Origin of the sequence: Nocardia sp. GCM10030253 (assembly GCF_042675075.1) — a bacterium.
Taxonomy (GTDB): domain Bacteria; phylum Actinomycetota; class Actinomycetes; order Mycobacteriales; family Mycobacteriaceae; genus Nocardia.
Genome location: NZ_JBHTDL010000014.1, coordinates 456,853 through 502,797 on the forward strand (window position 1 = coordinate 456,853; position 45,945 = coordinate 502,797).

Annotated in this window: 41 protein-coding genes (1 of these 41 only partly in view); 15 read left to right on the forward strand and 26 right to left on the reverse strand. The window is 66.4% G+C overall.

What is annotated here, in order from left to right:
* The 3 genes from ACFQZZ_RS31510 to ACFQZZ_RS31520 form a co-directional block, all read right to left on the reverse strand.
* A protein-coding gene (locus tag ACFQZZ_RS31510) for an amino acid adenylation domain-containing protein (protein WP_378687914.1) crosses the window boundary here: on the reverse strand, window positions 1–3,467 show its 5' portion. It extends 1,609 nt beyond the left edge of the window; the window shows 3,467 of its 5,076 coding nt (coding positions 1–3,467); its start codon is at window positions 3,465–3,467; its stop codon lies beyond the left edge, outside the window.
* Between the two features lie 71 nt (window positions 3,468–3,538).
* A complete protein-coding gene (locus ACFQZZ_RS31515; RefSeq protein ID WP_378687917.1) occupies window positions 3,539–4,474 on the reverse strand; it encodes a methionyl-tRNA formyltransferase in 936 nt (311 codons plus the stop codon).
* A 72-nt stretch (window positions 4,475–4,546) separates the two neighbouring features.
* The gene (locus tag ACFQZZ_RS31520; protein WP_378687920.1) at window positions 4,547–5,833 is read right to left on the reverse strand and encodes a SidA/IucD/PvdA family monooxygenase; all 1,287 of its coding nucleotides are present in this window, start codon (window positions 5,831–5,833) and stop codon (window positions 4,547–4,549) included.
* Window positions 5,834–5,984: 151 nt separating this feature from the next.
* Here ACFQZZ_RS31520 and ACFQZZ_RS31525 point away from each other — a divergent pair, with 151 nt between their 5' ends.
* Both ACFQZZ_RS31525 and ACFQZZ_RS31530 read left to right on the forward strand, forming a co-directional pair.
* On the forward strand, window positions 5,985–6,455 hold the full coding sequence (locus ACFQZZ_RS31525) for a hypothetical protein (RefSeq protein WP_378687923.1): 471 nt from the start codon (window positions 5,985–5,987) through the stop codon (window positions 6,453–6,455).
* 118 nt (window positions 6,456–6,573) lie between these two features.
* Window positions 6,574–7,281, forward strand: coding sequence for a siderophore-interacting protein (locus tag ACFQZZ_RS31530; protein ID WP_378687926.1), 708 nt, complete (start codon window positions 6,574–6,576; stop codon window positions 7,279–7,281).
* A 328-nt stretch (window positions 7,282–7,609) separates the two neighbouring features.
* Here the strand turns inward: ACFQZZ_RS31530 and ACFQZZ_RS31535 are convergent, their stop codons facing one another.
* Window positions 7,610–9,346 carry an ABC transporter ATP-binding protein gene (locus tag ACFQZZ_RS31535; protein ID WP_378687929.1) on the reverse strand — a complete coding sequence of 579 codons (1,737 nt, stop codon included), beginning with the start codon at window positions 9,344–9,346 and terminating at the stop codon, window positions 7,610–7,612.
* On the reverse strand, window positions 9,343–11,187 hold the full coding sequence (locus ACFQZZ_RS31540; protein ID WP_378687933.1) for an ABC transporter ATP-binding protein: 1,845 nt from the start codon (window positions 11,185–11,187) through the stop codon (window positions 9,343–9,345). Before ACFQZZ_RS31540 ends, ACFQZZ_RS31535 begins: the two co-directional genes overlap by 4 nt.
* A 184-nt stretch (window positions 11,188–11,371) precedes the next feature.
* Between ACFQZZ_RS31540 and ACFQZZ_RS31545 the strand changes: the two genes are divergently transcribed.
* The 5 genes from ACFQZZ_RS31545 to ACFQZZ_RS31565 all read left to right on the forward strand — a co-directional run bounded on the left by ACFQZZ_RS31545 (window position 11,372) and on the right by ACFQZZ_RS31565 (window position 14,960).
* Entirely contained in the window at window positions 11,372–12,421 is a 1,050-nt protein-coding gene (locus ACFQZZ_RS31545; protein WP_378687935.1) for a saccharopine dehydrogenase, read from the forward strand.
* Window positions 12,418–12,984 carry a TetR/AcrR family transcriptional regulator gene (locus tag ACFQZZ_RS31550; protein ID WP_378687938.1) on the forward strand — a complete coding sequence of 189 codons (567 nt, stop codon included), beginning with the start codon at window positions 12,418–12,420 and terminating at the stop codon, window positions 12,982–12,984. Before ACFQZZ_RS31545 ends, ACFQZZ_RS31550 begins: the two co-directional genes overlap by 4 nt.
* 284 nt (window positions 12,985–13,268) lie before the next feature.
* Window positions 13,269–13,463, forward strand: coding sequence for a hypothetical protein (locus tag ACFQZZ_RS31555; RefSeq protein ID WP_378687941.1), 195 nt, complete (start codon window positions 13,269–13,271; stop codon window positions 13,461–13,463).
* 49 nt (window positions 13,464–13,512) lie between these two features.
* Window positions 13,513–13,962, forward strand: coding sequence for a TIGR03667 family PPOX class F420-dependent oxidoreductase (locus ACFQZZ_RS31560; protein WP_378687944.1), 450 nt, complete (start codon window positions 13,513–13,515; stop codon window positions 13,960–13,962).
* Between the two features lie 59 nt (window positions 13,963–14,021).
* Complete coding sequence (locus ACFQZZ_RS31565; RefSeq protein ID WP_378687945.1) at window positions 14,022–14,960, forward strand: RluA family pseudouridine synthase; 939 nt, start codon at window positions 14,022–14,024, stop codon at window positions 14,958–14,960.
* Window positions 14,961–15,014: 54 nt separating this feature from the next.
* Here ACFQZZ_RS31565 and ACFQZZ_RS31570 read toward each other — a convergent pair whose 3' ends face one another.
* Window positions 15,015–15,209 (reverse strand): hypothetical protein, encoded by a 195-nt coding sequence (locus ACFQZZ_RS31570; protein WP_378687947.1) that lies wholly within the window; start codon window positions 15,207–15,209, stop codon window positions 15,015–15,017.
* A 41-nt stretch (window positions 15,210–15,250) separates the two neighbouring features.
* On the opposite strand from ACFQZZ_RS31570, the gene ACFQZZ_RS31575 reads away from it, so the two are divergent.
* The 3 genes from ACFQZZ_RS31575 (at window position 15,251) to ACFQZZ_RS31585 (ending at window position 18,230) form a co-directional block, all read left to right on the forward strand.
* A complete protein-coding gene (locus ACFQZZ_RS31575; RefSeq protein WP_378687950.1) occupies window positions 15,251–15,994 on the forward strand; it encodes a CPBP family intramembrane glutamic endopeptidase in 744 nt (247 codons plus the stop codon).
* Between the two features lie 18 nt (window positions 15,995–16,012).
* Window positions 16,013–16,408: a VOC family protein gene (locus tag ACFQZZ_RS31580; RefSeq protein WP_378687953.1), complete on the forward strand. Its 396-nt coding sequence runs from the start codon at window positions 16,013–16,015 to the stop codon at window positions 16,406–16,408.
* A gap of 172 nt (window positions 16,409–16,580) precedes the next feature.
* On the forward strand, window positions 16,581–18,230 hold the full coding sequence (locus ACFQZZ_RS31585) for a hypothetical protein (protein WP_378687956.1): 1,650 nt from the start codon (window positions 16,581–16,583) through the stop codon (window positions 18,228–18,230).
* A 189-nt stretch (window positions 18,231–18,419) separates the two neighbouring features.
* On the opposite strand, the gene ACFQZZ_RS31590 is transcribed toward ACFQZZ_RS31585, so the two are convergent.
* The 14 genes from ACFQZZ_RS31590 to rpsJ all read right to left on the reverse strand — a co-directional run bounded on the left by ACFQZZ_RS31590 (window position 18,420) and on the right by rpsJ (window position 28,043).
* Window positions 18,420–20,639 (reverse strand): MMPL family transporter, encoded by a 2,220-nt coding sequence (locus ACFQZZ_RS31590; protein WP_378687958.1) that lies wholly within the window; start codon window positions 20,637–20,639, stop codon window positions 18,420–18,422.
* A 45-nt stretch (window positions 20,640–20,684) separates the two neighbouring features.
* Window positions 20,685–21,167: an EXLDI protein gene (locus ACFQZZ_RS31595; RefSeq protein WP_378687960.1), complete on the reverse strand. Its 483-nt coding sequence runs from the start codon at window positions 21,165–21,167 to the stop codon at window positions 20,685–20,687.
* 249 nt (window positions 21,168–21,416) lie between these two features.
* Window positions 21,417–22,625: an MFS transporter gene (locus ACFQZZ_RS31600; protein ID WP_378687963.1), complete on the reverse strand. Its 1,209-nt coding sequence runs from the start codon at window positions 22,623–22,625 to the stop codon at window positions 21,417–21,419.
* A 154-nt stretch (window positions 22,626–22,779) separates the two neighbouring features.
* Window positions 22,780–23,049: a 30S ribosomal protein S17 gene (gene rpsQ / locus ACFQZZ_RS31605; RefSeq protein WP_378687966.1), complete on the reverse strand. Its 270-nt coding sequence runs from the start codon at window positions 23,047–23,049 to the stop codon at window positions 22,780–22,782.
* Window positions 23,046–23,285, reverse strand: a complete 240-nt coding sequence (gene rpmC, locus ACFQZZ_RS31610; RefSeq protein ID WP_328409156.1) for a 50S ribosomal protein L29 — start codon at window positions 23,283–23,285, stop codon at window positions 23,046–23,048. Before rpmC ends, rpsQ begins: the two co-directional genes overlap by 4 nt.
* Window positions 23,285–23,701, reverse strand: coding sequence for a 50S ribosomal protein L16 (rplP, locus tag ACFQZZ_RS31615; RefSeq protein WP_067519522.1), 417 nt, complete (start codon window positions 23,699–23,701; stop codon window positions 23,285–23,287). Before rplP ends, rpmC begins: the two co-directional genes overlap by 1 nt.
* A 3-nt stretch (window positions 23,702–23,704) precedes the next feature.
* A complete protein-coding gene (gene rpsC, locus ACFQZZ_RS31620; protein WP_328409153.1) occupies window positions 23,705–24,514 on the reverse strand; it encodes a 30S ribosomal protein S3 in 810 nt (269 codons plus the stop codon).
* Window positions 24,515–24,916: a 50S ribosomal protein L22 gene (rplV, locus tag ACFQZZ_RS31625; protein ID WP_109525364.1), complete on the reverse strand. Its 402-nt coding sequence runs from the start codon at window positions 24,914–24,916 to the stop codon at window positions 24,515–24,517.
* Entirely contained in the window at window positions 24,913–25,194 is a 282-nt protein-coding gene (gene rpsS, locus ACFQZZ_RS31630; protein WP_364903870.1) for a 30S ribosomal protein S19, read from the reverse strand. The genes rplV and rpsS overlap by 4 nt, the downstream gene beginning before the upstream one ends.
* Before the next feature lie 17 nt (window positions 25,195–25,211).
* Complete coding sequence (gene rplB, locus ACFQZZ_RS31635; RefSeq protein ID WP_378687972.1) at window positions 25,212–26,051, reverse strand: 50S ribosomal protein L2; 840 nt, start codon at window positions 26,049–26,051, stop codon at window positions 25,212–25,214.
* Between the two features lie 33 nt (window positions 26,052–26,084).
* Complete coding sequence (gene rplW, locus ACFQZZ_RS31640) at window positions 26,085–26,390, reverse strand: 50S ribosomal protein L23 (protein ID WP_040686547.1); 306 nt, start codon at window positions 26,388–26,390, stop codon at window positions 26,085–26,087.
* Complete coding sequence (gene rplD / locus ACFQZZ_RS31645) at window positions 26,387–27,061, reverse strand: 50S ribosomal protein L4 (protein ID WP_378687976.1); 675 nt, start codon at window positions 27,059–27,061, stop codon at window positions 26,387–26,389. Before rplD ends, rplW begins: the two co-directional genes overlap by 4 nt.
* On the reverse strand, window positions 27,058–27,723 hold the full coding sequence (gene rplC / locus ACFQZZ_RS31650; RefSeq protein WP_378687979.1) for a 50S ribosomal protein L3: 666 nt from the start codon (window positions 27,721–27,723) through the stop codon (window positions 27,058–27,060). The genes rplD and rplC overlap by 4 nt, the downstream gene beginning before the upstream one ends.
* 14 nt (window positions 27,724–27,737) lie before the next feature.
* On the reverse strand, window positions 27,738–28,043 hold the full coding sequence (gene rpsJ, locus ACFQZZ_RS31655; protein WP_003938093.1) for a 30S ribosomal protein S10: 306 nt from the start codon (window positions 28,041–28,043) through the stop codon (window positions 27,738–27,740).
* A gap of 521 nt (window positions 28,044–28,564) precedes the next feature.
* On the opposite strand from rpsJ, the gene ACFQZZ_RS31660 reads away from it, so the two are divergent.
* Together ACFQZZ_RS31660 and ACFQZZ_RS31665 are read left to right on the forward strand one after the other, a co-directional pair.
* Window positions 28,565–29,041 carry a hotdog fold domain-containing protein gene (locus tag ACFQZZ_RS31660; protein ID WP_378687982.1) on the forward strand — a complete coding sequence of 159 codons (477 nt, stop codon included), beginning with the start codon at window positions 28,565–28,567 and terminating at the stop codon, window positions 29,039–29,041.
* A gap of 116 nt (window positions 29,042–29,157) precedes the next feature.
* Window positions 29,158–30,354: a lycopene cyclase family protein gene (locus ACFQZZ_RS31665; RefSeq protein WP_378687985.1), complete on the forward strand. Its 1,197-nt coding sequence runs from the start codon at window positions 29,158–29,160 to the stop codon at window positions 30,352–30,354.
* Window positions 30,355–30,391: 37 nt separating this feature from the next.
* On the opposite strand, the gene ACFQZZ_RS31670 is transcribed toward ACFQZZ_RS31665, so the two are convergent.
* Genes ACFQZZ_RS31670 through ACFQZZ_RS31680 form a run of 3 tightly spaced genes read right to left on the reverse strand, consistent with a single transcriptional unit; the run spans window position 30,392 to window position 33,104 of the window.
* Window positions 30,392–31,264 (reverse strand): ABC transporter permease, encoded by an 873-nt coding sequence (locus ACFQZZ_RS31670; RefSeq protein ID WP_378687988.1) that lies wholly within the window; start codon window positions 31,262–31,264, stop codon window positions 30,392–30,394.
* The gene (locus ACFQZZ_RS31675) at window positions 31,261–32,055 is read right to left on the reverse strand and encodes an ABC transporter permease (protein WP_378688063.1); all 795 of its coding nucleotides are present in this window, start codon (window positions 32,053–32,055) and stop codon (window positions 31,261–31,263) included. Before ACFQZZ_RS31675 ends, ACFQZZ_RS31670 begins: the two co-directional genes overlap by 4 nt.
* A gap of 29 nt (window positions 32,056–32,084) precedes the next feature.
* Window positions 32,085–33,104: an ATP-binding cassette domain-containing protein gene (locus ACFQZZ_RS31680; RefSeq protein WP_378687991.1), complete on the reverse strand. Its 1,020-nt coding sequence runs from the start codon at window positions 33,102–33,104 to the stop codon at window positions 32,085–32,087.
* A 395-nt stretch (window positions 33,105–33,499) separates the two neighbouring features.
* On the opposite strand from ACFQZZ_RS31680, the gene ACFQZZ_RS31685 reads away from it, so the two are divergent.
* Window positions 33,500–35,002, forward strand: coding sequence for an aldehyde dehydrogenase family protein (locus tag ACFQZZ_RS31685; RefSeq protein WP_378688065.1), 1,503 nt, complete (start codon window positions 33,500–33,502; stop codon window positions 35,000–35,002).
* Between the two features lies 1 nt (window position 35,003).
* On the opposite strand, the gene ACFQZZ_RS31690 is transcribed toward ACFQZZ_RS31685, so the two are convergent.
* The gene (locus ACFQZZ_RS31690) at window positions 35,004–36,224 is read right to left on the reverse strand and encodes a TetR/AcrR family transcriptional regulator (RefSeq protein WP_378687994.1); all 1,221 of its coding nucleotides are present in this window, start codon (window positions 36,222–36,224) and stop codon (window positions 35,004–35,006) included.
* Window positions 36,225–36,379: 155 nt separating this feature from the next.
* Here ACFQZZ_RS31690 and ACFQZZ_RS31695 point away from each other — a divergent pair, with 155 nt between their 5' ends.
* Together ACFQZZ_RS31695 and ACFQZZ_RS31700 are read left to right on the forward strand one after the other, a co-directional pair.
* Window positions 36,380–37,183: an enoyl-CoA hydratase-related protein gene (locus ACFQZZ_RS31695; protein WP_378687997.1), complete on the forward strand. Its 804-nt coding sequence runs from the start codon at window positions 36,380–36,382 to the stop codon at window positions 37,181–37,183.
* 24 nt (window positions 37,184–37,207) lie between these two features.
* On the forward strand, window positions 37,208–38,233 hold the full coding sequence (locus tag ACFQZZ_RS31700) for an SDR family oxidoreductase (RefSeq protein ID WP_378687999.1): 1,026 nt from the start codon (window positions 37,208–37,210) through the stop codon (window positions 38,231–38,233).
* A 217-nt stretch (window positions 38,234–38,450) separates the two neighbouring features.
* Here the strand turns inward: ACFQZZ_RS31700 and ACFQZZ_RS31705 are convergent, their stop codons facing one another.
* Together ACFQZZ_RS31705 and ACFQZZ_RS31710 are read right to left on the reverse strand one after the other, a co-directional pair.
* Window positions 38,451–39,473 (reverse strand): alpha/beta hydrolase, encoded by a 1,023-nt coding sequence (locus ACFQZZ_RS31705; protein WP_378688068.1) that lies wholly within the window; start codon window positions 39,471–39,473, stop codon window positions 38,451–38,453.
* Between the two features lie 239 nt (window positions 39,474–39,712).
* Window positions 39,713–45,945: amino acid adenylation domain-containing protein (locus tag ACFQZZ_RS31710; protein ID WP_378688002.1), on the reverse strand; the 6,233-nt coding region annotated here is incomplete at its 5' end.

The following is a 45,945-nucleotide window of genomic DNA, read 5'->3' on the forward strand; positions in this document are numbered from 1 at the left end:
TGGCGGGCCACGACGTCATCGATGGCGGCGCGCAACGCGTCGACATCGAGCGGTCCATCGAAGCGGACCGGGTAGCTGACGTTCTCGCCGTCGATCGCACCCTCGAGCCGCCGCTGGAGCCAGTAGACACGCTGCGAGTAGGACAGCGGAATGCGCTCCGGGCGCTCCCTGCGCACCAATTCCGGCTTCGCAGCGCGTGATTCGGGGACCGGGGTCGGCTCCGCGGTCTCGCCGGGCGTATCGAAACCATCGACCTCGTCGAGGTCGATGTCGAACTCGTCGCGGAAGGCGGCGACCAGATGGCCAGCGAGGCCGGTGACGGTCGGCTTGTCGAACGGCACGCGCATGTCGATCTCGATGCCGAATTCGGCGCGGATCATGGTGATCAGCCGTGCCGCGAGCAGCGAATGGCCACCGAGTTCGAAGAACGAATCGTCGGCGCCGATCCGGTCCCGGGTGAACAGGGTGCCGAACAGCCCGGCGATACGAATCTCGGTCGGGGTCTGCGGCTCCCGATAACTGCGTGCCTCGGCGAAAGCCGGTGCCGGCAGGGCTCGCTTGTCCAGCTTGCCGTGCGCGGTGAGCGGCACCTCGTCGATGACGACGAAAGCGGCGGGCACCATGTATTCGGGCAAGGTCGCGGCGACGTGCACGCGGAGCTGGTCGAGATCGACCTCGGCACCCGGCACCGGTACGACATACGCGGCCAAGATGGGTCCGAGCGTCTCGTGCTCGGTGACGATCACGACACAGTGCGCGACCGCGGAATGGTCGGTGACGGTGGCCTCGACCTCACCGAGCTCGATCCGGTGTCCACGGACCTTGACCTGTTCGTCGGCGCGACCGATGAATTCGATCTCACCCGCGGCATTGCGGCGAGCCAGATCGCCTGTGCGATACAGCCGCCCGCCCGTCAGGAATGGATCGGCGACGAATCGTTCCGCGGTCAGACCGGGCCGGTGCAGGTAGCCACGCGCCAGCTGTCGGCCGCCGAGGTAGATCTCGCCGACCACACCCGAAGGAACCAGCTGCATGGCGTTGTCGAGCAGGTAGAGGTGGACGTTCTGGTTCGGCATACCGATCGGCACGATCCCGGTGCCCTGCGGGCCGTCGACTGCCATGTGTGCCGAACACACCACCGCCTCGGTGGGGCCGTAGTGGTTGCGCAACTCCGCGTCGAACTGGGTGGCGAACCGGTCGGCCACTTCGCCGGGCAGCGCCTCGCCGCCGACCGGCACGTGTCGAAGCGTGCGCCAGTCGTTCACCTCAGGCAGTACCAGGAAGGTAGCCAGCATCGAAGGAACCATGTGCAGCACCGTGACGGCCTGGCGGGTGATCAGATCCGCGACATAGGGGATGTCACGGTAGGCGTTCGGTTTCGGAATCACCACCCGCGCACCGGCGGTCAGCGTCACGAAGATATCGAGCAGCGATGCGTCGAAGCTCACCGAGGTCGACTGAAGAACCCGGTCCTGCTGCGTGAGATCCCACTCCGCATTGAAACCCGACAGGTGTTCGGCGATCGCATCATGCGGCACCGGAACGCCTTTCGGCTTGCCGGTGGAGCCGGAGGTGTAAATGACATACGCGGTGTTCGACGGGTGCAACGGCGTCGTGCGGTCCGCGTCGACCGGATTGTGGTCCGGCAGCGCGGCGGCGTCCTGCTCTGCCGCGGCTGCCGTCGCCATGTCCAGGGTCAGCTTCGGACGGGCATCGCCGAGCAGGTATTCGGTCCGTTCGTCCGGGTAGGCAGGATCGATGGGCAGGTACGCGGCACCCGCCTTCAGCACGGCCAGGGTGGCGACGACAAATTCGACCGAGGTGGCCATGCGCAGCGCGACGAGATCCTCGGGACCTACACCACGCTGGATCAGCCAGTGCGCCAAACGGTTCGCGCGCTGGTTCAGCGCACGGTAGGACAGTTCGACCGCGTCGGAGGCCATCGCGATGTGCTCGGGCGCCACGGTGACCTGCCGCTCGAACATGGCGACCATGGTGGTCGGCTGCTCCTCGACGAGCGCACCATGCGAGATCGCCAGCAGATTCTCCCGGTCGACGTCGCCGAGCAGGTCGAGATCGCGGACCCGCTGCCGGGGGTCACCCAGCGCGCTGTCGAGCAACTGCACGTAGTGGTCGAGTAGCTGAGCAACCAGCGATCGCTCGAGCTCGTCGACCCAATAGGTAGCCTCCACCCTGGCGCCCGCATCGTCCAGCACGATCATCAGACCGAGCGGCTCCTGCGCGACAACACTGCCGAGCGTGAGTTCGTTCGCTTCGATTCCGGGTAGATCGAATCCGTTCGCCGCGCCGCGCACGCTGAAACTGAGCTGGACCAGCTGCTCCATGGCGTCGCTGCCCGCCACCCGCTCCGGGCTCACCGCCTGGATTACGCGATCGACGCCGACGTCCTGGTGGGTGAACGCACCGACACAGGAGTCGCGGGTCCGGTCGAGCACCGCGGCGAAGGTGTCGCCGCCCTCCGGTGTCGCGCGGATCAGCACTGCGTTGCCGAAGTATCCGATCAGCGCCTCCGCGCCGGCGTCGCGGCGGTTGGTCACCGGCATCGAGACCAGGAAATCGGTTGCGGCGGTATAGCGGTGGACCAGTGCCTGAAAACCGGCGAGCAGCACCATGAACGGAGTCGCCGAATGCTCCCGCCCGGCCGCGGTCACCAAGTCCATCAGCTCCGGCGGAAGCTCCCGCACGCAACGGTCCGCGCTCTTGGATACCGCACTCGCCCGACGGCTCGGCAGTTCCAGTCGCTCCGGCAGCGGGGTCAGCGCGGTGCGCCAGAAATCCAGGCCCGCGCTGTCATCGCGATCGGCCTGCCCGGTGACCTCGACATCCACGTACTGTGCGCGGATCTCGGGCAATACACCTTCGTCGCGGTAGGCCGCGTTGAGCTCGGCGAAGAACACCGGCCAGGAGTCGTCATCCCAGCCGATGTGGTGGACGACGAGAACCAGCACGTACGAGTCGGCACCGATACGGATCAGCGTCGGGCGCAACGGCAGATCGGTGGACAATTCGAATGGGCGGGCGAATTCGCGACGCGCGAGCACTTCCACCCGCCGCTCCCGGACACTCTCCGCCAGGTCGGTGAGATCGTGCTGTTGCCAGGAGATCTCGGCATCGGCGCGAGAAACCTGGTACGGCTCACCGCTGTCGTCGACGTGGTAGGTGGTGCGCAACACCTCGTGACGGGCGACGACGGTGGCGAACGCGGTGTGCAACCGCTCCGGATCGCGCAGCCCCTCGAGCCGATATGCCACGCAGATGTTCAATGTGGTGTCGCCCGGATCCAGCCGCTGCAGGAACCACATCCGCTGCTGCGCCGCCGACAGCGGGCTGCGCTCGCCGCCGCGCCGGGTCGGCACCGCCGGATCATGGGACGCAGCCTGCACACCGTGCTCACGCATCCGTCTCTGTAGCAGCTGCTTTCGGCGCTCGAGAATGTCGTCTGCCATGTTCGTCCTTCGAATCGTCTGTCAGGCTTGGTGTCCGGGTGCACCGGACGGGCGACGGTTGACCATCGAGGTCACTGATCGGTGAGATAACCACCGCGCGCGAAGAATTCGGCTCCATCGTGCTCAACGCCGTCCGATGTGCGCACCCGCGTGATCACCAACGCACGGTTGTCTCCGCGGTGGGCATCGGCTCCGGTCACCACGGCGCCGCCGCCCTCCTGCACGATGACGCGCCCTGGTGTGCCGCCGTAGCGGGCCCCGGACGGACACGCGGACAGTACCTCGATGCGCTCGCCGCGGTAGTGGGTGAACGCACGCGGGTACGGCTCGGACAATGCGCGCACGAAACGCTCCAGATCCACCGCCGACCAGGTCCAGTCGATCCGGCTGTCGCGGTCGGAGCGCTTGTGGAAGTAGGTGCGCTCGGCCCTTTGCTGCGGCCGCCACACCGCGGTGCCGGATTCCAGCGCGGTCAGCGCCTCGTTGATCGCGTCCGGGATCAGCTCCATCCCGCGCAGCACCAGTTCGGTGCCGGTGTCATTGGGGCCGATGGGAATCGAGCGTTGCACGATGATGTCGCCGGTATCCAGTCCCTCGTCCATGCGGTGCACGGTCAGGCCGGTTTCGGAGGCGCCGCTGATCAGCGCCCACAGCACCGGGGAGAAGCCGGTGAACTTGGGCAGCAGCGAGTCGTGCAGATTCAGGGTGCCGTGCGGCGGCAGGTTGTACAGTTCCGCGGGCATCCAGGTGTACCAGCTGTTGACGACGATGACGTCCGGCTCGACCCGCTTCACGAGGTCGATGGTCTCGGCATCGGCCCGTTCGGTCGCGTGCACCGGAATCCCGTGTTCGCGCGCCAACTCTTCGACCGAGTCCGACCAGATCGCCTTGTAGGACTGCTGGCTGGCCGGATGCGTGACCGCGAGCACCACCTCGTGTTCCGAGTCGATCAGGGCCTGCAGAGTCTTGCGACCCCAGGTCTGGAAACCGAACGACACGATACGCATGAAACCGAACCTTCCCTAGCTTTAACAAAGGTTAGCCTAGCCTACTTTCGGCTGGCCGAGTTGCCCGCCGACTCAGTGGACGCGCAACGCCGAACTCCGGCGCTGCGCCGCGGCCGGGCGGGCGGTAGCCGTCTGCAGCACCCGGTCCGAAAGCGCGCCGAGGCAGCTGAGATTCGGGAAGCCGGGCCCCTGCGTGAGCGCGGCCAAATTCGGCAGATACAACTTGCTGTCCAGCCCCGATACCGCCAGGTCGTAACCGATGGCGGCCTCGATTCGCGCCTGCGTCAGTTCGCCGCCGACCGCGAGCTCGAGCAGGTCAGCGGCGTTCGCGTCGAACAATTCGAGAAACCACAGCGGCCGACCACCGGTCGCGTCGATCACCAGGTCGACGTTGTGCACCTGATCGGGGCGCATCTCGTTGCGCAGCGTCAGCGCAACGCCGTCATCGTGGTCGGCCACGCGCACCACGCGGCCCTGCATGTGGTGAACCCGATTGTCGGCGATCAGACTTTCCTGCACCCGAACCGAGAACACGCCGCGATCCGTGCGCCGGATGACATCCCTGCGCTCCTCGACGCTCAGCGCACCCCACTTGATCGGATCGCTGAAAAGCGAGTTCTCGAAGAAGCTTTCACCGCGGGTGTATATCGTCGCCATCGGCGAGATCACCGAGATCGATAACATGCCGTGGCGGACCAGTTCGTCCAGTGCCGAGCCCGCGGTCTCACCACCGCCGATCACGGCGACCCTGGAGGAGACCGGCAGACTGCGCCGGCCCGCGAGATCCCAGAACTCCGCGATGCTGAGCACTCGGGGATGCTTGGCCAGCGCCTTCTCGCTGCGGCCCGGCCCGGTGATCATCAGGCCGTCCGCGTCGATCTCGGTTCGGACACCGTTGCCGTCCACCGCCGTCACTTCCCAGCCGTCGGCCGACGCCGCGATCGATCGCACTGTGCCGAGGACGAGTTCGAGATCGATCTCCCGAGCGACCCACTGGAGGTACTTGGCCCAAACATGGTGCTGCGGGTTCGGCCTGCCACGATCGATCCACTCGGCGTAGGTGCCGTTCTCGACCAGGAACGAGGTCCAGCTGTGGGCCATCATGGCCTCGTTGATGGCCCGGTTGCGGCCCCGCGCCCAGGTGGAGTGGTACGGGAAGCCGATGTCCTTCTCCGGGCTGGTGCCGAGCCGATGCTGCCCATCGGTCCAGCCACCGCTCGGCAGCCAATTGCCGCCCACCGCTTGGGCTTCGACGACCACAACCCGCGGCGCGGGCAGACCCAGTTCACGCAGCACATGGGCCTTGGCTGCGACCGCCACCGCTTTCGGCCCGGCTCCGACCACCACAAGCGTTCCCACTGGTTCTCCCACTCTCTGACGCGATATCCGTGGGTACGCCCACATCGACCTAACCCGCTCGCCTATGTTTGCATAGCCTTACCTTACAGTGAAAGACGCGTGCTTGACTCAACCATGGGTGGGCGCACACCTGAACGATGGGAATAGACAGATGATCGGAATCAGCCGAAAGACCCTGGGCGCCATCGCGGTCGCGGCCGCGACCCTGACCGGCGCCATCGGCACCGTAGTCACCACCACGGTCGCCGAGGCCGCACCGCTGGTCACGCCGCTGCGCACCAATGCGCTGAGCACCGGTGAGCTGCGCGCCAAACTGGCGGTGGTCTTCAACGCCCGCGCCCCGCGCGCGGTGCGGGCCGCCGAGCTGGAGACGGGCGAGGCAGGCCTGCCCGCGTTCGACCGCGCAGCCGCGCTGATCGCGATCGCGCCCGCGAGCTGGCGCTGGGATGTCGTCGGCCCGGTGAGCGTGGACGGCGATGTGCTCTACGCCAAGCTGCTGACCTCGACCGCGGGCTACGAGCCGTGGACCTTCGATGTGTCCTGGAGGCAGGTCAACGGCACCTGGAAGCTGACCCAGGAGTCGGTGTGCACCATCGGAAACTTCGTCGGCGCGGGCTGCTGAACGTAAACCGCACCGCAACAACCGAAGTGCCCCGCGTCGAACGGGGCCACTTCGGGTTTCCGGCCGAGTGCCGCCCACCACGTGACTCTGCAAGTATTCTTAGGCTAACCTCAGTTGCATGAGCAGAGGATTCAATGGCGTCATAGTCAAGGCGTGGGGCGGCGAGGACTACCGGCTCACAGTGACATCGACCGAAGTGGTTACCGATAAATTCATCCGGCTCGGCTTCGATGCCGGCGGACTGCTCGCCGATCATGCCGTGCATCCCACTCAATGGGTGCGCGTGTGGATTCCGGAGGCGAACAGCGACAAGCTGCACCACCGGGCCTTCACGCTGGTCGACCCCGATCCGGAGGGCGACCGGTTCTCGATGGAATTCGCGCTGCACCACGGCCCCGCTACGGAGTGGGCCCAGAACGCCTCCGTCGGTGACCCTCTCGATGCGAGCGTGCTCGGCTCGAAGTTCGCACTACCCGAGACCGCGCCGAGCGAGTACATCGCCTTCGGCGATACCGCCTCGCTGCCCGCGATCAACTCATTACTCGATGCCATCGGCGACACCCCGGCGCGGGTCTGGCTGGAATGGCAGTACGAATCGGACCGAACCCTGCCGGTGCGCAATAAGCCACACCACCAGGTGACCTGGCTGCAACGTGTCGACAACGGCAGGCTGCTGCGTGAACAGGCGCACGAAATGTCCTGTGCGAAAGACGCGTTCGGCTGGGTGGCCTGCGACGGTCACACCACCCGCTCGATCGTCAAGACCCTCAAGACCACGCACGGACTACCCAAGACCGCGATCAAGTCCCAGGCCTACTGGAAGTAGGTCCAGCGCCGGTACATTTCATCCTCGAGGATGATCCGGATCGCGACCTGGTGGCGACGCGCCGACCGGCATCTTGCGTGATGCTGGTGTCGGCCGTTGCCATCGGTGCCGGACCTGCCAGAACCCACCGGTCGATATGCGGTCGGCTCGGAGATCTTTCGCTGGGTCGACCAGCAGCGACCGTAACCGGCAACCGATTCGGCCGACGATCGGCGCAATGTCGTTGTACAGGCCTGGTATTCGCGGTGGTCCTGTCCCATAGGTGATAACGAGGTGTGGCCACGGGCAGACACCAACGCAATGCCGCCCGTGGCTATTTTCGCCGCAGTTAGACGGAGGCCGGTTCCAAGCGCCATCCGGCTGCCCGGGAGCGTTCGTTCCAGAAGTCGGCGTAGCGGCCTTCCAGCGCCAAAAGTTCATTGTGCGTGCCGCGTTCGACGATGCTTCCACCGTCGAGGAACAGGATCTGGTCGGCGTGCGCGATAGTGGCGAGCCGGTGCGCGACGACGATGACCGTCTTGCCCTTGGTCACTTCGTGCACACCGCGCACGACAACCGCCTCGCTGTGCGGGTCGAGCGCGCTGGTCGCCTCGTCGAGCAACACGATCGGGGCGTCCTTGAGCAGCGCGCGGGCAATCGAAACCCGCTGACGCTCACCACCGGACAGGGCCGCACCTCCCTCACCGACGGCGGTGTCCATGCCATCGGGCAGCCGCTGCACGATCTCGTCGACCCGCGCGGCTGTGGCCGCGCGCCACACCTGCGCATCGGTCGCGTCCGGGTTTCCGATTCGAATGTTCTCGGCCACCGAGCGATTGAACAGATACACGTTCTGGAAGACCAGCGAGAGTTGATCGAGCAGCGTCGCCGACGACTGTTCGCGCACGTCGTGTTCCCCGACCGCGACGCTGCCGGAGTCGGTGTCATAGAACCGTGCGGCCAGCCGCAGCACCGTGGTCTTCCCCGCACCGCTCGGACCGACGATCGCCGTAGTCGTGCCCGCGGGCACGCTGAAGGTGATATCGGTCAGCACCGGCTCGCCAGGGCGGTAGCCGAAGCTCACCTTGTCGAACACAACGGTGGACGCACCCGCCGTCACGGGTGCGGTCGCCTCCGGCAATGCAGGCTCGGCGAACAGGTCGGTCACCCGGTTGACCGCCGCCGTCGCCGCACGCAGGCCATTGGCGAGTAGCGCGGTCTGGTTGAGCGGTTCGATGAATCGGGAGCCCACAGCGATCAGCGCGATCGCCGCAGCCACCGAGATGGCGCCGTCGGTGACCCTGGTGACCACGACATAAGCCAGCACCAGGAAGACGGCCTGCACAAACAGCGTGAAGACGATGAGTCCAGGCACCGCCATGAACAGCATCCGCGACGTCGCCGCTCGCTGCTGGTGCAGCGCGGCATCGAGGGCCCGGTTGCCAACGCCGACGGCGCCGAACGCGCGCAGCACCGTCTGGGACTGCGCGAATTCGACCACCCGCGCGTCGGCTTCGGTCGCCGCGGCGTGCGCCTGCGCATCGGCGCGCGCGTATGCCCGGCCCGCCAGACCGTTCACCAGGAACAGCACGGGCGCCGAGAGCAGCATGCTCAGCGCGATCCGCCAGTCGATCAGCAGCATGCCGATGGCGACTCCGAGCGGAACCACGATGCCGCTCAGCACCTTGGCCACCAAATAGGCCACGGCACCCTGGATTTCGCGCACATTCTCCACGGCCATCCGGGAAAGCGTTCCGGGGCTACGGGTTTCGAACCAGCCCAATGGCAAAGCGTTCAGATGGTCACCGATCCTGGTCTGCAGACCGCGCTGCATTCCGACCGCGATGCGCAGGCCGAGGGCGGCCTGAAGATATCCGAAGATCGCCACCGCGCACACGGCCAGCAGCATCAACAGCGCCCAGGTCCAGGCGCGGCTGATGTCACCGTCGAAAAGTGCCTGCAGCGTCGGCGCCAGCAACAGGTAGGCGACCGCCTGACTGAGCGCCTGCGCAATGATGACGGCGAGCAGTTTCGGCGTCAACGGCGCGAATTCGGCGGGCACCAGCCCGAGCAGTTTGCCGATCATCGAGACCCCTCGCTTCCGGTCAGCGCGACCGCACCCAGCGCCGCCTCGTTGATCTCCCACAGCCGTTGATAGGTGCCGCCCGCCTCGCGCAGGCTCTGATGGTCACCCTGTTCGACCAGGGTTCCGTTTTCCAGCACCAGGATTCGATCGACGCCGGTGATGGTGTGCAGGCGGTGCGCGATCACCAGCACGGTGCGCCCGGCGACCAGTACGGCCAACGCATCCTGCACGGCCGCTTCCGATTCCGGGTCCGCGAAAGCCGTTGCCTCGTCGAGCACCAGCACGGGTCTGTCGGCCAGTAATGCGCGAGCGACGGAAAGCCGCTGCGCCTCACCACCGGACAGACTGGCGTCGAGCCCGATCTCGGAGTCGTAACCGCGCGGCAGCGCCATAATCCGGTCATGGATCTGGGCGGCGCGTGCGGCCCGCTCCAGTGCGGCGTCATCGGCGTCCTCGCGGGCAAGCCGGAGGTTGTCCCGGATGGTGCCGCAGATCAGCCGGACGTCTTGGAAGACGAATCCGACAGTGCGATAGAGCTCGTCGGTGGAGTACTCACGAATATCACGCCCACCGATGGTGATCCGCCCTGACGCCACGTCGTAGAAACGCGGCAGCAGCTTGGCCAGCGTGGACTTACCCGACCCGCTCGGGCCGACCAGCGCGGTCAGGGTGCCCGGCGCCAACTCGAAGCTGACATCGCGCAGCACCTGATGATCGTCGCGGTAGCCGAAACCGACCGATTCGAACCGGACCACTCCGGCTGCGGCCGGATCCGGCGTCGCGCCGTGGCCGGCGGGGAGTTCGGGGGTCTGCTGCAGTTCGTACAGGCGAATCGCCGCGGCGCCTGCGGCGCGCAGTGCCTGTCCGCCGTAGCCGAGACCGAGCAGCGCACCACCCAGCCCGAGGCCGACCAGCAGGAACGGCAGAATATCCAAGGGCGCGAGCCAGTCCAGTCCGACTGCGGCCAATCCGGCGACCACGATGACCACCATCACGAAGACCGGCGCGATCACGATGTCGGAGACAGACTGCAATCGGATCATCGGCGTCTTCCATCGATCCAGGCTGCGGGCCTGACTGTCCACCGCGTCTTGATATGCGGTGTGCGCCTTGCCTGCCTGACCGAACGCACGCACCACCTGGATGCCGTCGACGAATTCGATGGTCGCCTCCTGCGCCCGCTGTTCCCATCGGTTGTAGATGGCGAGCCGGTCGCGGCTGTCCTGATCCATCATCTTGCTCAGCGCGATGGCGTAGGCAACCAACGGGATCAGCAGCACCAGGGTGAGCCGCCAGTCGACGGTGAACAGATAGCCGAGGGTGACTACGGGCACGACAAGCGCGCCGACGAACTCCAGGCGCGCGTGTGCCACCAGATAATGCAGCGCCTCCACATCGTCCTGCAGGTATTTCTTCACCTCGCTGGAGGAACGCTCACCGAACCAGCCGAGCGGCACTCTGGTCAGTTTCGCCGCCAAGAGTCGGCGCAGCGTCAGCTGAAAGCCGGCGTCGACCAGATGCGACCAGGTCAGCGCCGCAGCCTGCAGTAGACCGCGCACGACGAGCACGATCATCGCGACCGACAGCAGTCGCCACACCCGGTCGGTGTCCACCGAATCCGCGAGCAGTTCCCGGCACGCCTCGACGATCAGGATGAACGGCACCACGGCGCACACCGAGGCGATCGCAACAATGATGCTCGCAAGCGTCAGCGTGCGCTGCACGGGCGCGAGGATTTCCTTGCGCGCCAAGGCTTCCTGCTGCTTGCGTACCTTCTGTACCGCTTTGGGCGGCCGGTTCCCCGTCTCCGCCGCCGGTAGCGGCGCGAGCTCCACCGTCATTTGTCCTCGCCTCTCGACCCTTCGTGGGTTCTGCCGGAATCGGCATCATCTTCACACACGAAGGGCCACAAAGGTAGGTTAGGCTAAGTTACCTAAGCCTGCGGGTGGCATCACCTCAGGTCCTGACACCCCCGATCTCGCCACGGGGATCGACAAAATAGGTCAGATGACCTAATTTAATGACATGGACGACGACCTGCAGCTCCGCGACACCGCACCGGTTCTGATCGTCGGCGGCTACGGCACGGTCGGCGCCGAACTCGCGCGGCTGGCCGCACCCCACTGGCCGCTGCTGCTCGCCGGTCGCAACCCGACGCGCGGTGCCGCGCTCGCGGACGAGCTCGGCGCAACTACGTCGCACTGGGATCTCGATAACCCCACCGCCTTTCGCGCGGAAGCAAGGGCCGTTGTCAGCACCGTCAACGATCCGGGCGATCGCGTGCTGCGCGCGGCGGTGCGCGCGGGAATCCCGTACGTCGACATCACCCGGTGGACCGCGCGCCTCACCCGTGCGGCCGTGGTCGCGGCCACGCTACGACCGACCGCCCCGGTGCTGCTTTCATCGAGCTGGATGGGCGGGGTCACCGGGCTGGTCGCGGCCGCACTCGCCGAAAAGGTCGGCGGCGCGACCACCGTCGATATCGCGATTCGGTACGCGCTCGCCGACAGAGCCGGTGCCGACTCCGTCGAATTCATGGACCGGCTCGGTCAGGAATTCGAGGTCGTCGACCGCGGCGTGCGCCGGATGACGATGCCGCTGCGGGATTCCCGACACGTACGTATCGGCGAGACAATGACCCGGGTCGGCCGCATAGATACGCCGGAACAATTCACGCTCCCGCTCACACTGGGCGCCGAAACCGCCGTCACACGAATCGGATTCGATTCGAATGCCGCTTCCACCGCGTTGCTGACCGCGGCCCGGCTCGGCTTCTTCCGCCGCGCGCGCGGTGACCGTTGGCAGTCACTGCGCCGATCGATGCTGTACTCCCCCGGCGACGGCGCCGCCGCCGCGCTGCGGATCGAGGTGAGCGGACCCGACGGCACCCTGTCCGCCACCCTGCGAGATCCCGCGGGGCAGGCGCACCTCACAGCCGTCGGTGCGCTGCTCGGTCTGCGCCGTGTACTTGCCGGGGACGCACCGGTCGGCGTCTCTTTCCCGGAATCCACCTCTCGGCCACAGAATTCGCTCGACCTGCTGCGGCAGTACGGCGTCGACATCGAGATCGCATGATGGCCCGGCGCTATGCCGCGGGCGCCGCCCGTCGAGACGCACTACTCGACGCCGCAGAACAGTTGCTGACCACCGTCGGCTACGCCCAGACCTCGATGCGCGCCGTCGCCGCCGCCGCCGACGTCCGCATCGGCCATCTCCAGCACTACTTTCCGAACCGCGCCGAGCTGATCCGCGCAGTCCTCGAGCGCGTCCTCACCCGCTCGCACGCCGAACTCGCCGAGGTCACCGACCCGGAAACCGCTGTGACATACCTGCTCTCGGAACACGACAACAGTTCCTCGGTTCGACTATTCGTCGAGATCTGGGCAATCGCCGCCGCCGAACCGGCGATCCGAGATGTCGTGACGGCGTTCTACGCCGAATACACCCACCAGGTAGCCGAATTCATCCGAAACCACCGCCCCGACTCGGATGCGGCAACCACGCGCGCCCGAGCGGAAACATTCGTCACACTCATGGAGGGCGCGGCACTCATGCGCTCGGGCATCGCGGCCCACCGATCCGTCAGCACCGACGCCATCCTCCGAAAAACCGCAATCGCTCTGCTGACCGGCGCCTGACGGCACCACCCGCCCCGCACCCGGAGATGAACGGGCGGGATATCGGAAGGTGGTTGTTGCACCGGAGTACTCGTTTCGTCCATACACGAAAACTATGCCGGACCCCATGATTTCCGATGTTCGACGTGATGCGGAAGCTCATGTGAACGGCGGACCATCCCACCTACCCGCATCGGCGAATCTCGCTATCTTTTCCACCCATAGCAATGCGACCCAACGGGATTCGATCATCGCCGATCGTCGCGTGAAATCGGTCGCGAATATCAGTAGGTGGAGTTGTGAAAATGTTCGTTACGCAAATCATTTCGACCATTGCCGATTGCCGGACCGATCCGGGCGAGCTCACCGCCGACCAAGCGCATCGCGCGATGCAGGTGCACCTGTCCTGCGGCGTGGATGTCTGCAAGGTTCGCCGCAGGGCGCGCCGGACTCTGGTGGAAGCCCGCCTGATGGTGCTCGACGAGCGCGCGGAACCGTAGCCCGGGCTCGGGCGGAATCGACAAGGGTGCCGCGGTGTTACCTACCGTCATGACCACCACGGAATCCGATCGCTCCACGCCCGTCGTCGATACCAGCACCGAGTTCGGCGCCAAGGTCGCCGCCCGCCTTGACAGCGAACAAGTCATCTGGCTGACCACCGTCGGCGCCAGCGGAACCCCACAACCGAACCCGGTCTGGTTCCGCTGGGACGGCGAGGAGTTTCTGTTCTTCAGTCAGGCCGACAAGCCCAAGTTGCGCAATATCGCCCGTAATCCGCGGGTCTCGTTGAACCTCAACGCGACCGAAACCGGCGGCAATGTCGTAATACTCACCGGCACCGCGCGCATCGATGAATCCGGCGCCACCACCGCGGAAATCGCCGCGTATACCGAGAAATACGCCCGGGGTCTGGTTGATATCGCGATGACCGACGAAGAGTTCTACGCCGAATACTCCGTCGCGGTCCGGGTCAAGCCCGACCGTCTTCGCGGCTTCTGATCCACAAACCCGGCATCGGCGTCCGAGGCTGTTGAGCGACCCGACTATTGTCATTCTCGATGAGAAGGAGGCAGCAGCCGCCGTTGCCCAAACGGCACGGCCTGGATCCGGCCCGCCTCCGCCTGCCGGAGGAGGGTCACTGGGCGACCGTTCGTGACCATCTGGTCGAGCGACTGCCCCGGGTGGCCGCGGCCAGAATCGATCAGCTGCTACGCGAAGGCGGCATCGTCGATCTCACGGGTCCGCTCGCACCCGACGCACCGTATGTCCCCGGTGGCGCGGTGTGGTTTCACCGCGATCTGCCCGACGAGACCACAGTGCCGTTCGATATCACCATCGTGCATCGCGACGACGACCTGCTCGTGGTGGACAAACCACACTTCCTTGCGACCATTCCGCGTGGCCAGCACATCTTGCAGACCGCGCTGGTCCGGTTGCGCCGCGAGCTCGACCTGCCCGATCTCATACCCGCCCATCGGCTCGATCGCGTCACCGCCGGGCTGATTCTGTTCGTCGCCAATCCGGCCCGGCGCGGGGCGTATCAGACAATGTTTCACAAGCGCACTGTCCGCAAGGAATACGAAGCGATCGCGCCGTTCGATCCTGAGCTCGACCTGCCGCGCACGGTGCGCAGCCGCATCATCAAGGAAAAGCAGGTGCTCGTCGCACAGGAAGTGCCAGGTGAGCCCAATGCCGAGACGCGGATCGAACTGCTGCAGCACCGGGACGGACTCGGCCGCTATCGGCTGCGCCCGCTGACCGGCCGCACCCACCAACTGCGGCTGCATATGAACGGTCTCGGCATCCCGATCCTCGGCGACGATTTCTACCCGGTACTCACCGACAAACCGGTGGACGATTTCACCCGGCCGCTGCAATTGCTCGCCTCGACGCTCGAGTTCACCGACCCGATCACGGGTGCCGCACGCCGCTTCGAAACCACGCGCAGCCTGCAGGCCTGGACCGAGCCGGAAGAATGGGCCGGCCGACGACCCTGAAGTCAGCCGGCCCAGCGCCCGACACGGTGGCTCAGGCCGCGCCGGGCGCGGCTTTCAGGACCCCATGAAGCCGAGCGGTCCCGCACCACAGGTGGCACTGCCGGTCAGGGTCGGCTCGCCGACGTTCACCTTGATCTCGTAGGCGAGGCCCTGCAGGGCGGCGCGGGTGTGGGTACCCGACTTCTGTGGCTTCCACAGCGCGTTGTCGTAGAAAGAAAAACTGAAACACGTTACAGTCAGATGAGTCACAGGGCATTCCCTCGTTGACATGGATCCGTACACTGGGCCGGGTGCTTCAACAGGACCTCGAGGAAGCGGCCCCACCCCGCCACAAATTGCATGCGTACATCGACGTGGCCGTCGTCGTGGTTGTCCTGGCAGGTACCAATCTGATCGCCCACTTCACCACGGCATGGGCCAGCATCGTGACCGTCCCGGTCGCCGCCGTCGTACTGCTCGCGCTGGTTCGACGGCGCGGACTCGGCTGGTCCGAACTGGGCCTCTCGCCACGGCACTGGCGGCGCGGCTCGATCTACGCGCTGGCCGCCGTCGGCCTGGTGCTTGCCGTCGTCGCCATCGGCGCGGCACTGCCGATGACTCGCCCGTTCTTCCTCGCCGACCGCTACGCCACCATCTCCGGCGCGTTGATCGCCTCGATGATCGTGATCCCGCTGCAGACGGTGATCCCCGAGGAACTGGCATTCCGCGGCGTCCTGCACGGCACCCTCGATCGCGTCTACGGCGCACGGGGTGTCTTCGCGGCCGGCTCACTGCTGTTCGGTATGTGGCACATCGCCTCGTCGCTCGGCCTGACTTCCAGTAACCGGGGACTGAGCGGATTCGTCGGCGGCGGCGTGGTCGGACAGATCGTCGGCATCGTGCTCGCCGTCGTGGCCACCGCCGCCGCGGGCGTGGTCTTCACCTGGCTGCGCCGCCGTAGCGGCAGCCTGCTCGCCCCGATCGCGCTGCACTGGTCGGTCAACGGCGCAGGCGCCCTCGCGGCCGCGATCGTCTGGCACACGACGCTGAGCTGATCACGCTAGATTGCGAAGATGCCCCTCGGACATCTCGGCATCAACGTCGGCAATCTCGTTGCGGCCCATGCCTATTACGACGAATTGATGCCGCTGCTCGACTACGAGCCACTGCTGCGCGACGACACCCAATTCGCTTACCGGCCCGGCAGCGGCAAAGTAGGCACTTTCCTCTTCTTCTACCCCGCCGAATCCACCAGCTATTCCCGCACCCACCCCGGACTCCAGCACCTGGCATTCATGGTCCCCACCCGTGCCGCGGTTGATCGCGTGCACACGTGGGCCACTACCCGCGGGGATGAAATCATCCACGCCCCACAGGAATTCCCCCAGTACCCGCCGCCGTATTACGCCACATTCTGGACCGGGCCCGACGGCGTCATGCTGGAAGCGGTCTGCCACAAGAACGCCTGACGCGGCGACCGTTCGCTCCGATGATTCGAGCGGACGGCCGTTTTCGATTCGAGCACTTGTTCGAGCATCGGCATTGACCTCGGGGAGATGTCGGTTTAGTCTCACTGCGATCACACATATGTTCGAGCAAGTAGGTCTCACGGCATGACACCTGCCCCTGGGAAGGCTCGCGATGCGCGACGGACAGTCGACCAATAATTCCGAAATCGCCGGTTCCGAAATCGCCGCATTGGCGCAGCGAGTTGCCGAAGCACGTGGCAAATTGCCGTTGCAGCACGATGCGGCGCTGCTGGCGGTGCTGTCGGATACGGAGATCGCGGCAGAACGTGAACTCGCGGAATGGGTTCGGGCCCAGCGGCGCGGGCAGCGGCGGCGGGCGGTCGAGGACGAACTCGCGGCCGAGGAGCGCGACCGGCGCACCGCGGCCGCCATCCGAAAGGCGGAGGATGCCGACGCACGATGGCATCGGCGTGCGCTGGCGGCGCGGCGACGGGTGTCGAATCAGGATGCGCGACTTGCGCAGCTGTACCGGCGCGCGGAATGGTCGTCGCGGGCGCTGATCGCGGTCGTGGTGCTCGGCATGGTGTGGGCCGGGGTGAACGTGCAGCACAACCTGGTGCCGAGCGGCGACATGACCGACCCGCTCTACTGGTTGAGCTACGGCATCGAGGCGATGATCTCGATCCCGATCATCACCATCATGGTCGCCGCGACGACGGCCGCCCGGTGGGGTCGTGAACTCGCCCGCGGCAAAGTCATCTTCTTCGAGACCGCACTGCTCGGTACCACCATCGCACTGAACGCGGGCCCGCATCTGGCCGCGGGTGCGCTCGGCCGCGCCGCCGAATACGCGATCGCGCCGGTCATGGTCGGCGTCGTAATCTGGCTGCATGCTTGGGTATCCGCCCGCTACGCGCTGTTGATCGACAGCGCACCGGTAGTCGAGTCGAACGATTTGCCGAGCATTCAGCCGAGTCACCGAGTCGCTTCCGACGTCCCGGTCGCGGCGATCCCCCGGGACGAGCCCACCGACCTGCTGGAATTGCTCGCGGCGCGGGATATCGAATCGATCGTCGATCCGGTTCCCGTGCCGGGTTTCGCCGAGCCGGACAACCGCAACGGCGCAACCACCGCCGAGATGCCGGTCGGTTATCCGCTGCACGCGGTGCCGCTCACTCGACGCAACGGCGAAGAGCACGCGGGCACGATCGCCGACACGCCGTCGACCGACGCTCGGACGAACTCCGACAACGTGGAGCACCATTCGACGGCCGAATCACCCACCGCCCAAGCGCAGTCCGACAACCGCACCGACCGCGGCACGAGCAACGGTCGTCCGGTAAACGGCGTAGGCCAACACCCGGATGATCGCCGGAAACAGCAGCCACGCAGCCACACCGAACCCGAGGTGAGCAGCGAACGGCCGGGTACCGGCCAGCGCCCGCCCCAGGCGGACCGCCCGAAACAGCAGCCACGCAACCACACCGAGCCCAGCGCGAGCGCCGAGCCGGACGACGAGCGCCGCAATTCCGTCGATGTGATCAACGAAGCCGTCCAAGCCCTTTCCGCCGACACCATCCTGTCCGAGAGCGACGACATGGTCGCCGAACTCGACGACGTCGAGGTGTGGGCAGTAGCAAGGGAAATCGCGGAACGCGGTCTCTCCGCACTCCCGGTCGAACAGCTCGCCGAAATCCTCATCCTCGCCGACCAATCGTGGACTCCGACCAGCATCGGCAACGAGGTCGGGCTGTCGCGCACCGCGGTCTCCCGAGTGCTCGAATCCGCCCGCAAGGTCCGCCGCCCCTACGCAGTCAGCTGATCGGGCAGTCAGCTGATCGGGCAGTCAGCTGATCGGGCCGTCAGCCGCATTCGAACACAACGCCTCCATCTACCGACACCCAGACGTCGGCGCGCACCCTGGCGACGGCTCCATCCGGAACACTTTCGCCGAGACGCGAAAAGGGCCGCCCGCTCGAATGTTCCGAGCGAACAGCCCTTTCGTCGACGGTTACCGGCGCCACTCCCCGGTGTTCGACCAGCCCGAGTTCGATCCGCTAGCAGCCGAGACCTGCTGGATGTCGTCTCGGTGCGGGGCGTAATAGCCGTCGGAGGACCGGCTCGCGCCGTCCTGCTCCACTCCCCGGTCGCCATGACCCGGCCACCAGGCGCGGTGGCCGAGCAGCGCGGTGATCGCCGGGGTGAAGAACATCGCCATGACGAAGGCGGCGATGGCGATGCCGACCGAGATGGCGAAACCCATCTGGGACAGCACGTTGTTGCCCGCCAACATCATCGAGGCGAACGTGCCTGCGAGGATGACGCCCGCCGCGGCGATGGTCGGACCCGTGTGGTGCACGCCGAGCGCGGCGGCCTGGCGTGGGTCGCGACCCTCACGGGCCTCTTCCCGCAACCGAGCGACCATCAGGATGTTGTAGTCGGTACCGAGCGCGACCACGAACAGATACATGATCACCGGCAGGGTGAAGATCAGGCCCGAATTGCCTTGGAAGTGCTGGAAAACCAGCACCGCAGCGCCGAGAGTCGCGGCGAATCCGAGGAATACCGAGGCCATCAGGTACCACGGGGCGACCACGCTGCGCAGTAGCAGCGCGAGCACGATCATGATCAGAATCGCCGCGACCGGGAACACAATGGTGTAGTCGCGGTTCATCGCCTCCTGGAAGTCGACGTAGACCGAGGTGATACCACCCACGACGGCTGTCGTGCCCGCCGGTGCGGCGGCGTGTGCGGTGTCCCGCAACGGACCACGAACTGTCTCGAGCGCGGCATCCGATTCCGGCGCGGAACTGAGCGTCACCTGGAATGCGGCGATGGCACCATCACTCGACGGCAGCGGCTCCGATACCTGACCCACTCCCGGTACACCGGCCAGCGCGGCACGGTAGTCCGTGAGCTGCGCGGAGGTCAGCGCGCCGCCCTCCGAGCGCAGCAGCACATCCGAGGGCTGGGTAGCTCCCGCAGGCATGCCCTTGAGCAATTCCTTGCTGTAGACCGTGGATTCGGAGGTGTCCGATGTCGAACCCGAGCTGAGGTCGAATGTCGGATTGAATCCGAAGGCGAACACGCCGAGCGCGACCAGCACACCACCGGAGACCACGGCGAACGCACCGGGACGACGCCCGAGCGCTGCGCCGACCGCGGCGAACCGCGCACCCTTCGGCTCCGCCTGCCACGCCTTCGACGGCCAGAACACCTTGGTGCCGAGCAGCGAAACGATCGCGGGAACGAGGGTCAGTCCGGCGGCCAGCGCGACCGTGACCGCGATCGCCAGCGCCGGGCCGAGCGCACGGAACATGCCGAGGCTCGACAGTGTCAGCGCCATGAACGCGATGATCACCGCGCCCGCCGCCGAGGTGATCGCCTCACCGACACGGGTGACGGCGGAGACCATTGCGGTCTTCGGATCCTCGCCCGCCCGCAGCCGTTCGCGGTAGCGGAACATCAGGAACAGGATGTAGTCGGTACCGACACCGAACAGTACGACCAGCAGGATGGAGTTGACCGAACTGTCCACTTTGAGGTCGAAAGCCTTGCTGACCATGGCAATCAAGCCGCCGACGGTGCTGGAGACCCCGCCGATCACGATGATCGGCAGCAGCGCGATCACCGGGCTGCGGAAGATGATCAGCAGCAGCACCAGAATCAACACGACGGTGGCGATGCCGATGATGGCCATGCCCTTCTCGCTGGATTCCGTCTGGTCCAATGTCTGCGCCGCCTGGCCGGTGATGCCTGCCTTCAGGTCCGTGCCCTTGACCTGCGCTTGCAGTGCGTCACGTAGCGCCTTGACCGCGTCGGACTGGGTTGTGTCGCCCGCAGTCGTGACCTTCGTCATCTGCACTGCGGCGATCTGCACCAGGCGATTCTCCGCGGGCGGGACAGCCTGGATTCCGGTGACGTCCTTGATCTTTTCGTCACCGAGCTTCGCCGCGATCCCCGCGATCATGGCCGAATTCTCGTCGTTCAGCGGTGCACCGTCGTCCCGGACAAATACCAGGATCGCCGCCGGTGCCGCGCTCTGCGGGAATGCCTTCTGCTGCAACTGCATCGCTTGAATCGACTCGTAATGCGATGGCAGGAATTCTGATTGGTCGGTGGTCGAGGTGAGTTTCGGTGCCGAGACCACCACCGCGATCGCGATGAGCAGCCACGCGCCGATCACCTTCCACGGGTGGTGAACGACGAGGCGTCCCAGTCGAGCGAACATGTCGGAGAGTTCCTTTCGAGATCTGAACGATCAGATCCGGGTAGTTCAGACGTCGAGGTCTTGGGAATACGGGTGCGCTGCCACGTCGACGAGTGTGCGGTAGATCTTCTCCGGCACCCGGTCCCGCAACTGCTCGAGCGAGTCGACCACCTCGACGGTGAAGTCACCCCAGCTCAGCTCATCGGCGCCGACCATGCCGCGCCAGTTCTTCCAGTTCTTCCAGTCTTTGAACCAGTCGGTCGACTCGGCGAGGTCCGACCATTCGGACCGGTGAACCTGCACCACGTACTTGCCCTTGCGGCTCAGATAGACCCGTACCGTCTCGATTGCGACCTTGCTGTATTGCCGCGATTCCCCCACCAGCCGCCCGAAAAAGCGCTGCTGCCGAGCACCACCGGGCCCAACCTTCAGCACCACCTCACCGAACTCCCCCGCAGCGCCTTTTTGCAGGTCGATCCCGCTCGCCGCGGACTGCTCCTCGGACGAGACGTCTGCAGTGCTGGACAGCTGCCGCGTATCAGTGGACATGATCCCCTCATTTCATAAACGAATGCGCATATACGCATCGAAGTACCGGCGCCGGCACCCCATTCGGTTCCGTCGCAGCTGGTCGATCTTCCGCTCTCCGGCTATGCCGACCCTCGAATATGGCCCAGCATTCCGTCTGGACTCACTATAAGTAGATGTATACGTATAACGCAAGACGGCCGCGAGATTCGACGCCGCCGAGGCCGTTCGCATGGCGCGGCGGCGGTCCATCGCGTTTCGCGCTGAGCCTTACGTGAACTTCCCGGACACTTGCCGCGCAGGCTCATACTCACCCGCTGTATGACGCTTCGCCGCGACGCCGACCAGCGCTGCCAAGCCCACACCGAGTCCGAGCCCGAGGGCTGCCGCCGACCCGAAGCCTGCCGGGAATCCGCCCGCGTCGATGGCGACACCGGCCATGGAGCTACCGATGCCGTTGCCGAGGGTCATTGCGGCCCCGTGCCAGCCGATCGCCTCGCCGCGGGCGGCCTCGGGGACGACCCGGCTCAGCTGATCGACGGAGGCGATAAGTGTTGGCGCGCAGAGGAGTCCGGCGACGAAGCCTGTTACGGCAAGAGAGGTGGGACCGCTGACAAAGGCCATCGGGACGGTGACAGCGCCGAGTCCGGCGAGCAGGACGTAGGTCGAGATCGTGCGGTGCAGTGCGCCGTAAACGAGACCGCCGACCAACGAACCGAGACCCCAGCAGGCCATGACCACGCCGAGCCACTGCTGCGCGTCGAACTCTCGCATGGCGGAAACGAAAGTCAGTTCGGAGGCCGCGAGTACCGATATGGCCGTGCTGGCGCCGACACACAGCGCGACGAATTCGATCCGGAACCACGCACGTCGCGGAGTGGGGGTGGTGCGCCCCTCGGCCGCCGTCGATCGCAGCGGCGGGTTCAGCAACCACACCAGAAGGCCCGCCAGCACCAGAAACATCTGCACACAGAACAACACGACCGTTGTCGACCAGATGGCGGTGGCCGCGACTCCGAGCACCGGCCCGATCATGAAGGCGACTTCGACCGACACCGATTCCAACGCGAGCGCGGGCTGGCGATCGTCCTCGGTGGTCGCCGCGATAACTGCCTGGCGGACCACGGTGAAGACAGGGATGTCGAAAAGTCCGGCGACCGCGGCGAGCACGAGTAATGGCACGTAGTCGACGAACGGCGCGAACGACCAGCACACCGCCCCGACCACTATGGATGGCAAGATCGTGCGGCGCAGCCCGAACCGATCGAGCAGCCTGCCGCGCCACGGCCCGCTCAGCGCGATGCAGACGGTGACGACTGTGCTGAGCGCACCGGCCTGGACATAGGAGCCGTGCAGCGTCTGCACGACATGCAGCGCGAGCAACACGGCCCCGGCGAAGAACGGGATTCGGACCAGCGCCCCGAGCAGCAGCACGTTGCGCACCGCGGAGCTGGAAAGGACCTCCCGATAGGACCGCACCCAACCGAGCCTTCACGCTACTCGGCCGATGCGCCAGCAATTTTCCACCGCCGAGGGGGTATCGAAAAAAATTGTTCGGCAACGACGACGAAGGCCCACCTCCCAGATGGGAAGTGGGCCTTCGACTTGTGAACTCAGAGTCTCGAGATGAGGCTTACTTGGCCTTCTCGAGGACCTCGACCAGACGCCAGCGCTTGGTGGCCGACAGCGGACGGGTCTCCATCAGCTGAACGCGGTCACCGATACCGGCGATCTCGTTCTCGTCATGCGCCTTCACCTTGGAGGTGGTGCGAATGATCTTGCCGTAGAGCTTGTGCCGGTTACGGTCTTCCAGCTCGACGACGATCGTCTTGTTCATCTTGTCCGAGACAACGTAGCCGACACGTACCTTGCGGCTGTTGCGCTCTTCCTGCTTCTCGCTCATGCCGCATCTCCCTTGCCAGCGGGTGCCGTGGCCAGACCGAGCTCGCGCTCACGCATGACCGTGTAGATCCGCGCGATCTCGTGACGAACGACGCGCAGCCGACGGTTGTTGTCCAGCTGACCCGTCGCCATTTGGAAGCGCAGGTTGAACAGCTCTTCCTTCGACTCACGCAGGCGGGCGACGAGCTCCTCTTCGGTGAGCTCGCGGAGCTCTGCGGCCGGTGTTCCGGTAGCCATCAGAACTGCTCCTCCCTTGTCACGATCCTGCACTTCATCGGGAGCTTGTGCATCGCGCGACGCAGGGCCTCGCGAGCGGTCTCCTCATTGGGGTAACTCATTTCGAACATCACGCGACCGGGCTTGACGTTCGCGATCCACCACTCCGGCGAACCCTTACCGGAACCCATGCGGGTCTCGGCAGGCTTCTTGGTGAGCGGGCGATCCGGGTAGATGTTGATCCAGATCTTGCCGCCACGCTTGATGTGGCGGGTCATCGCGATACGAGCCGACTCGATCTGCCGGTTGGTGACGTAGGCGGGCTCGAGAGCCTGGATGCCGTATTCACCGAACGCGACCGAGGTGCCGCCCTTTGCCATTCCGGAACGACCCGGGTGATGCTGCTTCCGGTGCTTGACCTTCCGAGGCATCAACATGCGTCAGCCCTCCTGCTTTTCTGCCGGGGCGTCGGCAACCGCAGTGGCGGTGGCTGCACGCCCGGCCTCAGTGCTGGTCGCGGTGGTACCGGCAGAACCGGACCGACGCGGGCGGCTAGGCCGCTCACGACGCTCGCGGCGGTCACCGGCCGCGGGCGCGGCCGAAGCCGTGACCTCACGCTTGCCACCGACGATGTCGCCCTTGTAGATCCAAACCTTCACGCCGATACGACCGAAGGTGGTCTTGGCCTCGTACAGGCCGTAGTCGATGTCCGCACGCAGCGTGTGCAGCGGAACCCGACCCTCACGGTAGAACTCCGAGCGCGACATTTCGGCGCCACCGAGGCGGCCCGAGCACTGCACACGGATGCCCTTGACGTTCGGCGAACGCATGGCCGACTGGATGGCCTTACGCATCGCACGACGGAACGCCACACGGTTGGACAGCTGCTCGGCCACACCCTGGGCAACGAGCTGCGCATCCGACTCGGCGTTCTTCACCTCGAGGATGTTCAGCTGCACCTGCTTCTTGGTGAGCTTCTCCAGCTCCGCACGGATGCGGTCGGCCTCGGCGCCACGGCGACCGATGACGATGCCGGGACGCGCGGTGTGGATGTCGACACGAACCCGGTCACGGGTGCGCTCGATCTCGACCTTCGAGATGCCTGCCCGCTCCATGCCGGTGGCGAGGAGCTTGCGGATCTGGACGTCTTCCTTCACGTATTCCGCGTACTGCTTGTCCGCGTACCAACGCGACTTCCAGTCGGTGGTGATACCGAGGCGGAAGCCATGGGGGTTGATTTTCTGTCCCATTTACTTTGCCCCTCCCTTCCGGCGGTTACGAGTGGATCCACCGGCGGTGGGAACGCTCTCGACCTCGATGGTGATGTGGCTGGTGCGCTTCCGGATCCGGAACGCCCGACCCTGTGCACGCGGCTGGAACCGCTTCATGGTCGCGCCCTCGTCGACGTAAGCCGTCGAGATAACGAGCGTGGCCGGGTTGAGGCCGAGGTTGTTCTCGGCGTTCGCCGCGGCACTCGCCACGACCTTGGCAACCGGCTCGCTCGCGGCCTGCGGCGCGAACTTCAGGATCGCCAGTGCGTCCTCGACACGCTTGCCGCGGACCAGGTCCACAACGCGGCGGGCCTTCATCGGGGTCACGCGAACATGCTTGGCCGTCGCGCGAGCCGTCGGATTCTGAGTCTCAGTGGTCATCGCCGCTTGCTCTTCCGGTCGTCCTTGACGTGGCTCCTGAACGTGCGCGTCGGCGCAAACTCACCGAGCTTGTGCCCGACCATGTTGTCCGACACGAACACCGGCACGTGCTTGCGACCGTCATGGACGGCGAAGGTGTGACCGATGAAGTCGGGGATGATCGTGGAACGACGCGACCAGGTCTTGATGACCTGCTTCGTGCCCTTCTCGTTCTGAACGTCCACCTTCGCGAGGAGGTGATCGTCGACGAACGGGCCCTTCTTAAGACTGCGTGGCATCTTCTACTCCCTCCTGGTTATCGCTTGTTCTTGCCAGTGCGGCGGCGGCGGACGATGAGCTTGTCACTCGGACGGTTGGGCTTGCGGGTGCGGCCTTCCGGCTGACCCCACGGGCTGACCGGGTGGCGACCACCGGAGGTCTTACCCTCACCACCACCATGCGGGTGGTCGACCGGGTTCATCACGACACCACGGACGGTTGGGCGGCGACCCTTCCAGCGCATACGGCCGGCCTTGCCCCAGTTGATGTTCGACTGCTCGGCGTTGCCGACCTCGCCGACGGTGGCGCGGCAGCGCACGTCGACGCGACGGATTTCACCGGAGGGCATACGCAGCGTGGCGTAGGGGCCTTCCTTACCGAGCAGCTGGACGCTGGAGCCGGCGGAGCGAGCCATCTTCGCGCCACCGCCCGGACGCAGCTCCACGTTGTGGATCGTGGTACCGGTCGGGATGTTGCGCAGCGGCAGGTTGTTACCCGGCTTGATGTCGGCCGTGGGGCCGGACTCGATCGGGGTGCCCTGCGCGATGCCCTTGGGCGCGATGATGTATCGCTTCTCGCCGTCCACGTAGTGCAGCAGCGCGATGTTGGCGGTCCGGTTCGGGTCGTACTCGATGTGAGCGACCTTGGCCGGGATGCCGTCCTTGTCCAGTCGACGGAAGTCGATCAGACGGTAGGCGCGCTTGTGGCCGCCACCGCGGTGCCGAGTGGTGATGCGACCGTGCGCATTACGACCACCCTTGCTGTGCAGCGGGCGAATCAGCGACTTCTCGGGGGTCGACCGAGTGATCTCGGCGAAGTCCGAGACGGACGAGCCACGGCGACCGGGGGTTGTCGGCTTGTATTTACGGATTGCCATGAGTTCTTCTCTACTTTCTGGATTCCCAGGCGCTTACGCGACCGGGCCTCCGAAGATCTCGATGGGCTTGCTGTCGGCCGAGATGGTCACGAGCGCGCGCTTGGTGTCCTTGCGCTTGCCGTAACCGAAGCGGGTCCGCTTGCGCTTGCCCTGACGGTTGGCGGTGTTGACGCTGGTCACCTTCACGCCGAAAACCTTCTCGACGGCGATCTTGATCTGCGTCTTGTTGGAGTCCGGGTGCACGATGAAGGTGTAGGTACCTTCCTCGATCAGTCCGTAGGACTTCTCCGAGATGACCGGCGCCAGCAGGATGTCGCGGGGGTCGGCGATGGTGGTCACTTGCTCTCCTCCTGTGCAGCTTCGGCGGGGCCGTGCACAAAGGCGTTCAAGGCCTCGACGCTGAACACCACTTCGTCGCTTTCCAGCACGTCGTAGGTGTTGAGCTGATCCGGCGCGATCGGGTGCACGAACTCGAGGTTCTGCACGCTCTTCCAGGCCGCGAGGTCCTCACGTCCGAGGACGACGAGGAACTTCTTGCGGTCCGACAGCTCCGCGAGGAAGCTCTTGGCCGTCTTGGTCGACGGGGCCTGCCCGGCAACCAGTTCGGTGATCACGTGGATGCGCTCGTTGCGCGCCCGGTCCGAAAGTGCGCCACGCAGTGCCGCGCGGATCATCTTCTTCGGGGTGCGCTGGCTGTAGTCGCGCGGCTGCGGGCCGTGGACCGTGCCACCACCGACGAACTGAGGCGCGCGGGTCGAGCCCTGACGGGCGCGGCCGGTGCCCTTCTGCCGGTACGGCTTCTTGCCACCACCGCGGACTTCACCGCGGGTCTTGGTGGAGTGCGTGCCCTGACGGGCCGCGGCAAGCTGCGCGACGACGACCTGATGCATCAGCGAGATGTTGGCGGTCGCGTCGAAGATCTCCGAAGGGAGTTCGACGGTGCCGTTGGTCTTGCCGCCCAGTTCTTTGACCGGGAGCGTCAGGTTGGTCTTCTTCTCGAGGCTTGTCATGCGTGTGCACCACCCTTCACGGCGCTCTTGACGACGACGACGTTGCCGCGACGACCCGGGATCGCTCCCTTGATCAGCAGCAGGCCGTTCTCGGCGTCCACCTTGTGAACCGACAGGTTCTGCGTGGTGACGCGGTCATTGCCCATCCGGCCCGACATCCGCATGCCCTTGAACACGCGGCCGGGGGTGGCGCAACCACCGATGGAACCCGGGCGACGGTGCACGGCCTGCGCGCCGTGCGAGGCACCCTGACCTGCGAAGCCGTGACGCTTCATGGTGCCGGCGAAGCCCTTGCCCTTGCTGGTGCCGGTCACGTCCACGTACGCGCCCTCTTCGAACACCTCGGCTGTCAGCTCCTGGCCGACCTCGAAGGTGGAAGCATCCGCAACGCGGATTTCGGCGACGTGGCGACGCGGGGTGACACCGGCCTTGGCGAACTGGCCGGAGACCGGCTTGTTCACCTTGCGCGGGTCGATGGCGCCGAAAGCGACCTGGACGGCGCTGTAGCCGTCGCGCTCCACGGTGCGGATCTGGGTAACGACGTTCGGTCCGGCCTTGATGACGGTCACGGGAACGACGCGGTTCTTATCGTCGAACACCTGGGTCATGCCGAGCTTGGTGCCCAGGATGCCGGCCGCTGGCCTGTTCTTGTTATCAGTCATGTCTCGAGTCCCCGTCACTGAATGTTGACGTCGACGCTGGCCGGCAGGTCGATGCGCATGAGCGCGTCAACCGTCTTCGGCGTCGGGTCGAGGATGTCGATCAGCCGCTTGTGCGTCCGCATCTCGAAGTGCTCGCGCGAGTCCTTGTACTTGTGCGGCGAACGGATGACGCAGTACACGTTCTTCTCGGTCGGCAACGGCACCGGCCCGACGACGCGGGCCCCGGTGCGGGTCACCGTCTCCACGATCTTGCGCGCAGACGCGTCGATCGCTTCGTGGTCGTAGGCCTTGAGCCTGATGCGGATCTTCTGTCCCGCCACGCTAAGTGTCCTTTTCTCCGCTTTTCCTTCGTGATCCGGAAGCTGGCTTCCGTACCACCCTCAATTTGCACAGCCCGAACACACGAAGACGTCTCGCTAGAGATCGCGACCGGGCACGCCCGATCCTCGCCGCTGTTCATCTGTCATGGTTCTCCGGTCCACGCGGTCGGGCGTGTCGCCCATCCGCTCATTCCTCTGCCCCGGAATCGAAATTCACCTCAGGCTTCGGAACACTGTCCCGGACGTACCCACGCTGGACTCCAGCGAGGTACACGATTGGGTACTGCTCGCCTCGCCACCCACCACAACCCGTAGAACAGGCATGGCCCGGTGCAAGGCAACCCGAACAGTATGCCCGATGCCCCCGACGACTTCAAATCCGCCCCCCGCTCGACGGTTCAAACCGCCCCCAGCGCAGGTCAGACCCCGGATCCCGGGCGCGCCTCCGCAGCGGTCGCACCGCGGAAATCACATGCCCGCACCCTACCGCGCCAGAACTTACTTATGAGTAAGATAAGGGCATGACGAAAGAGACCGCCACTTACCGCGGCTGGAAGAAGCTGCCGGACAACCGGCTGGGGCACACCCTGTTCTCCCTGGGCATGGTTGCCCGGGTGCCGTACTTCGGCACGGTGCTGCCGAGCGTGGTGCGGCTGGAGCCGGGACTGTGCGAGGTGACCTCGCCGAAGTGGTTCGGCATCCACAATCATCTGGGCACCTACCACGCCATCGCGGCGTGCAACCTGGCCGAGGTTGCGATGGGGATGCTCAGCGAGGCGACGGTGCCAGGCACCCACCGCTGGATCCCGAAAGCAATGAACGTGCAGTACCTGGCCAAGGCGGAGACCGGCCTGCGCGCGGTGGCGAAGCTGCCGGAGATTCCGGACTTCGCGCAGATCACCGAGGGCAGGGATCTGATCGTGCCCGTCTCGATCTACGACAAGAACGGGCTAGAGGTCGTGCACGCCGACATCACCACCTGGGTCACCCCGAAGTAGCAGGCGACCGCGCCGGCACCGCGTTTCGGCGAGGATGGCGGCGGCCGCCTCGGAAAATACGGTGATCGGTGTCGCAGACAGTTGCATCGGCGTGGCCGCGAGGTTTGAATGCCGGTATGAGTGTCAGCGCGGGCCCGGATGTCGATCTCTGTGTGGTCGGGCTCGGCCCGACCGGCCGGGCGCTGGCACACCGCGCGATGCGGGCCGGGCTGCGGGTCACCGCGGTCGATCCGCGGCCCGAGCGGCTGTGGCCGCCCACTTTCTCCTGCTGGGTCGACGAACTGCCGGAGTGGCTGCCGCCCAGCGCGATTGCCGCCAGGATCGCCGCGCCGACCGTATGGACCAGCACCGAGCATCGCATCCAACGCCCCTACTGTGTGCTGTCCAAGACCGGTCTGCGCGCTGCGCTGCCGCTCGACGACGTCACGGTGGTCACGGGCAGGGCCACCAGGGTGGATGCGCACGAGGTCGAGCTCACCGACGGCACAATCCTCAGTGCAGCAACGATTTTCGACACTCGCGGGCTGCCGACGCTCGGGCAGCGCCGCGCCGCGAGTGCGCACGGCATCTTCGTCGACGCCGAGACCGCGGCGCCGATGGTCGCCGAAGGCGAAGGACTGCTGTTGGATTGGCGGCCGGAAAACGGCGCGGGACCCGACGAACCGCCGTCGTTCCTCTATTCCGTCCCGCTCGGCGACGGCACCGTGATCTTCGAGGAAACCAGCCTCGGCCTCCGCGGCGGCATGCCGCAGCACGAATTGCGCAAGCGCGCGTTGAGCCGCTTGGCCGCACACGGGATCACGCTCACCGGCGACGAGCCGAGCGAGGCCGCGCACTACCCGCTCGACCAGCCGCCGCCGAAAAAGGGCACGGCGCAAGCGATCCCGTTCGGCTCCCGCGGCGGCATGATGCACCCGTGTACCGGTTACAGCGTCGCCGATTCCCTTGCGCTTGTCGACACCGCGATCACCGCGCTGCGGCAGGGCCGCGACCCCATCGCCGAACTGTGGCCATGGCAGGCCCGTCTGACCTACTGGATGCGCATGCGCGGCCTACACGGTCTCGGCCGCCTGACCACCGAACAGTCCATCTCCATGTTCGACGCCTTCTTCACCGCGTCACCCCGCGGCCAACGCGCCTTGCTCTCGGCCCATGCCGACTACACCGCGCTCGGGGCCGTCCTGTTCAACACCGTCGCGCACACATGGCCCTTCCGCTGGCGCTACGACCTCGTCGGCTGGACCAACCGAAACCGCTGGGTCGACTATCCCTTCATCGACTCGCAACAAAGCGCCGAACGGCACGTTCGGTAGCTCGGAGCTACCGAACGTGCCGTTCGAGGGCGATAGGTCAGCGACCGGTTTCGGCGGCGCGGCGGTAACCGCGAATGGCGGGATAGGCGAAGACCACGATCAGGCCGATGGTCCAGGCGAGGCTCTTCATCAGGGGCTCGGCTACCGGCCCGCCATAGGAGAGGCCGCGCATAGCATCGATGGCACAGCTCATGGGTTGATTCTCGACCGTGCTCTGCAGCCAGACCGGGTAGGCGAAGACCGGGACGAAACCCGTATTGAAGAACATCAGCAGGGTGTTGAAGGTGCCGATGAGGCTGATGAGCAAGACACCTTCGGTGATCGTCGCCAGCGCCGTGATCAGGACGGCGAAACCGATTCCGAACAGCACCGGAATGCTGATCAGGGCGATTGCCGCAAGCGGGCCCTGCCCGAAACGGAAGCCGATGGCGAAGCCGACAGCGATGACGAACAGGGTGCTGAGCAAGATGCGGACGGCCTCGGCAAGGATCCGACCGGTCAGACCCGCGGCCCTGTGCACCGGCATGGTCCAGAAGCGACCGAGCAGACCGGTGGCCTTCTCGGCCTTGAAGCCGAGCGCGCTGACCACGGCGCCGGTCATCGCCGCAATGAGCGTCATCATCGCGACCTGGCCGTAGACGCTCGGAATGCCGGTGGCCGCGGTGATCGGCTTACCGAGCACGATGCGGAACATCAGCAGCGACAGCGCCGGATAGATCAGGGTCTGGATGGTGGTCGACGAGTCACGCGCCCACGTCAGCAGCAGCCGCTTGCATTGGATCAGACTGTGCTCCGCCCACGTGCTCAGCGCACGTTCGGATTTCGCGGTCACCTCAGGAAGCGGGGAGTTGCGGACCGACTCGATATCGTCGGCGACGGGATGCGTCATGGTTGCCTCTACTGAACTCATGCCCGCCTCACGCTCGCCCAGACCGCCAACGGGATAAACGCGATCGCGAGCCCGCCCAGCCAGACCAGCGGCACCCACAGCACCTGCCACGTCACCCCGCCATGGGCCATGTCAGCCAACGCGAAGGAGAACTGGGAGATCGGCTGGTTGCGCACGAACGGCTGGATCCACTCCGGGAAATTGCGCTCCGGGACGAAACCGCAGGAGAGCATGCCGAATATCAGGGTCGGCAGGGTCAGTGCCTGGCTCAGCGATTCCGGATTCTTGCTGAGGCTGCCGAGTGTGTCGGCACCGATCGCGAGCACAGTCCCGATCGCCAGCGAGAACCCACAGAAGAGCACGGCCTGGCCGAGCCCGGCGACGAAACGGAAGCCGATCAGGTGACCGAAGAGCAACGCCGCGGTCAACGAGGTGACCGAGCGGACCATCCCGGCGGAGATCCGCGCCGTCAACGGGACCAGCGTGCCGATCGGCATGGTCTGCAGCCGGGTGGTGAACCCGGTCAGCGATTCGAATGCGGACAGCTGCGCGTTCGACATCATGGTGAACGCCATGGTCTGCAGCACGATGATCGGCATCACGAACTGCGCGTAGTCGATGCCCTGGAACTTCATCACATAGCGAAGTGGCAGATAGAAACCGATCGTGAACACCAGCGGGGTGATGATCGCGACGATCAGCTCGCCTTTGGTGGCCATCGTCCGGACGATCCGGCCGGTCAGCGCACGCCATTGCGCGAACGACGACAGCCTGGCGGTGGGTAGCTCGGCGAACAGCGCCGACGTATCGATGCCGGCGGTCCGTTCAGCGGTGGAAGCGGTCACGCCGCACCACCGGAATGGCCGGTGATAGACAGGAATACGTCATCGAGGGAGGGCCGCCGTAGCGCGATGTCAGCCAAGTCGATTCCCGCGGAGTCGAGCCTGCGCAGCGCTTCGGTCAGGGTGGCGGCGCCTTCGGGCGCCGGGATGGAAATCCGGTCTCCTCCGTTGATTTCGGCGAGCACCGCCGGGGGCACCAGATCACCGAGCGCGGCGGCGGCGTTGTTCAGCTGCTTCGGGTCCAGCGGAACCACCTCGCAGTAGCTGCCGCCGGTCTTCGCCTTCAGCTCGTCGGCGGTGCCCTCGGCGATCACCCTGCCCTTGTCGATGACGATGATGTTGTCGCTGAGCACGTCGGCTTCCTCGAGGTACTGCGTGGTCAGCAGCACCGTGATGCCCTGTTTCTGCAGCGCGGTAACCAGATCCCAGACGCCCTGGCGGCTGCGTGGGTCCAGGCCGGTGGTCGGCTCGTCGAGGAAAACGACCTCGGGCCGCACCACCAGACCGCAGGCGATGTCGACGCGACGGCGCATGCCGCCCGAATAGCTGTACACCACCCGGCGGGCCGCATCGACCAGGTCGAATTCCTCCAGCAGCACATCGGCGCGCTTGCGGGCGGCGGATTTACTCAGCCCCATCAGGCGGCCGAAAAGTTCCAGATTCTCCCGACCGGACAGGTGCTCGTCGAGAGCGGCGTACTGACCGGTCATCATGATCGACCGGCGCACCCCGGCCGGATCCTTGCGGACATCGTGCCCGGCGATGGTCGCCGTGCCGGAGTCCGGGCGCAGCAGGGTGGACATGATCTTCACCGCGGTGGTCTTGCCCGCGCCGTTCGGGCCGAGGATGCCGAGCACGCTCGCTCGCTCGGCGCGAAAGCTGACACCTTGCAGCGCGTGCACGTCACCGAACGATTTCCGGACGTCGTCCACGACAACCGCGTATTCGGCGGCGCGGACCTCGCTGGTGCCGGACACGGCATCGTCAGGGTGTGAATCTGCTTGGTTCAAGCTCGGCATCAACTCTCCACTATCGGCCGGGGGCGACCAGGTCGCCGGCGCGCACGCATAAGTACGTCCGGGTTGGTGATCCGAACCGCCCGGCGTGATGTTACCGGCACGTCGATCCGCGAAGAGTCGTCAGCGCGGTACCCACAGGACCGCACACCAAAGTGTGGGCTTGCTCACATTCACCCCAGGCGATCGGCTCGGTGCTGGTTCGATGCCGGTCCGGACCGTCAGGGGCAGCATAGGGGCGGCGGCAGTGCCTTGTCGGGCCGCCGCGGCGACCATAGTCTGCTATTCGGGGGAACACACGCGCTCACTCATCGGCGGCAGCGCTGCTTCTCCCGAAGTGTTCTGTGCCGGACCGCTAGCGACTGCTCGAAACAACACCGATTCTGCGAGAGGTGACCATGGCCGAGACCGCGCAGCGATCGGGTCGATCGAACGTGCTCACGTCCTACGACCCGCGCACCGGCGAAGTCGTCGGCAATTACGCCGTGATGGGTCCAGGCGAGTTGAACCGTACGGTGCGCGCCGCGCGATCGGCCGAAAAGTGGTGGGCCGAACTGGGATTCAGCGGACGCAAACGCTGGTTGCTCGACTGGAAGCGCAGCATTGCCAGGCGGGCAGGCGAACTGGTGGAAATCCTGTGTGAGGAAACCGGAAAGCCTCAGGCGGATGCGGCAATCGAGGTGATGCTCGCCGTCGAGAACCTGGACTGGGCGGCGCGCAACGCCGCGCGGGTGCTCGACCGGCACCGGCTCGGATCCACCTGGCTGACCCGCAACCAGCGCGCCTCCGTCGGCTATCTGCCGCTCGGCGTGGTTGGCGTGCTCGGGCCGTGGAACAACCCGGTCTTCACCCCGATGGGCTCGATCGCCTACGCGATGGCGGCAGGCAACACCGTGGTGTTCAAACCGAACGAGCTCACCACCGGCGTCGGCGTGTGGCTGGCCGAGAGCTGGAACCGACTTGCCCCGAATCAACCTGTGCTGCAGGTGGTTACCGGCGACCACGGGACCGGGGCCGCGCTGTGTCGGACCAAGGTGGACAAGATCGCCTACGCCGGTTCCGACGCGGGCGCGCGCGAGGTGATCTCGCTGTGCGCGCAGACGATGACACCGGTCGTCGTCGAGCGAAACGGCAAGGGCGCCATGATTGTCCACGTCGACGCGAAACTCGACGATGCCGCGGAGGCGGCCGTGTTCGGAGCGATGGCCAATGCGGGCCAGAATGCCACCGGCATCCAGCGCGCCTACGTCGCCGGCTCCGTCTACGAGCGGTTCCTCGAGCTGGTGACAGACCAGGCACGGCGGCTACGGCCCGGCGCGGACAAGCGCGCGTCCTATGGCCCGATGATTCTGGAGTCGCAGGTCGACGTGGTGCGCAAACAGGTTCGCGATGCGCTGGCCCGTGGCGGCAGGGCGGTGGTCGGCGGGATGGAGTCGATTCGCGAGCCCTACATCGAGCCCATCGTGCTCGCCGATGTGCCCGAGGAGAGCGTCGCGATCACCGGCGAGGGCATCGGGCCGGTGCTGATCGTGAACAAGGTGGCGAACGTGGATGAGGCCGTGCAGCGCATCAATGCGGTCGGCAACGGTGTCGCGGTCTCGGTGTTCACTCGCGACGTGCAGGGCGTCGAGGCGTTCGCCGAGCAGCTCCGGGTCGGCGTTGTGACTATCAATTCTTCGACCGCCTACGCCGGGATCCCCGCGCTGCCGATCGGCGGGGTCGGGGAATACGGCCAGGGCCACCACCACGGCGACCAAGGCCTGCGAGAGTTCAGCCGCACGCTGGCCATCGCGCGCAAGCGCTACCGAGCGCCGGTGAACCTGTCCACCTTCGACCGCCATCCGCGCGACCTGCGCGTGGCCAAGGCCATCTTCCGCATGCGCCACGGGCGGATGGGCTGACTCAGCTCGCGCCGAGGAGCACCGCTTCCATCAACGCGCAGACGCGGGCCAGTTGTTCGGGCCGGGAGTCGAACTTGGTCAGCCTGCCGACATCGATCACCTGGCCGATGGCGGCGTGCACCCGGAAGCGGGCCTCGACCGGGTCGCCATCGAGCAGGTTGGCCCATTCGAGGACATTCTGGCGCTGAATAGCCCGCAGCTTGTGCTGCTCGGCCTGCGGCAGATTGCTGAACTCGGCGTAGTAGACAGGCATGATCTCGGGCATCGAGAAGGTCAGCCTGGCCTGACGGTAGGCGATGCGCCGGACCGCGTCGGGGCGGCTGGTCGCTTCGGCCAGTGCCTCGGTGATCGCGATGGCGACCCGATCGCCGGTCCGGTGGAAAGCCGCGGCGAGCAGGTCGGCCTTGCTGGTGAAGTACCGGTACACACTGGAGGCGTTGATGCCGACCGCCGCGCCGATCTCCTCGATGCTGGCTTCGTGATACCCCTGTCTGCCGAAGATCCGGATCGCCTCGGTGAGCAGCTGTTCGCGTTTCGAGGTGACCGGCAGGCCACGGGTGACAGGCCCGGGATTCGGCTCCTGCGGCGCGGGCGGCAGCTCGGCGCGCAGGATCGACCAGCACATGTCGTGCAGTAGTGGCAGCAGTCTTGCGGTGGACAACGCGGTGCGGTGCGCGGAGACGCTGGCGATCGCGCTGAGCACCGCGGCCGCGAGCATCGCCACGTCCTCGGGCGGCGCGTCCGGGCGCAGCTGCGCGATCGGCGCCGCGACCGTCGCGTTCAGATCGTCGTAGATCTTTCTGATCCGGATCCGATCTTCCCGCTCCAGATAGCGGCGCTCCCAGCGATACAGTCCGGCCTCGCGCCGAATGTCGATGGTGTGCTCGCCCATTGCCCTGATCAGGGCGTCCAATCGCCGCGACGGCTCCAGCTGCGGATCGTCCGCCGCCAGGGCGACCTTCAGCAAGTGCCGCGCACCCTCCTCCGCGGCCGCGACGAGCAACGCGTACTTGTTACGGAAATGTCGATACAGCGCGGGCCCGGAGATCCCGACCTCGGCCGCGATCTCGTCCACACCGACCGGGTAGTACCCACGTTCGCTGAACGCACGCGCGGCCGCCCGGATGATCTGCACCTTGCGATCCTTCGGACGCCGCCGGACCGACTGGCCGGCATCAGGCCGCGCGGGAGCGAGTTGCACCTCGCTGCGATCCGCGACCATGTACCTCTCCGTTCTTGGACGGCACTGTTGGTTGACAGCGCCGGACAAATCCACCTAAGTTAACCACAATTCGCAAAGTTAACCACTATTCGTGGCGAACCGTAGCGATTGCTTGCAGAAAACCGGCCCGCCGAATTACCGACCAGGAGCACCACATGAGCAACGCCGATTCCGCAACCACTCCTGCGGGCTTCTCAGCTGTCCACGACGGCAAGGTGCTCCGGGTGACCATCACCAAGCCCAAGCGCAAGAACGCTGTCGACTACGACACGATGGTCGCCCTCGGCGATACCTTCCTTGCCGCCGCCGAGGACTCCTCGGTACGAGTGATCCTACTGACCGGCGAGGGCACCGACTTCTGCACCGGCGCCGATCTGGCCGCGACCGCTTCGGAGGCGCAGCGCGGCATCACCTCCGACCAGGTGATGGATGCGGCCAATCGTCTCGTGAAATCGATTGTGGACGCGCCGATTCCGGTCATCGCCCGAGTCAAGGGCGCCGCGGCGGGCGTCGGCGTCGGCATCGCGCTCGCCGCCGATCTGGTCTACGCCAGCGCGGAGTCCTACCTGCTGCTCGCCTTCATCAATATCGGCTTGATGCCCGACGGCGGCGCCGCGGCGATGGTCGCCGCCGCCGCCGGACGCCCGCTCGCGGCCGAGATGGCACTGCTCGGTGAGCGGCTGCCCGCCCCGCAGGCCAAGGCGGCCGGGCTGTTCACCGCGGTGCTGGCCGAGGACGAACTGGACGCGAAGGTCGAGGCCGCCGCGGCGAAGATCGCCGCGGGCCCGCGCCGCGCTCTCGAGCTCACCAAGAAGGCACTCAACGCGGCAACTTTGACTCAACTCGACGCCTCGCTCGCGGCCGAGAAGTCCGGTCAGACCGAGCTGTTGCAGTCCCCCGACTTCATCGAAGGTGCGACCGCAATGCTCACCAAGCGCCAGCCGGTCTTCGCCGACTGAGCGGATAAGCTATGTTCATCGGCTATGGCTTACCTGGTTACCGGAGCAACTGGGTTCATCGGTCGGTTCCTCATCCCCGAGCTGCTCAAACGCGAGGGTGATATCCATGTGCTTGTCCGGCCGGGCATCAACTCGGCCGACCGCTACACCTGCTGTGCCCGCGAGTGGGACGGTGGTGATCGGGTGCGGCCGGTCCGCGGCGATCTCGGCGCCGACGGACTCGGCATCGATCCGGCGTGGCTGGCCGAGCACCGCGGATCGATCGATCAGGTCTTCAATCTGGCCTCCAGTTACGACCTGACCGAGCGCGGCGGCGGCACCAGACACGTGGTCGATGTGGCCGAGGATTTGAAAGCCGGCCTGCTGCATCATGTCTCGACGGTGGAGGTGGCCGGCTCGTTCGAGGACCTTTTCACCGAGGACATGTTCGACGAGGGCCAGGTGCTGACGACGCCGATGCAGCAGGCCAAGTTCGAGGCCGAGCGGATAGTGCGCGAGTCCGCACTGAACTGGCGCATCTATCGGCCGCCGATCGTTGTCGGCCACTCCCGCACCGGCGAGATCGACCGGATCGACGGGCCCTACTACTTCTTCCGGCTGCTGCGGATGGCCGCACAGCTGCCGAGGATCCTGCCGGTGCTGGTACCCAAGCTGGGCGAAACCAATATGGTGCCGGTCGATTTCGTCGCCCGCGCCCTGGACTACCTCGCCCACCAGCCGGGTTCGAACGCGACGACCTTCCATCTGGTCGATCCGCGCAGGCAGCGTGCGGTCGAGGCGCTGAACCTGTTCGCCGACGAGGCCGGGGCGCCACACCTGGTGGAGGTGATGCCCAAACGCACCCTCGACATGGTGCTGCGGGTGCCCGGCGCGAACTGGCTGCTCCCCCACGTCGGCGTCCCGCAGGATGTGTTGGAGCACAGCGAATTCACCTGCTGGTTCGACTGCCGCCGCACCACCGCAGCGCTCAGCGGAACCGACATCAAGGTGCCGCCGCTGGCCGCCTACGCACCGCTGATCTGGAAGTACTGGATCGAGAACTGGGTATGAGCCGCTAGTTACCGGTAGATATCCGACCCGGGCGCCCGCGCTGATACTCGACGCCGCGTTGCCGGGTCGACATAGGCGATGGCGGCTACGAATGCCGGACCGAGCACGGCAGTGACATATCTCGCCCGATGCGACGCGCTGCGCGAAAACCGACCGCCCTGGCGCACCGGAGGTGCGACCAGGGCGGTCGATAGCTATCAGGCCAGTTCAGCGCGCTTTAGATGCCCAGACCCTTGGCCAGGGTCGGCCAGGAGGCATGCAGCTCGTCATTCCAGTAGCCCCACGAGTGGGTGCCGGAGTTGCGGAAGTTGAATGTCGCCGGGATGCCCAGCTGGTTCAGCTTGCCCTGCAGGTTGCGCGTGCAGTAGTTGGTGCCCGCCTCGATCACGCCGCCGATGAGGATCTGATTGGCCAGACCGTAGGAGCCGGGCAGCGCGTGCGGGTTGTTCAGCTGGTCGTACTGGCCGGGCAGACCGTTGCCGGTCGAGATGTAGAGATCGAGACCGCGCAGCCCCTCGGCATGCACGTAGGGGTCGTTGTCGACCCAACCCTGCGAGCCCTTCGGGCCCCACATGTTCTCGGTGTTGCCGCCGCCCCAGGTCTCCACGGTCAGCTTCACGAACTCCGAGCCGACCGGGTCACTGGTCTGGGCGCAGCCGCTGTAGGCGGCCACGGCCTTGTACAGACCCGGCTTCGCGATCGGGAGCGCGAGCACGGTGGTACCCGAAGTCGACAAGCCGGCGATAGCGTTCACGCCGTTGGTGCCGAGCGCACCGTCGATCAGCGGGGGCAGCTCCTCGGTGAAGAAGGTCTTCCACTTGTTACGGCCCAGCGTCGGGTCGTCGTTGATCCAGTCGGTGTAGTAGCTCCACTTGCCGCCGATGGGCTGCACGACGTTGACGTTCTTGTCGCCGAGGAACTGCGCTGCGTCGGTCTTGGCGACCCACGACGCGTCGTCCTCACCGCCGCCCGCGCCGTTGAGCAGATACAGGGTGGGTCGCGGCACCGAGGCATCGGCCGGGCGCTGCACGTCGACCGGGAAGCTCCGGTCCATCGCCGCCGAGTACACGGTCAGCCGGATGCTGCGCCCGTCCTTGTATTCGGCCTTCGTGATCCGCGAGCCGTCGGGCGCGACCGGGTTGGCGAGCAGCGCCTTCGAATCCATGATCGGGTCAGCCGTCGCTGTGGATGTGCCGAATCCGGACATGATGCCCGCGAGAACTGCGGTGGCCGCGATCATCGCGGCGGCACGCGTGCCGCGGCGCCGGGACTGTCGACGGAGCAATTTCACACCTTCACTTCGTATCGAGATAACAAGCGGGCTTTCCCCTGGCCGCCGGGCATCCACACTCGGCACCACGCCGACCATACGGCCTATGTAGTCGTGACAACAGGGGCCATCGTTACTGCGATGTTGCCCCATCATGCCTGACCTGGCCAATCGATCATCTCATGCCCCCCGACGGACCCGGGCGGGTGTCACCCGCCCAGCAACTGCTGTCCGTGCTCGGCCAGGCCGCCCAATGCGCGGATCCAATGCTCGGCGAAGGTCTTCACCTCGTCGCCGCTGAACACCTCGGCAGCGTAGTCGAAGCGGATCAGCAGGCCGTCGGCGGTCGCGTCGGCGGTGAGGTCGAGCAGCAGGTCACCGACCGGCGCTTCGCTGTGCACCCGGGCCGGACGCAGATCGCGGTACCGCAGCGCGAAGCGCCCCCTCGGCAGTGCGCGCAGTCGGGCGCCGGTATCGGAGTTCAGGTAGCGCAGCACGCCGTAACCGACGCCACGCGCGGGCGCCGACCGGCACAGCTCCCTGATCTGCCCGATCGCGACGCCTGCCGCTGGTCCACCGACGAGTGCGTCGGCCACATCCACGCCGTCCAGTCGCAGCGGGAGCGGGTAGTCCGTGGTGAATCCGCCGACGATGGTGTCGGTCGGGGCCACCGAGCGGGCGTCGGCGGCCAGCCTGATCACCGGACCGATGGTGCGGGTGACCGTTTCACCGGCGGCGGTGACCAGCGCAAGGGCCACCGCGGTCAGCAGGACCTCGTCGACCTCGGCCTGATACGCCGCAGCCGCGGCGGCGACGGCAGCCGTGCCCTCGGCGGTAATGGTCAGCGACACCCGCCGCCGCACTCGTGGATTCGAGCCGCCCGCGGGATTGAGCGTGGCGGGCACCGCCCCCAAAGTATCCTGCCACCAGGTCATTTCATCGATAACGTCCGGGCCTTCCGCACGCCGCGACAGCGCGTGCAGCAGCTCGCGCAGACCCGACTCCGGCACTGCTGGGGCGGCGTGCCTGCCACGCCACCAGGCGGCGGACAGTTTGTCGATGATGGTGCGCCACGACGCGTCGTCCACCACCAAGCCGTTGGCGACCACCACCAGCGTCGCTTCTTCCCGCCCGCGAACAAGGACGAAGCGGATATTGCGGCCGTGCGTCGGGTCCAGCTCGGTGGCTACCTCGCGCACTACGTCATCCAGCGGCGGCGCGGTCTCCGCGCTCGTCCGATCCAACTGCAGGAAGGCCTCGTCGAATCGCTGGCCCGCGGCCGGGATCTCGAATACCGGTGCGCCGGAGCGCTCGTCCCTGCGCAGCCGGACCCACAGCATCGGATGCTGTTCGAGCACGGTGTCGACAGCCGCCTGCACGGCCTCGGGCAAGCAGGTCGATGGGACCTCGATCACAATCGCCCGCACCTCGACACCGGCCTCGAGCAACCGCACCGCATTCGGCGTCAACGGCAGCGGACCCGCGGAGTCATCGGGTTCGACCGCGGGTTGTGTCGACACCGGCATTACAACCTCGGGTGCGCGCGAGGCCTCCGGCATTTCTCGGACGCCCGGTGCTGCCGAGACCCCCACCACCAACGGAATTTCCGACGCCCTCGTGATTTCCGGCACAACCACGACATCCGACGGAGTCATGACCCCAGGCTCAACCACCACATCCGACGGCGTCGCGACCTCAGGCACAACCACCACATCCGACGGCGTCGCGACCTCAGGCACAACCACCACATCCGACGGCGTCGCGACCTCAGGCACAACCACCACATCCGACGGCGTCGCGACCCCAGGGCCGACCGGAAGGTGCGACTCTTTCGCGATCTCCGGGGCGACCGCGGCTTCCGGCAGGGTCGCCACCTCGACGCGGGCGATGGTCTCCGGGGCGAGCAGCGCGGTGAGCTGCGGGCCGATGACGTCGAGCGCTTCTGGAGAGGTCAGCTGGTCATGGCTCGCGGGAACCGGATGCGCGACGATGACGCCGTCGACATACGGCTGCCAGGCCGCATGTTCGGTTTCGTGGCCCGCGGCGGTGAAGTAGTCCAACCGGCCGTGGAATACCCGGTGCCGGTGGTCGACGGCGAGCTCGACCGAGCGCACCGCGGCTCGATAGATCCGGCCGAGTCGTTCCTGGGTGAGGACGGCCAGCTCCGGCGAAATGGCGGCGTGCAGGGCGGCGAGTGCGGCGTCGTCGAGCACCTGGAGGTTGTCGGTGCCCGCGAAGGCGTCGATGCCGAGTTCCGCGAAGGCGGCCCTGATCTCGGCGCGGAAATCGGCGATATCGCCGCCGGTGCGACCGTCGAGCAAGGCGAGCAGCGCCACCTGCGCGCCATCGGCCTGCAACTCGACCGCGACGGCATGGGCGAGCGCGCCGCCGAGGGACCAGCCGAGCAGGTTGTACGGCCCGTCCGGTTGCACCGCGCGGATCTCGGCGACGTAGCGGCGCACCATCGAGTCCAGCGAATCCGGCAGGTAGCCGGGCTCCGAAAGGGCTGGCGACTGCAGCCCGAAGATCGGTCGGTCCACCGGTACGTACGAGGCCAGACCTGTGTAGCACCAGGACAATCCGGCCATCGGGTGAATGCAGAACAGCGGCGCAGCGGCGCCGAAGGCTCGAATCGGCAGCAGCACTTCCAGCGCGGCGTTCACGTTCGGGTCGTCGTCGGTGTCGGTATCCGACGCTCCGATACGGCGAGCCAGCGCCGCGACGGTGGAGTCGGTGAAGAACCACTGCACCCGCACCTCGGCACCGGTCTGCGCACGCAGTCGGCTCACCGCTTGTGTCGCAACCAGCGAACTGCCGCCGAGGGCGAAGAAGTCGTCGTCGGCACCGATCCGCTCGATGCCGAGCACCTCGGCGAACACCTCGGCGACGACCCGTTCCAGTGGGGTCGACGGCGCCAGGTACTGCCGCGGCGCACGTTCCGGCTCGGGCAGCGCCGTGCGGTCGAGCTTGCCGACCGGTGTCAGTGGAATCTCGTCGAGCACCACGATCGCCGCGGGCACCATGTGCGCAGGCAGGACGCGCGCGGCGTATTCGGTGAGCGCCGCCGCATCGATGGTCCGGCTGGGCACCGGCAGCACATAGGCGGCGAGCATCTTCTCGCCCGTGCCGGTGTCACGACCGAGGGTGACCGCGAACTCCACGTCGTCGTGACTTGTCAGCACGGCGTCGATCTCGCCGAGCTCGATACGGAAGCCACGGATCTTGACTTGGAAGTCCGAGCGCCCGACCCAGTCGAGCTCCCAATCCACCGACGGCACCGCGGCATTGCCCGCCCGCTCCCCCGGCTCGGCATACCAGCGCACCACATCCCCGGTGCGATACATCCGCGCACCGGGAGCACCCCACGGATCGGCGACGAAGCGATCCGCCGTCAGCCCCGCGCGGTTGTGGTAGCCGCGGGCCAGCGCGTCACCCGCCAGGTACAGCTCACCGGCCACACCGGGCGGCACCGGGTGCAACCGCGAATCCAGCACCAGCAGCGACATTCCGTGGACCGGCTTGCCGATCGTGACGCGCCGCCGCGGGCTCAGCTCGCCATAGGAGACCGCGACCGTCGCCTCGGTCGGCCCATAGCCGTTGACATACCGGCGACCGGGCTGCCACCTGGCTACCAGCTCCGGCGTAGTCACATCGCCACCGACGCACAGGAATTCGAGCTCCGACAGCCCTGTCGGATCGACCGTGCCGAGCACCGCGGGTGTGAAGATCGCGTGGGTGACCCGTTCCGCGCGCAGCAATTCGGCCAGATCCGGGCCCGCGACGACGTTCGGCGGCACGATCACCAGCGTCGCGCCGGTGTGGAAGGCGCACAGCCATTCCAGGATCGATGGGTCGAAGCTCGGCGAGCACAGGTGCAGGAACCGGTGCCGTGGTGCGACATCGAATACCTCTGTCGCATAGTCGATCAGGCCGCCGAGGCCGGCATGGGTCACGGTGACGCCCTTGGGCATACCGGTCGAACCCGAGGTGTAGATGACGTACGCCGGATGTCGCGGCGTCAACGGCGCCAGCCGATCGGCATCGGTGACCGGATCGGCCGCGTACGCGGACACCACTGCCTGGGTGCCCGGATCGTCGAGCACCAGCCAACCGCGACCGGGCAGGTCATCGGCGTAGGCCGCGGCGGTGACGCCGACGATCGCACCGGAATCGGTCACCATGTGCCGAATCCGTTCCCCGGGATAGGTCGGGTCGATCGGCACGTGTGCGCCACCGGCTTTGGCCACCGCCCAGACCATGGCCACCATCTCGTAGGAGCGTGGGAGGGCCAGTGCGACCAGGCTCTCCGGGCCGACACCGCGATCGATCAGCACCCGCGCCAGTCGCGAGGAGTACTCGTCGAGTTGGCCATAGCTCACCGAGCGGCCCTCGTAGCGAACGGCGATGGCCTGCGGATCGGCGCGAACGGCACGTGTCAGCAGGTCAGGCAGCAGCGCGCCGGCCATCACCTGGTCTCGGTGCAGGCCGGTCAGCAGCGCGCTTTCGGCGGTGTCGAGCAGCGGCAGATCACCGACCGGGGTCTGCGGCCGGGTGGCGATCGCCGCGAGCAGTCGGGTGAATCGGTCGGCGAATACGCGCACCGTGGCGTCGTCGAAAAGATCACGCGCGAAGGTGAATTCGCCGCGCATGCCGACGCCGTCGACGGAATCGCCCGCCGCCCAGATGGTCAGGGAAAGATCGTAGGACGCGACACTGGTGTCGAAATCGACGGTCTGGATGCTCAGCCCGGGCAACTCGAAGCTGCTGTCGGGGAGGTTCAGGAACGACAGCGCCACCTGGAACAGCGGATGGCGTGCGGTCGAGCGCGGCGGATTGAGCAGCTCGACCAGTCGCTCGAACGGCAGGTCGGCGTGCGCGAAGGCCTGCAGGTCGGTGTCTTTGGTTCGCGCGAGCAGCTCACCGAAGGTGAGCTCGCCCGGTACGTGGGTACGCAGCACCAAGGTGTTGACGAACATGCCGATCATGTCGTCGAGTTCGGCCTCGCCGCGCCCTGCCACCGCGGTGCCGATGGCAACATCGTCGGTACCGGACAACCGAGCCACGAATACCGCGAGCGCGGCGTGCACAACCATGAACATGGTCGCGTTGTGTTCGCGGGCCAGTTGGCGCAGTCCGGCGTACACCTGCGCCTCGACCACGAAATCCGTGGTGCCGCCGGCGAAGGACTGCACCGCGGGGCGGGTGCGGTCGGTGGGCAGGTTCAGCTCGGCGGGCAAACCGGCCAGCGCGGTGCGCCAGTAGCCGGCCTGCGCCGAAATCACACTTTCCGCATCGGATTCCGCACCGAGCAGCTCGCGCTGCCAGATGCTGTAGTCGGCGTATTGCACGGGCAGCGACGCCCACGCGGGCGCCTCGCCCCCGCTGCGGGCGGAATAGGCGAGCATCACGTCGCGCACCAGCGGCCCCATCGACCAGCCGTCGGCCCCGATGTGGTGGGCGACAAAGACCAGGATGTATTCGCTGTCATCGAGCTGGAACAGCCTGGCACGGAACGAGACCTCGACGCTGACATCGAAGCCCGCGGCAACGATGTGCTGAACCTGCTGGACGGCCGCAGCCTCGGCGATCGGCAGCGGCTCGAGATCGACACGCACCTCATGTGGCGCGAGCACCTGCTGAATCGGGCCATCGGGGGTCTGCGGATAAATGGTGCGCAGCACTTCGTGCCTGACAACCATGTCCTGGACGGCCAGGTGCAGCGCCGCGACATCCAGCTCACCGGACAGCCGGATCGCGACCGGGATGTTGTAGGCCGCCGAATCGGTGTCGAACTGGTTGAGGAACCACATCCGAAGCTGCGCGAGCGACAACGGGATCCGCTCGGGACGCGGCCCGGCAACCAACGCGAGACGCCCACCGACGCCGACATGCTGCTCCACCTTCGCGGCCAACCCCGACACGGAAGGCGCCTCGAACAGCTGACGGACCAGCACTCGGGTGTCCAGTGCCGCGCCGACGCGGGCCGCGGCCTGGGTGGCCAGCAGCGAGTTTCCGCCCAATGCGAAGAAGTCGTCGTCCACGCCGACCCGCTCGACACCGAGCACATCGGCGAACACACCCGCAACGATCTCCTCGATCGGCGTCGAGGCGGCACGGAAGACCCGCGTCTGGAATTCCGCTTCCGGCAACGCCTTCCGGTCCAGCTTGCCGTTGGCGTTCAGCGGCAGGGCCGTCAAGGGCAGGTACGCGTTCGGCACCATGTACGACGGCAGGACCGCCGACAGCGCCGCTTTCACCGCGACCACATCCACGCCGGACTCGGGATCCGCCGCAACCAGATACGCGATCAGCCGGTCGCCGATTCTCGGATCGGACTGCGCGATGACAGCGGCCTGCGCGATCCGAGGCAGCGCAAGTAGCGCCGCCTCGATCTCGCCGAGCTCGATACGGAAACCACGAATCTTCACCTGGAAATCGGTAC

Bases quoted from the DNA above. Each gene is read 5' to 3' on its own strand.
- rpmC (WP_328409156.1), bottom strand. From the start codon at position 23,285: ATGGCTACCGGAACACCGGCCGCAGAGCTCCGCGAGCTCACCGAAGAG.
- ACFQZZ_RS31665 (WP_378687985.1), top strand. From the start codon at position 29,158: ATGAGTGTCAGCGCGGGCCCGGATGTCGATCTCTGTGTGGTCGGGCTC.
- rpsQ (WP_378687966.1), bottom strand. From the start codon at position 23,049: ATGAGCGAGAAGCAGGAAGAGCGCAACAGCCGCAAGGTACGTGTCGGC.
- ACFQZZ_RS31535 (WP_378687929.1), bottom strand. From the start codon at position 9,346: ATGATCGGCAAACTGCTCGGGCTGGTGCCCGCCGAATTCGCGCCGTTG.
- rplV (WP_109525364.1), bottom strand. From the start codon at position 24,916: ATGACCACTGAGACTCAGAATCCGACGGCTCGCGCGACGGCCAAGCAT.
- ACFQZZ_RS31695 (WP_378687997.1), top strand. From the start codon at position 36,380: ATGAGCAACGCCGATTCCGCAACCACTCCTGCGGGCTTCTCAGCTGTC.
- rplB (WP_378687972.1), bottom strand. From the start codon at position 26,051: ATGGCAATCCGTAAATACAAGCCGACAACCCCCGGTCGCCGTGGCTCG.
- rplD (WP_378687976.1), bottom strand. From the start codon at position 27,061: ATGACAAGCCTCGAGAAGAAGACCAACCTGACGCTCCCGGTCAAAGAA.
- ACFQZZ_RS31670 (WP_378687988.1), bottom strand. From the start codon at position 31,264: ATGAGTTCAGTAGAGGCAACCATGACGCATCCCGTCGCCGACGATATC.
- ACFQZZ_RS31595 (WP_378687960.1), bottom strand. From the start codon at position 21,167: ATGTCCACTGATACGCGGCAGCTGTCCAGCACTGCAGACGTCTCGTCC.
- rplC (WP_378687979.1), bottom strand. From the start codon at position 27,723: ATGACTGATAACAAGAACAGGCCAGCGGCCGGCATCCTGGGCACCAAG.
- ACFQZZ_RS31585 (WP_378687956.1), top strand. From the start codon at position 16,581: ATGCGCGACGGACAGTCGACCAATAATTCCGAAATCGCCGGTTCCGAA.
- ACFQZZ_RS31705 (WP_378688068.1), bottom strand. From the start codon at position 39,473: ATGATCGCGGCCACCGCAGTTCTCGCGGGCATCATGTCCGGATTCGGC.
- rpsC (WP_328409153.1), bottom strand. From the start codon at position 24,514: ATGGGACAGAAAATCAACCCCCATGGCTTCCGCCTCGGTATCACCACC.
- rplP (WP_067519522.1), bottom strand. From the start codon at position 23,701: ATGTTGATGCCTCGGAAGGTCAAGCACCGGAAGCAGCATCACCCGGGT.
- ACFQZZ_RS31685 (WP_378688065.1), top strand. From the start codon at position 33,500: ATGGCCGAGACCGCGCAGCGATCGGGTCGATCGAACGTGCTCACGTCC.
- ACFQZZ_RS31680 (WP_378687991.1), bottom strand. From the start codon at position 33,104: ATGCCGAGCTTGAACCAAGCAGATTCACACCCTGACGATGCCGTGTCC.
- ACFQZZ_RS31545 (WP_378687935.1), top strand. From the start codon at position 11,372: ATGGACGACGACCTGCAGCTCCGCGACACCGCACCGGTTCTGATCGTC.
- ACFQZZ_RS31540 (WP_378687933.1), bottom strand. From the start codon at position 11,187: ATGACGGTGGAGCTCGCGCCGCTACCGGCGGCGGAGACGGGGAACCGG.
- ACFQZZ_RS31590 (WP_378687958.1), bottom strand. From the start codon at position 20,639: ATGTTCGCTCGACTGGGACGCCTCGTCGTTCACCACCCGTGGAAGGTG.
- ACFQZZ_RS31525 (WP_378687923.1), top strand. From the start codon at position 5,985: ATGATCGGAATCAGCCGAAAGACCCTGGGCGCCATCGCGGTCGCGGCC.
- ACFQZZ_RS31555 (WP_378687941.1), top strand. From the start codon at position 13,269: ATGTTCGTTACGCAAATCATTTCGACCATTGCCGATTGCCGGACCGAT.
- ACFQZZ_RS31660 (WP_378687982.1), top strand. From the start codon at position 28,565: ATGACGAAAGAGACCGCCACTTACCGCGGCTGGAAGAAGCTGCCGGAC.
- ACFQZZ_RS31565 (WP_378687945.1), top strand. From the start codon at position 14,022: ATGAGAAGGAGGCAGCAGCCGCCGTTGCCCAAACGGCACGGCCTGGAT.
- ACFQZZ_RS31580 (WP_378687953.1), top strand. From the start codon at position 16,013: ATGCCCCTCGGACATCTCGGCATCAACGTCGGCAATCTCGTTGCGGCC.
- ACFQZZ_RS31550 (WP_378687938.1), top strand. From the start codon at position 12,418: ATGATGGCCCGGCGCTATGCCGCGGGCGCCGCCCGTCGAGACGCACTA.
- ACFQZZ_RS31530 (WP_378687926.1), top strand. From the start codon at position 6,574: ATGAGCAGAGGATTCAATGGCGTCATAGTCAAGGCGTGGGGCGGCGAG.
- ACFQZZ_RS31690 (WP_378687994.1), bottom strand. From the start codon at position 36,224: ATGGTCGCGGATCGCAGCGAGGTGCAACTCGCTCCCGCGCGGCCTGAT.
- ACFQZZ_RS31700 (WP_378687999.1), top strand. From the start codon at position 37,208: ATGGCTTACCTGGTTACCGGAGCAACTGGGTTCATCGGTCGGTTCCTC.
- ACFQZZ_RS31515 (WP_378687917.1), bottom strand. From the start codon at position 4,474: ATGCGTATCGTGTCGTTCGGTTTCCAGACCTGGGGTCGCAAGACTCTG.
- rpsS (WP_364903870.1), bottom strand. From the start codon at position 25,194: ATGCCACGCAGTCTTAAGAAGGGCCCGTTCGTCGACGATCACCTCCTC.
- ACFQZZ_RS31560 (WP_378687944.1), top strand. From the start codon at position 13,513: ATGACCACCACGGAATCCGATCGCTCCACGCCCGTCGTCGATACCAGC.